The sequence below is a fragment of the Streptomyces sp. NBC_00557 genome (assembly GCF_036345995.1).
Classification (GTDB): domain Bacteria; phylum Actinomycetota; class Actinomycetes; order Streptomycetales; family Streptomycetaceae; genus Streptomyces.
The window spans coordinates 1,143,871-1,198,788 of sequence record NZ_CP107796.1 but is presented as its reverse complement, the minus strand read 5'-3'; the positions used below and the strand labels follow the sequence as shown (position 1 = coordinate 1,198,788).

The window sequence follows — 54,918 nt, the reverse complement described above, 5'->3', positions numbered from 1 at the left end:
CGACGCCGCCACCTGGACCCTGCCCGACCGCGACGGCTGGCGGCTGTCCCAGCTGCACGGCCGCTGGGCCGCCGAGTCCCGCCTCACCAGCGCGCCCCTCACCTACGGCGAGAAGGTCATCGGCAGCCGCCGCGGCCACACCGGCCACCAGCACCTGCCCTGGGTGGCGCTCGACGCCGACGCCACCGAGGAGCACGGCGAGGTCTACGGCTGCGCGCTGGGCTGGTCCGGTTCCTGGCGCATCGCGGTCGCCCAACTCCCCGACACGCGCGTGCAGATCACCGGCGGCGCCGGCTACGACGACTCGGGGCTGCTGCTCCTTCAGCCGGGGGAGTCGTACACCACGCCCGTCTTCGCGGGCCTGTGGAGCGACGGCGGCTTCGGCGGCGCGAGCCGCGCATGGCACGCCTACCAGCGCGCGTACGTCATCCCGGACGCCGGGCAGGACCGGCCGGTGCTCTTCAACTCCTGGGAGGCCACCTACTTCGACATCTCCGAGGAGCAGCAGCTCGCGCTCGCCCGGCGGGCCGCCGAGATCGGGGTCGAGCTGTTCGTCGTGGACGACGGCTGGTTCGGCGCCCGCACCAGCGACCGCGCGGGCCTCGGCGACTGGACACCCAACCCCGACCGCTTCCCGCACGGCCTGAAGCCCCTCGCCGAGCAGGTGCACGGGCTCGGCATGCGGTTCGGCATCTGGGTCGAGCCCGAGATGGTCAACCCGGACAGCGAGCTGTACCGTGCCCACCCCGACTGGGTGCAGTACCAACCGGGACGGAAGCGGACGGAACTGCGCAACCAGCTCGTCCTCAACCTCGCCCGCGAGGACGTCCAGGAGTACCTGTGGGAGCAGCTCGACGCCCTGCTCTCCAGCGCGCCGATCGACTATGTGAAGTGGGACTTCAACCGCTGCTTCACCGACGCCGGCTGGCCCGGCGAGCCGTACCCGCAGCGCCTGTGGGTGGACCACGTCCGCGCGCTGTACGCCCTGTTGGACCGGCTGCGCGCCGCTCACCCGGGGGTCGCCTTCGAGTCCTGCTCGGGCGGTGGCGGCCGGATCGACCTCGGGGTGCTGAGCCGCACCGACCAGGTGTGGACCTCCGACAACACCGACCCGCTCGACCGCCTGGCCATCCAGCACGGCTTCAGCCAGATCCATCCCGCCCGGGTGATGGCCGCCTGGGTCACCGACAGCCCGAACACCCAGCTCAACGGCCGGGTCAGCAGCCTGCGCTTCCGCTTCGTCAGCGCCATGGCGGGCGTGCTCGGCGTCGGCGGCGACCTGACCGAGTGGACGGCCGGGGAACTGGCCGAGGCCCGGCGGTGGATCGAGCTCTACAAGGAGATCCGGCCGGTCGTCCAGCAGGGCGATCTGTACCGGCTGCGGCCTCCGGCCGGCGGTCTGAGCGCCGTCCAGTACGTCCTGGGGGAGGAGGCGGTGGTCCTCGCCTGGCTCCAGGCGCAGAGCTACGGCGAACCGGTGCCGGCGCTGCGGCTGCGCGGACTCGACCCGACCGCGTCGTACGAATGCCGTGAGACGGGCGAGGTCCACCGGGGCGCCGTCCTGCTGCACCACGGGCTGCGCACGGGGCTCAAGGGCGACCTGGACGCCACGGTTCTCCGCCTGCGCCGCGTCTGAGCCTTCCGCCCGGCCGTATTCCCGGATCGCCGACGATTCAAGGGTGTCTCATCTCACGGGTAGTCAACCCTTCCTTACGGTCGCGTAGGTCACATCCGAAGGTGAATCATGGTCCGATGTGGCAGACGATTCGAAGAGTGACAACAGATCAGTGATCGGGTCGTACGTGGCGGTGGGGGACAGCTTCACCGAGGGCGTCGGCGACCCCGGGCCCGACGGGGCGTTCGTCGGCTGGGCCGACCGGTTCGCGGTACTGCTCGCCGACCGGCGGCCCGAGGGCGACTTCACCTACACCAACCTCGCGGTGCGCGGCAAACTCCTCGACCAGATCGTGCGGGACCAGGTCCCCAAGGCCGTCGAACTGGCCCCGGACCTGGTCTCCTTCTGCGCCGGCGGCAACGACATCATCCGCCCCGGCACCGACCCGGACGAGGTGGCCGAGCGCTTCGAACGAGCCGTGGCCAGGCTGACCGAGGCGGCCGGGACCGTCATGGTGACGACCGGGTTCGACACCCGCGGCGTCCCCGTGCTCAAGCATCTGCGCGGCAAGATCGCCACGTACAACGGGCACGTGCGCGCCATCGCCGACCGGTACGGCTGCCCCGTGCTCGACCTGTGGTCCCTGAAGTCCGTGCAGGACCGCAGGGCCTGGGACAGCGACCGCCTGCACCTCTCACCCGAGGGGCACACGCGCGTGGCGCTGCGCGCCGGCCAGGTCCTCGGCCTGGAGGTCCCGGCCGACCCGGAGCAGCCGTGGCCCCCGCTGCCGCCCCGGGGCACCCTGGAGATCCGCCGCGACGACGTCCACTGGGCCCGCGAGTACCTCGTCCCCTGGATCGGCCGCCGCCTGCGCGGCGAGTCCTCCGGCGACCACGTCACAGCGAAGGGCACCCTGTCGCCCGACGACATCAAGATGCGCATCACGTCGGTGGCGTGACGACAGCGGCCTGCCCCGCGCCGTACGGCTCGCGGCGCGGGGCAGGGCCGGTCGCCCTCGGGGCCCCTGGCCTTCCGCCAACGCCGCCCCGATCCTGCCCGGTTCGCATGCGTGCGCGTCGCCCGCCCACCGCTGTACGCGCGTTCGCGGGACCGGCCCCGCCGCGCCCCGCGCCTCGATCCGCCCGACGGCGGCAGGCAGCAGCTTCTCCCGCCGCTCGGCGCTGCTCAACCGCGCCCTTGCCACGCCCCCCTGATCCGTCACCAAAGAGCGGCGCCGAGGACCGCGTCACCAACCGGAATCGCCGGAGGGGCAGGGCACCCGGCGCGGCCGGTTTGTCACAGGGGCCGACCATAATGGGGAGCCTCACCCACTTCACCGGGAGGTACCGTGACCGGACTGCGTCCCTCGAGCTCCGCGCTCCGCGCGCTGCGGCCCGCGGCCTTCGGCGCGGACCCCGGCGGTGAGCGCATGGCACGCATCCGCCGCTCCCCGAACTTCAGGGACGGCGTCTTCCAGAACCCGGGCGGCGCCGCACGCACCCGGCCCTCCGGCTCCGCGCTGGACTTCGCGAAGGTCTTCTTCGACAAGGAGACCCGGCCGCTGCGCGCCCCGAAGGGCACCGTCCCGGTGCACCCCACCACCTTCGCCGACCTGGCCAGACCGCCCGCCACGGGACTCCGGCTGACCTGGATGGGCCACTCCAGCGTGCTCGCGGAGATCGACGGCCACCGGGTGCTGTTCGACCCGGTCTGGGGCGAGCGCTGTTCCCCGTTCCCCTTCGCCGGACCCAAGCGGCTGCACCCCGTGCCCCTGCCGCTGGCCGCGCTCGGCGAGGTCGACGTGGTGGTCATCTCCCACGACCACTACGACCACCTGGACCTGCCCACCGTCAAGGCGCTGGCCGGCACCGACACCCTGTTCGCCGTGCCGCTCGGCGTCGGCGCGCACCTGGAGCACTGGGGCGTCTCCCCGGACCGGCTGCGCGAGCTGGACTGGAACGAGTCGACGCGGGTCGGCGGCCTCACCCTCACCGCGACCCCCGCCCGCCACTTCTGCGGCCGCGGCCTGCGCAACACCCAGCACACCCTGTGGGCTTCCTGGGCCGTCGCCGGCGAGGAGCACCGGATCCACCACAGCGGCGACACGGGCTATTTCGAGGGCTTCAAGGACATCGGCGCGGCCCACGGCCCGTTCGACGCCACGATGATCCAGATCGGCGCCTACAGCGAGTTCTGGCCCGACATCCACATGACGCCCGAGGAGGGCCTGCGCGCCCACCTCGACCTGCAGGGCGGAGCGCCGCACGGCGTGCTGCTGCCGATCCACTGGGGCACCTTCAACCTGGCCCCGCACCCGTGGGCGGAGCCCGGCGAGTGGACGAAGGAGGCGGCCGGGGAGAGCGGCCAGGCGGTGGCCCTGCCGCGGCCGGGCGAGCCCTTCGAGCCGGCGGGCAAGCTTCCGGCGGAGGCCTGGTGGCGCGGTGTGTCGGGAGAGCTCCGGCGCACCTGGCGCTCGGTCGGCGCCTTCGTGGCGGAGCCGCCGGCGCGGACCTGAGACACCCGGCGGGCCAGGGCCAAGGCTGCGACGCTCCGTTACATCCTCGACGGTGCACGCGGCCCGCCGGGAGCGGCTTCCCGGGAGCGCCGGGTGGCCGGCCGGTCGGGAGCGGACACGCGAAGGGGTGGTGGACCGACGAGGTCCGCCACCCCTCGCTTTTTCTTCCCGACCGCTTTTGATCAGGTCTTATCGCTCTCTTTCGGCTCCATGAGAGGCGTGCGGCCGGGTTATCGGTCTGTCGTACGAGGCTTCATACCAGAGCGGGACGCTCCTCGGGTGACTTTGTCAACTGCCCACCGCACATGATGCTCAGGCAACTACTGTGAGTGTCCGTCGCATCGCGAGGCCGGATCCGCCGGCCCGCGGGCCGACACCGCGATGACGCATGCCCGCCTCGCGCACCGCGCGAGGAACAGGCCCGACGGACCAGTACGAGGACGCAGATGTCTGACCTGCGAGCACCGGCCGCCCCCGCCGACCGCCGCGAGGGCGGCCGGCACGGGCGGCCGGTCGCCCGGCCCGCTCCCGCACTGCCCGAGACGCCGATACGGCCCCAGCTCATGCGCCTCGCCGTCCTGCCGCCCCTCGCGGTGGCGCTCAGCGCCACCGCCGCCGTCCTCGTCAGCATCCGCTCCGCCGGCGCCCGCACCGGCCCCACCCTCTGGGCCGTGCTCGCCGGGGCGGCCACCGTGGCCGTCGCCGGCATCCTCATCGCCGCCGTGGCCGCCGACCGGGCCGCCCGCTCGGTCTCCGACCGCGTCGACGCGCTGCGCCGCACCGCCGCACGCGGCGAGGCCGACCTGCACGCCCTGGTCGACGCGTTGCGCCAGGGCGAGGCCCCGCCCCCGCGCGCACCGCGCCGCCGGCCGCCCGCGGACGCCGACGACTTCGACCTGCTCGCCGCCGACCTGGCCCGGGCGCACGACGGCGCCGTCACCGCCGTCGTGCGCGCGGCCCAGCTCTCCAGCCAGGCGGGCAGCGAGCAGAAGCTGGAGGTGTTCGTCAACCTCGCGCGCCGGCTGCAGTCCCTCGTGCACCGGGAGATCTCGATCCTCGACGAGCTGGAGAACGAGATCGAGGACCCCGACCTGCTCAAGGGCCTCTTCCACGTGGACCACCTGGCCACCCGCATCCGGCGGCACGCCGAGAACCTCGCCGTGCTCGGCGGCGCCGTCTCCCGGCGCCAGTGGAGCAACCCGGTCAGCATGACCGAGGTGCTGCGCTCCGCCATCGCCGAGGTCGAGCAGTACTCCCGGGTCAAGCTGGTGCCCCCCATCGACGGCGAACTGCGCGGCCACGCCGTCGCCGACGTCATCCACCTGCTCGCCGAACTCATCGAGAACGCCTCGGTGTTCTCCGCCCCGCACACACAAGTGCTGCTCCGCGCGGGCCTCGTCACCTCCGGGCTCGCCGTGGAGGTCGAGGACCGCGGCCTCGGCATGCCCGTCGGCGAACAGAACCGGATGAACGCCCTGCTCGCCGACCCCGACCAGGTCAACGTCGCCAGCCTGCTGGCCGACGGGCGCATCGGCCTCTACGTCGTCTCCCAGCTCGCCCGGCGGCACGGCATCCACGTCCGGCTCCAGACCAACATCTACGGCGGCGTGCAGGCCGTACTCGTCGTCCCGCAGGCGTTGCTGGGTACGGCACCCGGTCCGGGCGGCACGGTCGCCGGGGCGGGCGCGGGGACGGGCACCGGAACGGCCGTGCACCGGACGCAGGGGCCGACGGACGCCGGGCACGGGGCGGGGCAGGCGCGGGGGTCCGTGCCGGACGCGCCTTCCGCGTCTGCCACGGGGGTGCGGACGGGCGAGGCGGGCTCCGCGTACGGCGGTATCGGGCCCGGTGCCGAGGTCCCGGCGGTACCGGGATCCGAGGCCGGGGGAGGGGCCGTCGTGGCCTCCTGGGGTGAGGCGGGCCCCGGCGGCGGGCAGACACGGGCGACCGGGCGCCGCCGGCACGCCCAGCGGGGCAGCGCGGGCCACGGCGGCGAGAGCGGGGCCGGGCAGCCTGCCGAAAGCGGCGCCGGGCCGTACGGCGAGAGCGTGGCTGAGGAGCATGGAGCAAGCTGCGCCGGGCCGTACGGCGAGAACGGCGCCGGGCGGCGTGGTGCGGAGAGCGGTGACGCCGGTCGGAGCGGAGGCGGTCTCGCGCCGCTTCCCGTGCGGGGCGCCCGGCAGGACCGGCCCACCCCCGCCGAGGCCCTTCCCGGCATCGGCGCGGAGGACCGGGCGGCGGTCGAGGCGCACGCGGGCATCCTGCCCACGCCCCGCTCCGGCACCATGGGCAAGCCCCGGCTGCCCCGCCGCCGTGCCCAGGAGCACATCGTCCCCCAGCTGCGCGGCGGCCCCCTGCCCCGCCAGGACGGCGACACCGTCCCCGGCCACGACCCCGGACTGATGGCGGCGTTCCAGCGCGGGATCGGACTCGCCGAGGCGCAGCAGCACTTGGAGAGCGAGGAGCAGCCCGCCGCCCACCGGAGCCCCGCCCAGCCGGAATACGGCCACGCACGTGCCGGCGGTCCGCCGGACTCCGGACACCTGGACGCGGCGCACATGGGCGCGGGCCCCATGGAGAACGCCCACACAAACGCCCCCCACCCCCCAGACGCGCCCCCCATGCAGTCCGTGCAGCCGGACACCACCCACACCGCTTTCATGGCGGCCTATCAACTTCCCGCAGCTGTCAGTGAGTTCACCGACCCACCGCGCGTACAACCGGACCCCACGGGTCCGGAGCACATGGACCGCACCTCCATATCCCAGGGGCGCCCCCATGCGCCCACCCCCGACGGTGCTCCTGGCGCCGGCCGGCCCGACGGGAGCGCCCCGGCCGGCTGACGCCCGCACCGTGCCCACCCCCACCTGCGGCCACGCGCCCCCCATCCCAGCGCTTCCGCAGACCTTCGTACCCCAAGGAGTCGATCCACCATGGCGAGCGATGCGCCGACCACCGCCCACGCCGACCTCGACTGGCTGCTGAGCGGCCTCGTGCAGCGCGTACCGCACACCTCCAGCGCGGTGCTGCTGTCCTGCGACGGGCTGGTGAAGTCCGTGCACGGCCTGGACATCGACAGCGCCGACCACATGGCGGCCCTGGCCTCGGGCCTGTACTCCCTCGGCCGCAGCGCGGGCGTCCGGTTCGGCGACGGCGGGGACGTCCGCCAGGTCGTCGTCGAACTCGACTCGGCCCTGCTGTTCGTCACCACCGCCGGCTCCGGCACCTGTCTCGCCGTGCTCGCCGGACGTGAGGCCGACGCCGCCGTGCTCGGCTACGAGATGGCGATGCTCGTCAAGAGCGTCCGGCCGTACCTGGTGACCGCCCCCCGGCAGCACGCCGTCGAACCCACGGCGACGAGGCCTTGAGCGTGGCCGCAGCCGGCGACGGTCCCTGGCTGGACGACGCGGCCGGACGGCTGGTGCGCCCGTTCACGGTCAGCAACGGACGCACCGAGCCCAGCGTCGCGCTGGACCTGATGTCGCAGGTGATGGCCACCGGCGTCACCCCGCTCGGCTATCTCGGCCCCGAGCACGCCCAGGTGCTCGAGCTGTGCCGGGCGCCCGTCTCGGTCGCCGAGATCGCCGCGCATCTGAAACTGCCCGCCGTGGTCACCAAGGTGCTGCTCTCGGACCTCGTCGACTGCGGGGCGCTGACCACCAAACCCCCCGCCTTCCACCACACACCCACTGACCGGTCTCTGCTGGAGGCAGTGCTCGATGGACTACGACGACAGCTCTGACCCGTTCCCGACCGCCCTGAAGATCCTGGTGGCGGGCGGGTTCGGGGTCGGCAAGACGACCTTCGTGGGCGCGGTCAGCGAGATCGCGCCGCTCAGCACGGAGGAGCTGCTCACCACGGTCAGCGTCGGCACGGACAGTCTCGACGGCGTCGAGAACAAGATGGAGACGACGGTCGCCATGGACTTCGGCCGGATCACCCTCGATCCGGACCATGTGCTCTACCTGTTCGGCACCCCCGGACAGGAGCGGTTCTGGTTCATGTGGGACGAGCTGTCCGAGGGCGCGCTCGGCGCGGTGATCCTCGCCGACACCCGGCGGCTGCAGGACTGCTTCGCCGCCGTGGACTTCTTCGAGGAACGCGGACTCGGCTTCATCGTCGCCGTCAACGAGTTCGACGGCGGATACCGCTACGACACCGAGGAGGTGCGCGCCGCCATCGACCTCGACCCCGAGATCCCCGTGGTCCGCTGCGACGCCCGGATCTCCAGCTCCGGGGTCCAGACCCTGCTCACCCTCGTACGCCATCTGCTCGCCCACGCCCCGGCGCCCGCGCCCAGCCACGGCGCCCACATGTGAAAACGCCCTACCGCCCACGGAGTTCCCCCATGAGGTACGCCCACAGCGGCGCAGCCCGGCCAGGAGCCACGCCATGACCTACGAGCCGCCCCGGCCGGTCCGGGGTCTGCTGCTCACCCCCGAGGACAAGGAGGCCCCCGCCCGCGTCCACCGGCTGCGCCTGCTCGGCCTGGCCGACCGCCCCGACCCGGCGCTGGACGCCTTCGCGGAGCATCTCGCCCACCTCACCGGCGCGCCGTACGCCATGGTCAACTTCGTCGGCGAGGAGCACCAGTTCTTCGCCGGTCTGTGCGCCCCCGCCGTACCGCCGTTCCTGAGGGAGGACGGCACCCGGCCGGAGTTCGGCCGGGTGCTGTCGCGGCGGCACGGGTTCTGCCCCCATGTGGTGGTGCGCCGCAAGGCACTCGTGCTGGAGGACGTCCGCGACTATCCGCGGTTCGCCGGGAACCCGGTCGTGGACGAGTACGGCATCCACTCCTACCTCGGCGCCCCGCTCATCGACAGCTCCGGCATGGCGCTCGGCACCGTGTGCGCGGCCGGCACCGAGCCGCGGGCCTGGGGCCGCTCGGGCCTGGAGACCATCAAGGCGCTCGCCGCCGACCTCGTCGTACGCCTCGAACGGAGCGCCGGGGACGGGCTGCCCCTGTGACGCCCCGGCATGCCCGCGCCCACGGCGCCTGCGGCGTGAAGGAAAGCTGAGGCGGCGGTTAAGAAAAGCTCGATGGACCCGCGAGGCGCGCATACGGCAGATTGCAGGGTGATTCCACCCCTCTGACCCGGTGCGGGCTCCGTACGCCTGCCCGCCGGCCGGGACCTCACCCACAGGAGCCGCACGCGTGAAGGCGCTGGTCAAGGAGAAGGCGGAGCCGGGACTCCGGCTGACGGACGTCCCGGAGCCCGAGATCGGTCCGGGTGACGTGCTGATCAAGGTCATGCGCACCGGTATCTGCGGCACCGACCTGCACATCCGGGCCTGGGACGGCTGGGCGCAGCAGGCGATCCGCACGCCGCTCGTGCTCGGGCACGAGTTCGTCGGGCAGGTCGTCGAGACCGGCCGGGACGTGACCGACATCCGCATCGGGGACCGGGTCAGCGGCGAGGGGCACCTGGTGTGCGGCAAGTGCCGCAACTGCCTGGCCGGGCGCCGCCATCTGTGCCGGGCCACCGTCGGCCTCGGCGTCGGCCGGGACGGCGCGTTCGCCGAGTACGTCGCCCTGCCCGCGACCAATGTGTGGGTCCACCGGGTGCCCGTCGACCTCGACGGCGCCGCCATCTTCGACCCGTTCGGCAACGCCGTGCACACCGCGCTGTCCTTCCCGCTCGTCGGCGAGGACGTGCTGATCACCGGCGCCGGACCGATCGGCCTGATGGCCGCCGCCGTCGCCCGGCACGCCGGCGCCCGCAACGTCGTCGTCACCGACGTCAGCGAGGAGCGCCTGGAACTGGCCCGCAAGATCGGTGTGAGCCTCGCCCTGAACGTCGGCGAGACCACCATCGCCGAGGGGCAGCGCGAACTGGGGCTGCGCGAGGGCTTCGACATCGGCCTGGAGATGTCCGGCCGGCCCGAGGCCATGCGGGACATGATCGCCAACATGACGCACGGCGGCCGGATCGCCATGCTCGGCCTGCCCGCCGAGGAGTTCCCGGTCGACTGGGCCCGGATCGTCACCTCGATGATCACCATCAAGGGCATCTACGGCCGCGAGATGTTCGAGACCTGGTACGCGATGTCGGTGCTGCTGGAGGGCGGCCTCGACCTCGCGCCCGTGATCACCGGCCGGTACGGCTACCGCGACTTCGAGGCCGCGTTCGAGGACGCGGCGAGCGGCAGGGGCGGCAAGGTCATCCTCGACTGGACCGCGTAACTCCCGTCATCCGCAAGCACCTTCAGGAGAGCACCCCCATGTTCGACACCGTACGCGACGACCTGCGCGCCACCCTCGACGAGATCCGCGCCGCCGGCCTGCACAAGCCCGAGCGGGTCATCGGCACCCCGCAGTCCGCGACCGTCAACGTCACCGCCGGCGGCCGTCCCGGCGAGGTCCTCAACTTCTGCGCCAACAACTACCTGGGTCTCGCCGACCACCCCGAGGTGATCGCCGCCGCCCACGCCGCGCTGGACCGCTGGGGCTACGGCATGGCCTCCGTCCGCTTCATCTGCGGCACCCAGGAGGTCCACAAGGAGCTCGAGGCGCGCCTGTCGGCGTTCCTCGGCCAGGAGGACACGATCCTGTACTCCTCCTGCTTCGACGCCAACGGCGGTGTCTTCGAGACACTGCTCGGCGAGGAGGACGCGGTGATCTCCGACGCCCTCAACCACGCCTCCATCATCGACGGCATCCGCCTGTCCAAGGCCCGCCGCTACCGCTACGCCAACCGCGACCTCGCCGACCTGGAGGCGAAGCTGAAGGAGGCGGCCGGCGCCCGGCGCCGGCTGATCGTCACCGACGGCGTCTTCTCCATGGACGGCTATGTGGCGCCGCTGCGTGAGATCTGCGACCTCGCCGACCGCTACGACGCGATGGTCATGGTGGACGACTCGCACGCCGTCGGCTTCGTCGGCCCCACCGGCCGCGGCACCCCCGAACTCCACGGCGTCATGGACCGCGTCGACATCGTCACCGGCACCCTCGGCAAGGCCCTCGGCGGCGCCTCCGGTGGCTATGTGGCCGCCCGCGCCGAGATCGTCGCCCTGCTGCGCCAGCGCTCCCGCCCGTACCTGTTCTCCAACACCCTCGCCCCGGTGATCGCCGCCGCCTCCCTGAAGGTCCTCGACCTGCTGGAGTCCGCCGACGACCTGCGTGTCCGCCTCGCGGAGAACACCGCCCTCTTCCGCCGCCGGATGACCGAGGAGGGCTTCGACGTCCTGCCCGGCGACCACGCCATCGCGCCGGTGATGATCGGCGACGCGGCCAAGGCGGGCCGCATGGCCGAGCTGCTGCTGGAGCGCGGCGTGTACGTGATCGGCTTCTCCTACCCGGTCGTCCCGCAGGGCCAGGCCCGCATCCGCGTCCAGCTGTCCGCCGCGCACTCCACCGAGGACGTCGACCGCGCGGTGGACGCGTTCGTCGCCGCCCGCGCCGAGCTGGAGGCCTGAGCAGGGCGGATCCGCGGGGATAATTGAGGACATGATCGAGGCACGGCGGCTCCACATCCTCCGTGCGGTGGCCGACCACCGCACGGTCACCGCGGCGGCCGCCGCGCTCTACCTCACCCCCTCGGCCGTCTCCCAGCAGCTGACGGCCCTGGAGCAGGAGACCGGCCACCGGCTGGTCGAGCGCAGCGCCAAGGGCGTACGGCTCACCCCGGCCGGCGAGATCCTGCTCAGCCACACCAATGCCGTCCTCGCCCAGCTGGAGCGGGCCGAGGCCGAGCTGGCCGCCTACAGCTCGGGCGAGGCGGGCACGGTCACCGTGGCCGCCTTCGCCACCGGCATCGCCCAGGTCGTGGCGCCCGCCGTGGCCCGGCTCGCCCACACCGCGCCCGGTATCCGGATCCGCGTCCAGGACGCCGAGGGCGACGCGAGCCTGCCCATGGTGCTGGACCGGCAGGTCGACGTGGCCGTCGCCGTGGAGTACCGGGGCGCGCCGCCCGCCGACGACCCCCGGCTCACCCATGTCCCGCTCTACGCCGAGCCGTTCGACGCCGTCGTCCCCGTCGGCCACCGCCTCGCGGACACCGCGGAGGTCCCCCTCGCCGAGCTGGCCAAGGACCCCTGGATCGGCCCGTACCCCGGCAACCCCTGCCACGACGTGGTGGTCCTCGCCTGCGAGACCGCCGGCTTCCAGCCCCGCCTGGAGCACTCCTCCGACGACTTCCGTGCGGTCGTCGCCCTCGCCTCGGCCGACGCGGGCGTGGCCCTCGTACCCCGCTCGGCGCTGAGCGGCATGGACCTCACCGGCGTCGTCGTGCGCCCCGTCGACGGCGTGGCCCCCACCCGCCGGGTCTTCGCCGCCGTACGGCGCGGCGCCGAGGGGCATCCGCTGATCCGCCCGGTGCTGGAGGCGCTGGAACAGGCCGCGCGGGAGGCGTGAGGTCTCCGTAACGCGCCCGTCTCACATCAGGGATAGGGTCCCGGATATGAGACGCGACGAGGAAGCCCTCGACACCCGGCTCGGCGCCCGGCTCGCCGAACTGCGCGCCCGGCACGGCTGGTCCCTGGGCGAGCTGGCCGAACGCAGCGGAGTGAGCCGTTCGACCCTGTCGCGGGCCGAACGCGCCGAGATCAGCCCCACCGCCGCTCAGCTGAACCGGCTCTGCCAGGTCTACGGGCGCACCATGTCCCAGCTGCTCAGCGAGATCGAGGCGGCGCCCGCGCCGCTGGTCAGGGCCGCCGACCAGCCCACCTGGCAGGACCCGGGTTCCGGGTTCGTCCGCCGGTCGGTGTCGCCGCCGCACGCCGGACTGCGCGGCGAACTGGTGGAGGGCCGGCTGGCGCCGGGCGCCGACATCGCCTACGACCGCCCTCCCGTGGCCGGCCTGGAACAGCACCTGTGGGTGCTCGACGGCGCCCTGGAGGTGACCGACGCCGACCAGGTGCACCACCTGGACACCGGCGACTGCCTGCGGATGCGGGTCTTCGGCCCGACCCGGTTCCGCTGCGCCGGCCCCGTCGAGACGCGCTATGTGCTGGCGGTGGTGCGGCCGTGAGGATCGAACGCTGGAACGGCGCGCGGCTGCGGCAGCGAACGGGTGAGCTTGCGGAGCTGCTGGCCGACACGGTGGCGGGCGGCGCCTCGGTCGGCTTCCTCGCCCCGCTCGGCCACGAGGAGGCCGCCGCCTGGTGGCGGGAGCGGGCCCAGGCGGCCGCGACGGGCCGGCTCGCGGTGTGGGTGGCCCTCGACGGCACCGGGCGGCCGGCCGGCACCGTGAGCCTGGCCCACCCCGACAAGCCGAACAGCCGCCACCGCGCGGAACTGGTCAAGCTGATGGTGCACCGCTCCGCGCGCGGGCGGGGACTCGGCCGCCGCCTCCTCACCACCGCCGAGGACGCCGCCGCTGCCGCCGGCATCACCCTGCTCCACCTCGACACCGAGACCGGCAGCCCCGCCGAGCGTCTGTACCGCTCGGCCGGCTGGACCCGGGCCGGCGTCATCCCCGACTACGCGGCCTCCCCCGCGGGCGAGCTGCGGCCGACGACGCTGTACTACAAGCGGCTCGGCGGCTGACTGTCAGTGGCAGGGGCTACGGTGCGTGCCATGCCGGACGCAGAAGACGTACGCCGTATCGCCCTGTCCCTGCCGGACACCACGGAGAAGACCGCCTGGAGCATGCCCACGTTCCGGGTGGCCGGGAAGATGTTCGCGACCCTGCCCGAGGACGAGACGTCCATCGCCGTGCGCTGCCCCAAGGAGGAGCGCGACGAACTGGTGCTGGCCGAACCGGAGAAGTTCTGGATCGCCGGCCACGAAGCACAGTTCGCCTGGGTGCGGGCGAGACTCGCCGCGCTGGACGACGAGGAGGAACTGCGGGACATCCTCACCGACTCCTGGCGGCAGGCCGCCCCGCCCCGACTCCTCGACGCCCACCCCGAGTTGGGACTGCCGCCCGCGGAGTGAAAACGCCCCGTGCGCGGAGGCCGGGCGTGGCATGATCCCGCGCGGCGCAGACCGGAGTACGGCGGCGGGGAGGGAGCATCCGATGACGGGAACGGACGCACGGCACGACATCACCACGAGCGGGACGCGCGGCGCCGGGGCCGGCGGCCGGGCCGTCTGGTCCCGGGACTTCGCCCTCTTCTTCGTCGCCCGTGCCGTCGCCCGCCTCGGCGACACCATGCTGCCCGTGGCCCTCGCCGCCGGCCTGCTGGAACACGGGTACGGCGCGGGCGCGGTCGGCCTCGCCATGGCCTCGACGGCGGCCGCGTTCGCCGGACTCGTCGTCTTCGGCGGGGTCGTCGACGACCGGTTCAGCACCCGCAGGCTGATGATCGGCGCCGATCTCGTCCGGCTCGTCACCCAGTCCCTCGCGGCGGGCCTGTTCTTCGCCGGGCACGTGGTGCTGTGGCAGATCTGCGCGATCGGGTTCGTCAACGGCGTGGCGGGCGCGGTGTTCCAGCCGGGCGTGGCCAGCACGGTGCCCCGGCTGGCCGCCGACATCCAGGGCGCGAACGGCGCGATCCGCATCGCCGAGTCCGCCGCCCAGCTCGCCGGGCCGGCCGTCGCCGGTGTGCTCGTCGGTCTCGCCTCGCCCGGCGGGGTGTTCGCCGCGCACGCCGGCACCTACGCGACGAGCGCGCTGTGCCTGCTGCTGCTCCGGCTGCCCCCGCTGCCGGAGGGCGTCCGCACCGCCACCGGCCGCGGGATGCGGGCCTTCAGAGCCGATCTGGTCCAGGGCTGGCGGGAGTTCAGGGCCCGGACCTGGCTGTGGGGCGTGATCGCCGTCTGGTGCCTCTACATGATCGCCGTCTGGGGTCCGACCGTCCCGCTCGTCGCCACCGAGGTCGTCCAGCGGCACGGCCCCGGCGCCTACGGCCTGGTCAACTCCGCCCTCGGCGCGGGTACCGTCGGCGGCGGCCTGCTCGCCCTGCGGTTGCGGCCCCGCCGCATGCTCCGCGCCGGCGCGCTGTCCCTGTTCGCCTTCTTCGGCTTCCCCGCGGCCGTCGGAGCCGGTCTCGGGGTGCCGGCGATGTCGGCCGGGGCGGCCGTGGCGGGCGCCGGGATGTCGTTCTGGGGCGTGATGTGGGCGACCAGCGTGCAGACCCAGGTCCCGCCCGACGTCCTCAACCGCATCCACGCCTACGACGTGGCCGGGTCCCTCGCCATGATGCCGGTCGGCCAGGCCCTCGCGGGCCCGGCCGCGGGTGCCCTCGGTGCCGGGCACGTGCTGCTGATGTCCGCCGTGACCAGCGTGGGGGTGGCCGCGGCGCTGCTCGCGGTGCCGGCGATACGGGGGCTGGTGCGGGTGGATGCGGGTGCGCCCGCACGCTGAGGCAGGTGTCCGGCACCGGCAGCGCCCCGAAGGCGCACGGGGAACTGCGCGCCCGGCCCTCACGCACCCGGAGCCGGCTCGGCGTTCAACCGGCCCGGTGCGTGGGCGCCGTGAACCGCACGATCCGCTCGCGCAGGGACTCCGGGTCCAGGCCGTGCGCGGCCACATGCTCCTCGATCGTGCCGTAGCGGCGCAGCTCGCGGCGGCCCACGCCGAGGCCGAGCACCCGGTGCGGCACATCGGCCAGGGCCTCGCCGACCGCGCGCGTCGACGTGCCCGCGAGATACGGCTCGACCAGGACGACGTCGGTGCCCGCCGCCTCGGTGGCCCGGCGCAGACCGGCCGCGTCGAAGGGCCGTACGGTCGTGGCGTACAGGACGGTCACGTCCAGGCCCTCCGTCGCGGCGAGGACCGGGTCCAGCACCGGACCCACGGCGACGACGACGCCCCGGCGGCCTTCGCGGACCGCGACCATGTGCGCGCCGTCGACCGGCCGGCCCTGCCGGTTGGCCTGCACGGACAGCCGTACGTACACCTTGTCGTCGCCCGCCGCGACGGCATGGCGCAGCAGTGTCTCGGCCTCGTCCGGATGCCCCGGCACATGCACGGTCCAGCCGTCCAGCGTGTCGAGGAGCGCCACGTCGCCGGGGGCCATGTGCGTGTAGCCGCCGGCGGGCCAGTCGAACGAGGCGGCCGCGCTCACCAGCACCGCCCCGGTGTCCTGGTGCCCGAGGTCCAGTTTGACCTGCTCGAACGGCCGCTCCACGAGAAAGCTGGCGAAGGTGTGCACCACGGGCCGCAGCCCGGTCAGCGCCAGCCCCGCCGCCGCGCCGACGAGCAGTTGCTCGCGGATGCCGACGTTGATCACCCGGTCCGGATGCCGGGCCATGGCCTCGCGGAAGGCGTCCTTGCCGATCTCGGCGAGGACCACCGCGACGCGCGGGTCCTCGTCCAGCAGCCGGGAGACGACGGGGGCGAAACGGTCACGCATGGTGTCCATCAGGGTGTGCCTTTCCAGGAGGCGGGATCGGGGGAGACGGGACTCAGGAGTTCTTCGGCTCGACGCGGGCCACGACCACGTGCGGCCGCCCGGGATGCGGCGCGGTGAACGCGGCGTACAGCGCCTCGTGATCGCGTCCGTCGACGGTCACCGCCGACCAGCCCGCCGCCTCGAAGCGGGCGGCGATCCCGCCGGGCCGGGCGTGGCTGGCGGAGGAGTTGTCGACCACGACCGTGTGCAGCCGCTCCAGCCCGGCGGGCCCGGCGAAGGCGATCGCCTCGTGGTTGCTGCCCTCGTCCAGCTCGGCGTCCCCGATCAGCACCCAGACCGCCGGATCGTGCAGCCCCTGCGCCCGCAGCCCCAGCGCGCTGCCCACCGCGATCGGCAGCCCGTGCCCGAGCGAGCCGCTGCCGATCTCGGCGCCGGGCACCAGCACCCGGTCCGGGTGATGCCCGAGCGGGGAGTCGTACGAGCCGAAGCCGGGCAGCCAGTCCACCGGCACGAAGCCCTTCGCGGCCAGCACCGCGTAGTACGCCATCGGCCCGTGCCCCTTGCTCAGCAGGAACCGGTCCCGGGCCGGATCGTCCTGCCGCTCCGGCGTCACCCGGAGCACCCGGTCGTAGAGCACCCACAGCACGTCGAGGGTGGAGGTGGCCGCCGGCCCGTGCTTCTCGTCGCCGGTCATCAGGCTCATCAGGCCGGGCAGGTCGTCGTAGCCGTGAGCCCGGCTCGTGTTCGCTGCGATCTTCATGCTTCCGAGCGTGCAACCTCAACCAAACTCGAGGTCAAGCGGGAAAGTGATGCGCGACCACGGAGCCGAGTGCGGTATTGTTTCCCTGCGCGTTTCGACCGGGGAAACCCCAGGTCAAACGGTGCCGGGACGTGGCGCAGCTTGGTAGCGCACTTGACTGGGGGTCAAGGGGTCGCAGGTTCAAATCCTGTCGTCCCGACCAGCTTCATGCGGTCGGAGGCCGTCTTCTCACGTCTGAGGAGACGGCTTCTTTCGTCTCTGCGGCCTCTTGCGCGCCCGCGGGGGTTCGGCCTCCCGCTCGCTCGCCGGGTCGCCGGAGACCATCGAGTGCAGGTCGCCGGTGGCGATCCTGGCGGCCATGCGGGCGAGCTGGGAACACGCTCGTGCGATCTCCCGCTCGGACTCGTTCCGCTCGCTGATGACCGCCGCGAGCAGCAGTGCGGTCAGCGCGGCGGAACCGTTGAAGGCCTGCAGGGTGATCATCTCGGTGAGCAGGCCGCGGCCGGCGAACGGGCCCGATCTCTCGGTACCGGCGATGATCGCGAAGGTCGACACGGCCAGCGCGCAGGGCGCGGCCGCGGCGAGCTGGAAGCGGAACGCCGCCCAGATCAGCAGCGGGAACCCGAGGAACAGCAGCGGCGTGTGACCGGTCACGAGCACCCCGGCGCCGGCCGTGGCCGCCAGAAGCAGCAGCCCCTCCGCCCACCGGTACGGCGGCGCGTTCCTCGGCAGGCGCGCCCTGCGCAGAACGAGCAGGACGGGCGTGACCACCAGGACGCCCATCGCGTCGCCGGTCCACCAGACCGACCACGTCGGCCAGAAGTCTCCGGAGCTCAGCACGCCGGCGAGGACCAGGGTCCCGCTGCCCGTCGTCGCGCTGACCAGCATCCCGGTGAACGCGCCGAGGAAGATCAGTGCGAGGGCGTCCCGCAGCCGGTCCAGTTCCGTACGGAACCCGGCGCGGCGGAGCAGCAGGTAGGAGCAGACGGGCGCAAGGGTGTTCCCGGCCGCGATCGCGAGCACGGCCGGGAGCGACGGCCCCAGCGCGATGTTGACCAGGAACGCGCCGAGCGCGATACCGGGCCAGACGCGCGGGCCGCGCAGCAGCAGGCTCGCCACCGCGATGCCGCTCGGCGGCCACAGCGGGGTGACCTGGCCGCGCACCAGCTGCTGCAGCAGTCCCAGCCTGGCCGAGCCGTAGTACAGCGCGGCGATGGCGCCCATCTCCAGCACGGCCGCACCACCGCGCCGGAGCCGTTGACGCCGCGCCACAGCCATCGGGCGACCTCCGTGTCGACATCGCCCCGCTCCCATCATCCGCCGGATCCCGCGGATCCTCCACGGCGCCGCACGGCCGCGCGGCGCCCGCGACGGGCGGGCCGACCTGCCGGGAGCGGCGGCTGCTTCGCGGGATCAGGCGGGCGGGGTGCGCAGGGCGAGGACGGCCATGTCGTCGTGGCCGTCGCTGGGGTGGTGATCGGCCAGTGCCTGGACGAACTCGGGCAGCGGGAGGGAGGCGTGGACCGCGGCGAGAGCGGCGAGTTCGTTCAGGCTCTGGTCGATGGGGTGGTCGGGATGCTCGATCAGCCCGTCGGTGAAGAAGACGACGGTGCTGTCCGGGGGCAGGGAGCGGGAGTGGTCGGGACGGGGCTGGCCCGTGTCGACGCCGAGCGGCAGTCCGGGCTCGGCGAGCAGATAGGACACGCGGCGCTCACCGGTGATGAGCAGGGGCGGGACGTGGCCCGCGCTGCTCCAGCACAGCCGCCACGCCGGTCCCTCCGGTTCGATGCGGGCCAGGGTGGTGGTCGTGACGCGGCTGTTCGTGACGGTCTCCAGGGTCCGGTCGAGCTGGGAGAGGATCGCGCCGGGCGGACTGCTCTGGTCGAAGACGAGGGCGCGCAGCATGTTGCGGGTGGCGGCCATGGCGGCCGCGGCCTGCAGATCATGGCCGACGACGTCGCCGATGACGACCGCCACGACGTCGTCCGGCAGCGGGATGGCGTCGTACCAGTCCCCGCCGACCTGGCTGGGCTCGGCAGCGGGCCGGTAGATGGCGGCGGCGGTGAACGGCCTCAGATCGGGCAGCGTGGGCAGCAGGAGCCGCTGGAACTGCTCGGCGCCCTCACGGATCCGTTCGAACAGGCGGGCGTTCTCGATCGCGACGCCGGCGGCGCCGGCCAGGGCGACGACGATGTTCTCGTCGTGCGTGTCGAAGGGCTGTCCGTCGTCCCGCTCGGAGAGATAGAGGTCGCCGTAGATCTCGCCGCGCACGGTGATGGCGACGCCGAGCAGGGTGTGCAGGCGCGGGTGGCCGGGCGGGAAGCCGGCGGAGGAGGGGTGGCCCTGGATGTCGTCGATGCGCAGGGGATCGGGGTAGCGGATCAGATGGCCGAGCACGCCCAGGCCACGAGGCAGCCCGGCGTCGGACAGGGCATCGCGTTCCCGCTCGGACAGACCGGCCGGGATGAACTGCTCCAGGCGTTGCCCGGACTCGTCGAGCACGCCGAGGGCTCCGTAGCGGGCGCCGACCAGCTCCATGGCGGTCGTCACGATACGGTGCAGCACCGCGGGCAGTTCCACCTCGCGGCTGATGGCCACCACCGCGTCCAGCAGGCACTGGAGCCGGTCCATGGAGGTCAGCAGGGAGCGCAACTGATCGTCGATCCGGCCCAGCTCGGAGCGCAGGCGTATGTGCAGGTCGGGGAGGTACGGCGGGCTCGGCTGTCTCCCCTGTCCGCCCTGCGTCTCTCCCACCATCACCGGCGCCCGGTGGTCTCGCGTCCGGTCGCGGTCGTCGCCGGGTCTGCTCGCCGGTCACGGCGGATCCGGTCGTGCAGCCCTTCACTCGAACGCCGCATGGCGGCCTCCTTCCACGGCCCCGATCACCAGCAGGGCCGACGGCCATCACCGCGTCGTCATTCGATTGTGGACCTCAGCCACGGGCATGGCGCTACAACGAGCAGGGGAAATCACGCCGTCCCCCCGCGCCGCGACGGGGTGCGCCGCACGGGGCCGATCCCGTCCGGTCCTGCCGCGGGCCCGCCCCGCTGGTCGCTGCCGCACAGCCGGCGGGTGCCCGCACTCGAAAACGACCCGGGCCGTCCGCAGCCCCTGCTCAGCGGCGCCGGCGAGCCGGTGCGCCGTGCGGGCACCGGCTCCCTGCGTGCCAGGGGCAGCGTCAGAGCGCGGGCTCGGTGTCCCGCCGCGACATCGCCAGGAACGCCACGAACCCGACGATCGCCACCGTCCAGGACAGGGTCACCGGGCCCAGGCCCCAGTCCAGGCCGCCCCGCTTGCCCGGCAGGGCCATCCAGTCGGCGAGGGACGCGCCGAGCGGGCGCGTGATGACGTAGGCCGTCCAGAACGCGGTCACCGCGCCCAGCAGGCCGGCGCGGTGCGCGACGGCCGGGACGCAGATCGCCACGGCGAACAGGACGACCGAGCCCAGGTAGCCCAGGCCGATCGTCGCGGTGAGGTCGCCCGCGGCGGTGCCCAGCGCGAACGTGGCGAGGACGGCGGCCCAGTAGAACGCCTCGCGGCGCCGGGTGCGGATGGAGTGGATGGACAGCGTGCGCTCGGTGGCGTACCAGAGGGCGAAGACGGCGGCCAGGGCGATCAGGAACAGCGGGGTGGACAGGGTGTACGGGACGCCGAGGCCCACGTGCAGCACGTCCGCGGCCATCGTGCCGAAGACGCTGACCATGACGATCGCCGTCCAGTAGATCCAGGCGACGTACCGGCGGACCGCGAACTGGAGCACGAGCGACGCCGCGAACGCGAGGCCGCCGAGGCCGACCGCCGGGATCGGGCCCAGCAGACGGGCGAGGAAGTCGGAGGCGGTCTCGCCCATGCCGGTGGTGAGGACCTTGATGATCCAGAAGTAGACGGTGACCTCCGGCACCTTGTTCGCGCTCTCGCGTACGCGCGCGCGTGCGTGACCGCTCGGCCGGTGATCGAGGACGTGCTCTGTGCTCATGGCCCGCACCCTCGCACGGCCAACTGCCGTTGCCCCAGACCCCTTTGCCAGAGCTTTGGGGCTTCTGGTGCTGCTGTTGCCATGATCGGCCACGAACCTGAACGCAACCTGAACGCCCCGGCGAAACCCCTGGTCGGCGGCCGGACGGCCTGATAGACAGGCGGGTCGGCCGCCGCCCGCGTCAGTACGCCAGACCCACGTGCGCCAGCGCCTGCTTCAGCAGCACCCCGTGCCCGCCCGGCATCTCGCTCTGCACGGCCGGGGAGGCCGCCTCCTGTGGGCTGAACCAGACGAGGTCCAGCGCGTCCTGCCGGGGGCGGCAGTCGCCGGTGACCGGGACGATGTAGGCGAGGGACACCGCGTGCTGGCGCGGGTCGTGATACGGCGTGATGCCGGCCGTGGGGAAGTACTCCGCGACGGTGAAGGGCTGCAGCGAGGTGGGGATGCGGGGCAGCGCGACCGGGCCGAGGTCCTTCTCCAGGTGGCGCAGCAGGGCGTCGCGGACCCGCTCGTGGTGCAGCACGCGGCCGGAGACCAGGGTCCGGCTGACCGTCCCGTCCGGGCCGATCCGCAGCAGCAGCCCGATGCTGGTGACTTCGCCGCTGTCGTCCACGCGCACGGGCACGGCCTCGACGTACAGGATCGGCATCCGGGCCCTGGCCATCTCCAGCTCGTCGGTGGTCAGCCAGCCGGGCGTCGTCTCGGTCATGTCAGACATTGCTTGATCATACTTTCCGGGTGGGGCGCCCGCTGGGATCGCGGGACGGATCGGATACGGGCGGTCCGTACAGACGCAGCGCGTTGTCGCGGCCGGTCCAGGCCGCGATCCGCAGGGCGTCGGGCAGGCTCAGCTCGTCGGCGTCGACACGGGCCTGGAGCAGACCGGCGAGCCCCTGCCGGAAGCACAGGGCGCCCAGGTGGTGGAACTCGGCCACCCCGTACGCGTCGGAGCTGTACAGCAGCTTCCGGAACGGGGTGATCTCCAGCGCCTCCTCGAGCACCGCGCGGCACCGGGCCGGGCCCGTGTGGTGCAGGGCGAGACCGACGTCCAGGTACACGTGCTCGAACACCGCGGCCAGATAGGCGGCTTGGCGGTGGTACGGCCAGCAGTGCAGCAACAGCACCGGGACGGCGCCGGCGACCAGGCGCAGCCAGTCGGTCAGCAGGGCCGGGTCGGCGTGGTGCAGCCGCAGGTCGGCGTCCCCGAAACCGGTGTGCAGCTGAAGGGGCAGGCCGAGGCCGGCGGCGGTCCACAGCAGGTGCCGTACGAGGACCGGGTCGGCGAGCCGGCCGCCCTGCGCGAGCCAGCGCCGGGCGGCCTCGGTCACCTCCGCGTCCGCCGGGCGCGCCGGATCCAGCGCGAAGCCGGTGCGGTAGGCGGCCACCGACTTCACCGCCACCACGCCCGGCCGGCGCACGGCCTCCTCGGCGGCCGCGCGGAAGCGGGCGGCGTACTCGCCCGGCTCCACGCCCCGCGCGGCCACCGACTCCGCCACCTGCTCCAGCCGTACGACCTCGTACGCGGCGGCGCCGGCGGCCTGGGCCAGCTCGGCGGGGGAGGTGAGCGGGTGCGGGGCGTAGCCGGTGTCCACGAGGAACGCCCCGGCGTGCGCGGCCCGCAGGAAGCGCCGGTTGACCTCCCGCCAGCCCAGGGCCGCGCGGCGGGCCGCGTAGTCGGCCGGGGGAGCGTGCCGGGGCAGGTCCAGCAGCGGCGCGCAGTGCCGGCGTACGGCCACGCCGGCGGGGGTGTCGAAGGGGGAGACGCCGGGCCAGGCATCGCCCTCGGTGAGCAGCGCGGCGAACTCCCGCGGCGCGAGGTCGGCCGTCACCGCGCCGTGGCAGTGGTGGTCCACCAGCTCCAGCTCGGCGAGGGCCTCGTGGACCGGTCCCGGGGCGGACACGGTCAGTACACCCAGCGGTAGGCCGCCGCCACCCGCTCGTCGTCCCAGCCCTCGACGGCCGCCGCCTCGCCCTGCCGTACGGCGGTCACCGCGTCCGCGAGGACCGGGCCCAGCGCCGCCCGCAGCACCGGGTCCGCGCGGAACTCCCGGGCGGCCTCGGTCAGCGACTGCGGCAGCCGCCGCACCCCGAGGGCCGCCGCCTCGTCCGGGCCGTACCGGGCGGGGTCGCCGGTGATCTCCTCCGGCAGGGGCAGAGCCGCGCCGATCCCGTCGAGTCCGGCGGCGATGACGCAGCCGAGGGCGAGATAGGGGTTGGCGGCCAGGTCGACCGGCTTCACCTCGAGGTTCGCCTCCTGCTCCCGGCGGCCCGCCGAGCCGGTGATCACCCGCAGCGCGGCCTCGCGGGTCTCCCGGCCCCACGCGGTGAACACCCCCGCCCACCGGGAGGGCCGCAGCCTGAGATAGCTGGCCGGGCTCGGCGCGGTGACCGCGGTCAGCGCCGGGAGGCGGGCCAGGATCCCGGCCGCGAAGGACTCCGCCTCGGCGGTCATGCCGTGGCGGCGCTCCCCGCCCGCGTGCAGGTTCGCACCGTCGCGCCAGCAGGACAGGTGGAGGTGTCCGCCGTTGCCGACGCCCTCGGCGGACACCGCGGGCGAGAACGACACCCGCAGCCCGTGCCGCTGTGCGACCGCCCGGATCGTCTGCCGTGCCAGCACGCTGCGGTCGGCCGCCGCCACCGGGTCCAGCGCGCCCGTGGAGACCTCGAACTGCCCGGCCGCGTACTCGGGATGGAGCTGGTCGACGGGGACGCCCTGGGCGTCGAACGCGGCCAGCAGGTCGGCGGTGTAGTCGCTCAGCTCCACCTGCCGGATCGCGCCGTACGCCGGACCGGTGACCGCGGGCACGAACCGGCCGGGCGGCGCCGAGTCCAGCCCCACCGCCCACTCGACCTCGATCGCCGCCCTGAAGGCGAGACCGTGCCGCTCGGCCGCGCCGGCGACCGTCCGGCGCAGAAACGTCCGGGCGCAGCCGGGGTGGCTCTCGCCCTCCTGGGTGATCCGGTCCACCGGCGCCCACGCCCAGCCGGGCTGCCCGGCCAGCGCCACCAGCTGGTCCAGGTCGGGGTAGAGCCTGAGGTCGCCGTCCGGGGAGCCGAGGACGTCGGTGGTGACGATCGAGTCGTCGCCGAGGAAGGTGTCGAACACCGGGGACATGCCGACACCCCAGGACACGGCCGCCTCCAGCCGGGCCGTAGGGACCGTCTTCACCCGGCAGACGCCCGCGGTGTCCACATAGGCCAGCACGATCCCGCGCACGCCCCGCGCGGCGAGGTCGGCGGTGAGGCCGGCGACCCGGCGCAGATCCTCCGGTCGCCCGCCGGGCACGGGATCGGCAAGGGTGGTCATGCGTCCTCCTCTGCTCACGCCGTCCTCGGGGTCCGCCCGGCGCCGGCGTCAGGGTTTCACGGCCACGGCGCCGTACTGCGGCACCGCGGCGGCGGACTCCGTCCCGGCGCGCCACTGGGAGCAGGGCACCAGGCCCGGCTCGACCAGCTCCAGGCCGTCGAGGAACCCGGCGATCTCGGCGCGGCTGCGGGCGGTGATCGGCGGGGTCGCGTTGGCGTTCCAGAACTCCATCGCGGCCCGGTTGCCCTCGCCGCCCACCTCCGGGTCGTGGGTCGGGTGGGTGAGCACCAGGTGGCTGCCCGGCGCCAGGGGCGCCAGGAGCCGCCGCACGATGTCCCGGGCCTCGTCGGTGTCCAGGACGAAGTTCAGGATGCCGAGCATCATCAGCGCGACCGGCCGGGTCAGGTCCAGGGTCTCGGCGGCGCGCCGCAGAATGCCGTCCGGGTCGTGCACATCGGCGTCGATGTAGTCGGTGACGCCCTCGGGTGAGCTGGTGAGCAGGGAACGGGCGTGCACCAGCACGATCGGGTCGTTGTCGACGTACACGATCCGCGACTCGGGGGCGATGCGCTGCGCGATCTCGTGGGTGTTCTCGACGGTCGGCAGACCCGTGCCGACGTCCAGGAACTGACGTATTCCCCGCTCGCCGGCCAGGAACCGCACCGCCCGGGACAGGAACTCGCGGTCCGCGCGGGCCACCGTCCGGATCACCGGGAACATCCCGGCGACGTGCTCACCGACCCGCTGGTCGACCTCGTAGTTGTCCTTGCCGCCGATCCAGTAGTTCCACACCCGGGCGTTGTGCGCCACAGAGGTGTTCAGCTGTGCCGGTCCGGCCGTCGGGGAGTGCCCCTCGGTCACGTCGCCGCCCTTCTCCGCTTGCGGTTCTCGCCGTCATTGTGCCGTCCGTTGATCGCGCTGTCCCGGGAACAGCGCAGCGCGGGCGGTTCAGGACCCCTTGGGGACGTTCCGGGAGGTTCCGGGGCAGGAGGAGCGGCGGACCGGTGCGGCGGGAACGGCGTCCCCGCCATGGGGAACACTGGACCGGTACGCCGTCCCCGACCGGAAAGCAGGACATGCCCGCCCTCCCCACGCCCCTCGCCGGCACCCAGCCCCTCCCCGCGGGCCCCGCCGACATCCGGCTGATCGTCACCGACATGGACGGCACCCTGCTCGACGACGCCAAGCGGCTCCCCGGCGAGCTGTGGCCGACGCTGGCCGAACTGCGCCGCAGGGGCGTGCTGTTCAGCCCGGCGAGCGGCCGCCAGTACGCGACGCTGGCCCGGCAGTTCGACCGGGCCGCCGAGGGCATGGTGTTCATCGCGGAGAACGGCACGTACGTGGTCCGCGACGGCGTGGAACTGAGCTCCGCCCCGATGGACGGCTCCGTAGCCGCCGAGCTGGTGCGTACGGTACGGCGGCTGGCCGCGGACGGCGCGGACGTCGGCGTGGTGGTGTGCGGCAAGCGGGCGGCGTACGTCGAGCGGACCGACGAGGCCTTCCTCGCGGAGGTGCGCACCTACTACGTCGAGCACCGGATCGTGCCGGACGTCACCGCCGTCGAGGACGACGTGATCAAGATCGCCCTGTTCGACTTCGGGTCCGCCGAGCGCTCCACCGCACCGGCCCTCGCCGACTTCGCCCGCACCCACCAGGTCGTGGTCTCCGGCGAGCACTGGGTGGACGTCATGAACCGCACCGCCAGCAAGGGTGCCGCGCTGCGCGGCCTGCAGCGGGCGCTCGGCATCACGCCGGCGCAGACCATGGTCTTCGGGGACTACCTCAACGACCTGGAGATGCTCGACGCCGCCGACTGGTCCTTCGCGATGGCCAACGCCCACCCGGAGGTCGTCCGCCGGGCCCGCCACCTCGCCCCGTCCAACAACGACAACGGCGTGCTGCGCACCATCTCCCGCGTCCTCGGCCTGTGACCGGGTCCGGGCCGGCACGGGCGTCGGGCGGTCACAGGCTCATGCCGCGCGGCGCAGGCAGTCCTCGGCGACCTCCTTGTCGAGGGCGGCGCGCACCAACGCGGCGGCCAGGACGGCCGGTTCGGTGTCCCCGGCCAGCTTCGTCAGCTTCTCCGGGTCCCTCGGCAGGCCGAGCCGCTGCGCCCCGGACAGCGCCTTGCCGTCCAGGTACGGCGCGAGCTCCGGCCACACGCGCTGCGCCTCGCGCAGGAAGATGTCCGCGCCGGCCGGTCCGACGCCCGGCTCCTCCTGGAGCAGCCGCCTGAGTTCCCCGGTGTCGCCGTGCGCCTCCTCGTGCAGCCGGCGCAGATCCCCGGCCCAGCGGTCCAGCAACAGCTCGGCGCCGTCCCCCAGCTGGGTGGCGGTCCGCTCGTCGTAGCGCCGGTAGCCGCCGCGGCCGAGGGCGTCCACCCGCTGCTGCCAGTCGGCGCCGGCCATCCGGCGCGGGCTGTCCAGGTGGTCCTTGTGCAGTTCCCGCGCGGCGGCCACCGCGACCGAGGCGCGGATCCGGGCGCTGAGCAGCAGGGCCAGCACGAGCAGCCGGTACAGCGGCTGCGGGGTGTCCTTCAGCGTGATGCCCGCTTCCTCGGCGTACGTCTGCCCGTACTCCGACAGCAGCGCGCGCAGGACGCGTTCGTCGCGGTTCATGCCGGCGCTCCCGGCTAGGGCTTCAGCGGGTCGTGGCCCATCGACATCAGCTGGTGCCGGCGGCGGGTGTCCTCGGCCTCCGGCTCGTCCTCCACGTCCACCAGGTCATCGACGGTGTCCACGACCTCCCGCATCACGCGGACGTCGTCGTCGGTGAGGTCCGTGCGGCGCTTCTGGAGGATGGCGAGGACGTGCCGTCCGAGCGGCGGGCCGGCCTGTTCGGGCAGCGGCTCGGTCGCCTGGCCGGAGTCCCGGACCCTCAGCCAGTCCGCGAGTTCCGCCGAGGTCATGTTCACCACGCGGTGGAAGTCGTCCCACAGCGTGTCGAGTTCGGGGGAGTCGGCCATGGGTTTCCCCTTCCGTGTACGGTTCCGCCGCCGCTGGTCAGCCCTCGTCCCGCGGCTGGTTCTCGGCCTGGAACATCCAGTGCTGCTTCTCCAGGTCGGCGGTGATGGAGATCATCAGGTCCTGGGTGACCGGGTCGGCCTTCTCGGTGGCGGCGATCCGCTCGCGCAGCCGCCCGATCGCCTCCCGCAGCGCCGAGACCATCAGGTCGACGACCTCCGTGTCGCGCAGCCAGCCGTCCTTGGCGCCGGGCAGCGCGAAGGCCGCGGCGATGGTCTCCGGCCGGCCGTCCGGAGGGACGCCCAGCGCGGCGGCGCGCTCGGCGACGGTGTCCGCGTGGGCCCGCGCCGTCGCCACCACCTCGTCCAGCTGGAGGTGGATCGAACGGAACCGCGGTCCCACGATGTTCCAGTGCGCCTGCTTGCCGATCAGCGACAGCCCGAGCAGATCGACCAGGGTGTCCTGCAGCGCGGTGCCGGTGACCCCGAGTGCGCTCTCGGGCAGGGTGCTCCTCACGACGGTCAAGACCTCGCCCCTTTCGTGGTCCGTCATCTCTCCTGCGGGTCTCGGGGCGCGGGTATCCACCGGGCCGGTGCACAAACGTGCCTGATCAGCGCGGCAGTACCCGGTCCAGGAAGCCGGTCGTCTCCGCGAAGACCTCCTTCCTGCACGTCTCGTGGAAGACCTCGTGCCGCGCCCCGGCGAAGATCCGCTCGGTCGCGCGGGAGCCCGAGAGCCGCTCCACGCCGATCCGGCTGCCGGGCAGCGGCACCAGCCGGTCGTCGTCCCCGTGCAGCCACAGCAGCGGCAGGTCGCCCACGTCGCCGCCCTGGGCGACGGTCTCAAGGGTCCGCGCGAACGCCTCCACCGTCGGCCGCTTCATGGGCCCGTGCCACACCAGCGGATCGGCCGCGTAGGCGGCGCCTACGGCCGGGTCCCGGGAGAGCGCCGCCGGGCTGATCGGGGTGTCCGGGATCTCCGGCAGGGCCAGCAGCCGCCCGGGCAGCTCCCAGTCGCCGATCACCGGCCCGGACAGGATCAGCGCGCTCAGTCCGGTGCCGTACCGCTGGGCGTAGCGGGCCGCGACCAGCCCGCCCATCGAGTGGCCGATCAGCACCAGCGGTACGCCGGGGTGCGCGGTCCGGGCCGGCTCCGCGACGCGGTGCAGGTCGGTGACCACGTCCTCGAAGTCCTCGATCAGCACCCGCTCGCCGGCCGACCGGCCGTGGCCGACGTGGTCGGGGGCGTACACGGCCGCCCCGTGCGCGGTGAGGACGGCGGCGAGCTCGTCGTACCGGCCCGCGTGCTCGCCGTAGCCGTGCGCCAGCAGCGCCAGGTACCTCGGCGCGGGGTGCGGCCACTCGTGCACGGCGAGCGGGCCGTGGGTGCCGTCGAGGGTGTGCTCGCGGACGTGGCGCATGTCTCCTCCGGTGGGTCGGTGAAGCTCGGGGAGGATCTTCCCAGCGGGCCGGTCGGCGGTCTATAGTCCAAAACTAGCAGTGCTAATTAAGTCCCGTGTGGTCCGCCGGCCGACAGCGACGTCGGCCGGTCGCAGGTCAGGAGTCGAAGCCGTGCGTCCCGTCCACTTCGCGGCCGCCCGCCGCACCCCCATCGGCAAGCTGCGCGGAGCCCTGTCCGCCGTCCGGCCCGACGATCTGGCGGCGACCGTCATCCGCCACCTGGTGGCCGACGTGCCCGCCCTGGACCCGGCCCGGATCGACGACGTGTACTGGGGCGCGGCCAACCAGGCCGGCGAGGACAACCGCAACGTGGCCCGCATGGCCGCCCTGCTCGCCGGGCTCCCGGAGTCCGTGCCCGGCGCCACCGTCAACCGGCTGTGCGCCTCCGGGCTCGAGGCGGTCACCACCGCCGCCCGCACCATCGCCGCCGGCGAGGCCGACATCGTGATCGCGGGCGGCTCCGAGTCCATGAGCCGCGCCCCCTTCGTGCTGCCCCGCCCCGACGAGGCCCTGCCGCAGCGCATCGAGACCCACGACACCCGCCTCGGCTGGCGCCTGGTCAACCCGGCGATGAAGGAGCTGCACGGCCTGCTGGCCATGGGCGAGACCGCGGAGGAGGTCGCCGCGCGCTACGGCGTCTCCCGCGAGCGCCAGGACGAGTTCGCCCTGCGCAGCCACCGGCTCGCCGCCACCGCGCGCAAGAACGGGCACTTCGACGACGAACTCCTGCCCGTCGAGCGCCCGGACGGCATCGTCGTCGAGCAGGACGAGTGCGTGCGCGAGGACACCTCGCTGGAGAAACTCGCCCGCCTCAAGCCGGTCTTCCGCCAGGGCGGCACGGTCACCGCGGGCAACTCCTCGCCGATGAACGACGGCGCGGCCGGGCTGCTCCTGGTCAGCGAGGAGGCCCTGAACGAGCTGGGCCTGGAGTCCCTGGGCCGCTATGCCGCGGGCGCCTCCGCCGGGGTCCACCCCGACGTGATGGGCATCGGCCCGGTCCCCGCCACCCGCAAGGCGCTGGCACGGGTCGGCTGGGACATCGCCGACCTGGACGAGGCCGAGTTCAACGAGGCGTTCGCCGCGCAGGCCCTCGCCTGCGTCGACCAGCTGGGCATCGACCCGGACCTGGTCAACCCGACCGGCGGCGCCATCGCCCTCGGCCACCCCCTCGGCTGCTCGGGCGCCCGCATCCTGACGACGCTGCTGCACCGCATGCGGCGCACCGGCGCCGCACGCGGACTCGCGACCATGTGCGTCGGCGTCGGACAGGGCAGCGCGGTGCTGGTCGAGCGGCACTAACGCACAGCCAACGGGGGCAACCGGTCAGTCGAGCCGCAGCAAGGGAAACGGAGCACCACCGCATGGCAACCCTGTCCGTCGCAGCCATCCTCGCCGAGAACGCCCGGCGCCGCCCCGACAAGACGGCCCTGGTCGAAGGCGGGCTGCGGCTCACCTTCGCCGACGTGTGGCGCAGGTCCCTGGCCCAGGCGGGCGCGCTCACCGGTCTCGGAATACGGCCGGGCGACCGGGTGGCCCTGATGGCCCCCAACACCGCCGAGTTCCCCCTCGCCTACTACGCCGTCGTCGCGGCGGGCGGAGTCGTCGTCCCCGTGCACCTGCTGCTGTCGGCCGGCGAGGTCGAGCACGTGCTGCGGGACAGCGGCGCCGCACTCCTGCTCGTCCACCCGGCCCAGGCGGCGACCGGCCGGGCCGCCGCCGAGGCCACCGGCGTCCGCGTCGCCGTCCTCGGCGAGGAGTTCGACAAGCGCGCGGCCGAAGCCGAGCCGCTGCGCTCGTACGTCACCCGCGCCGCCGACGACCCGGCGGTCGTCTTCTACACGAGCGGCACGACCGGCGTCCCGAAGGGCGCGGTGCTCAGCCACTTCAACATCGTGATGAACGCGACTGTCAACGCCTTCGACGCCAACGACATCCGCGCCGACGACATCGCCCTCGGCGCGCTGCCGCTGTTCCACGCCTTCGGCCAGACCGTGTCGCTCAACTCCACCTGGCGGGCGGGCGCCACGCTCGTGCTGCTGCCCCGCTTCGACGCGGCCCGCGCCATCGAGCTGATGGTCGCGGAGGGCGTGAACACCTTCCACGGCGTGCCGACCATGTTCACCGCGCTCGCCGCGGCGGCCCAGGACGCAACGGCGCTGCCCGCCCTGCGGGTGTGCATCTCCGGCGGGGCCTCGCTCCCGGTCGCCGTGCTGGAGCGGTTCGAGAAGGCCTTCGGGGCGACGGTCTACGAGGGCTACGGGCTGTCGGAGACCTCGCCGACGGCCACCGTCAACCAGCCCGTGTTCGGCACCCGCCCCGGCACCATCGGCCACCCGCTGTGGGGCATCGACGTGGAGATCGCCCGCGCCGATGCGGAGGGCCGCATCGAGCTGCTGCCGCCGGGCGAGCTGGGCGAGGTCGTCATCCGCGGCCACAACGTCTTCTCCGGCTACCTCGGCCGGCCCGAGGCCACCGCCGAGGCCGTGGTCGACGGCTGGTTCCGCACCGGCGACCTGGGCACCAAGGACGAGGACGGCTTCCTCAGGATCGTCGACCGCAAGAAGGACGTCATCATCCGCGGCGGCTACAACGTCTACCCGAGGGAGGTCGAGGAGGTGCTGATGCGCCACCCCGGCATCGCCCAGGTCGCGGTCATCGGGCTGCCCGACGAACTGCACGGCGAGGAGGTGTGCGCCGTCGTCGTACCCGCGCCCGGCGCCGCGCCCGACGCCGCCGCCATCACCGAGTGGTCCAAGGAGCACCTGGGCCGGCACAAGTACCCGCGGCGCGTGGAGTTCACCGACGCGATGCCGCTCGGGCCCAGCATGAAGGTGCTGAAGCGCGAGCTGCGGGCGCGCTACGCCGAGCGGCCGTAACGGCGTCCGCCGCGGGCGGCGGGGGCCGCGGCAGGGGCCACCTGGCGAGACGGTCCTTACGCCGGAGCCTTGTCCGTACATAGCATCGGTCCCCGCATGAACACGATGACGCTCTGGCACATATCCGGCTGGGGGTTCGCGGCGCTCGCCTTCGCGGCCCTCCTCGTCGGCTTCTCCAAGACCGCCGTGAGCGGGGCCAACACGGTGAGCCTCGCCGTCTTCGCGGCGGTCCTCCCGGCCCGCGCCTCCACCGGCATCCTGCTGCCCGTCCTGATCACCGGCGACGTGCTCGCCGTCCTCACCTACCGGCGGCACGCCCACTGGCCCACCCTGTGGCGGCTGTTCCCGGCCGTCGCGGCCGGGGTGGTGGCCGGCACGCTGTTCCTGATGTGGGCCGACGACGGGATCGTCCGGACCTCCATCGGGGCGATCCTGCTGCTGATGGCCGGGGTGACCCTGTGGCGGCGGCGCACGCCGGACGCGGCGCGGGCGCCCGAGGCGGTGACCACGCGCACCGGCCGCGCCAAGGCCCGCTCGTACGGCGTGCTCGGCGGGTTCACCACGATGGTCGCCAACGCGGGCGGCCCGGTGATGTCGATGTACCTGCTGTCGGCCGGTTTCCGGAAGCTGGGCTTCCTCGGCACCTCGGCGTTCTTCTTCCTGATCGTGAACGTCTCCAAGGTGCCGTTCAGCGCCGGCCTCGGACTGATCGACGGGCGCTCGCTGCTGCTCGACGCGGCGCTCGCGGTGTTCGTCGTGCCCGGCGCGCTGTTCGGCAAGTGGGCTGTGAAGAGGATCAACCAGCGGCTCTTCGAACAACTCGTGATCGCGGCGACCATCGTGGGCGGGGTGCAGCTCCTACTGCGCTAGCCCCAGCAGCGCGGGGAGGTCCGCGAAGGAGTCCAGCACATGGTCGGGGGCGCCGCTCGCCCGCTCCAGGGTCTCCGGCAGGAACTTGCCCGTGCGCACCAGCACGCCGGTGATGCCCAGGCGTTGCGCCGCCAGCACGTCGTGCTCGACATCGTCCCCGATCATCAACGCCTCGTCCGCGCCCGCCCCGAGACGCCCGAGGGCCGCCTCGAAGAAGGCCCGCGACGGCTTCCCCGTGACCTCCGCCTCGACGCCGGCGGCCGCCTCCAGGCCCGCGAGAAAGGCTCCCGTGTCGAGCTGGAGTCCGTCGGCCGTCCGCCAGTACAGGTTCCGGTGCATGGCGACGAGCCGTGCGCCGCGCTGGAGGCGCCCGAAGGCGCGGTTGAGCGCCTCGTAACCGAACTCCGGCCCGGCGCCGCCGAGCAGGACGACGTCCGGTGTCTCCTCGCCGTCGTCGCCGACCAGGGTGATCCCGTCCAGGTCCTCCCCGACGTCCCCGCTGTTCAGCAGCGCCACGCGGGCCCCGGCCAGGTGGGCGGCGGTGGCCACGGGGGCCGTCAGGACGTCCTCGGCGCCCACCGGGAACCCGGCGTCCGCCAGCGAGCCCGCGACGGACGCCCGGGACCGGGAGGTGGTGTTGGTCACCAGGACCACCCCCAGTCCCGCGTCCCGGACGGCCCGCAGCGCCTCCACCGCACCCGGCAGCGGCTTCCAGGACACGGTGAGCACACCGTCGACGTCGATCAGCACGGCACGCACGGAGGCCACGGTTCCCATGGCTCCGACCGTACCGACCCGGCAACCGGACCGGCCCGAACGACCTCGTACGCTCACCCCTATGCCCGCGCACGTCCTCGTCCTCGGCGGCACCGCCGAGGCCCGCCGCCTCGCCGCCGACCTCGCCGCCCGGCCCGGCGTCCGGGTCACCACGTCCCTGGCCGGCCGGGTCGCACGGCCGGCAGCGGTGGCGGGCGAGGTACGGACCGGCGGCTTCGGCGGCGCGGAGGGTCTGGCCGGCTGGCTGCGCACGCACCACGTCGACGCCCTGGTCGACGCCACCCACCCCTTCGCCGAGACCATCACGGCGAGCGCGGCCCGCGCGGCGGCGGCCACCGGCGTTCCCCTCGTCGTCCTGCGCCGCCCCGGCTGGCGCCCCGGTCCCGGCGACCGCTGGCACGACGCCCCGTCCCTGGCCGGAGCCGCCGAGGCCCTCCCCGGTCTCGGCCGCCGGGTGTTCCTGAGCACCGGACGCCTGGGCCTCGCCGCGTTCGCCCACCTGACGGACCTGCAGTTCGTCGTACGGTCGGTGGAGCCGCCGGAGCCGCCCATGCCGCCGCACACCGAAGTGGTCCTCGCCCGCGGCCCGTTCACGGTGGCCGACGAGACCGGACTGCTCCGCTCCCGCCGCATCGAGGTGCTGGTCACCAAGGACAGCGGCGGCGAGGCGACGGCGGCGAAACTGACGGCCGCGCGGGAACTCGCCCTGCCCGTGGTCGTCGTACGCCGCCCGCCGCTGCCGCAGGGGGTGACGGCGGTGCCCGACGTGGCGGGCGCACTGGAGCGGCTGGGGCTCGGCCCGGGCTGAGGAGCAACGCGCGGATCCGGCCGACGGTACGCAGGACCTCGTCCCGGTGCTTCGCGCCCTCCTGACCCCTACTGCTCCCCGGGGTTTCTGCGCAGCAAGTAGGTGTCCATGATCCATCCCTTGCGCTCGCGTGCCTCGGCCCGCACCCGCTCGATGCGCGGAGCGGCCTCGGCGATCGGACCGGAGACCAGGATCTCGTCCGGAGTGCCTATGTAGGCCCCCCAGTAGATGTCGATGTCGTCGTCGGCGTACCGCCGGAAGGCCTGGTGCGCGTCCAGCATCACCACCACGTCGTCCACGCCCTCCGGGAAGCCCTCGGCCAGCCGGCGCCCGGTGGTGATCTGCACCGGCCGGGCCACCCGGTTCAGGCCCGTGCGGTGGCGGGCGACCAGCGCGGAGACGCTGCTGATGCCGGGCACGACGTCGTACTCGAACGCGACCGTGCCGCGGGCCAGCACCTCCTGGAGGATCCCCAGCGTGCTGTCGTACAGGGCGGGATCGCCCCACACCAGGAACGCGCCCGTGCCGTCCTCGCCCAGTTCCTCGGCGATCAGCCGCTCGTAGATCCCGGCGCGGGCGCTGCGCCAGTCCTCCACCGCCGGCGAGTACGCCGCCCCGCCCGCCGTCCGGTCCCGCTCGGGGTCACGGGCCTGAACCACCCGGTACGAGCCCTCCGGCAGATGCGCGTCCAGCATGTCCCGGCGGAGCTGGGTGAGATCGCTCTTCACCTCGCCCTTGTCGAGCAGGAAGAACACGTCCGTGCTCCGCAGCGCCTTGACCGCCTGCAGGGTCAGCTGGTCGGGGTCGCCCGCGCCGATACCGATGACATGAATCTTTCGCACGCCCCGAGTCTGCCGTACGCCACTGACAGCGCCCGCACCGCCCGCACCCCCCACCCTCGCGGATCCGTCAGGACCGCAGCCGGGGCGCCTCCCCGGCCGCGTCCACGGGCGGTGCCCCGCCCTCCACCCGGTCCGCCAGCTCCCGCGCCCACCGGGCGAGCCCGGCGAGGTCGATCCCGTACGGCCGGTCCTCGCCCTCGCCGGTCTCCCACTCCGCGAGCGCCCCCGCGCCGCGCCGCAGCAGCCGGGCCCCGCCGACGGCGTTCCCGCGCGCCGCGTGCGTCAGCCCCACCGCCAGCTGGGCAAGCCCCCGCCACAGCGTGCGCTCGTCCTCGGGCCCCGACTTCCAGGCGTCCTCGAACACCTCGTGCGCGTGGAACGGCTTCCCCGCGTCCAGCAGCGCCTGCGCCTCGGCGACCGTCTCCGCCGGCGCCCGTACGACTCCCTCCGGCTGCCGGGGGACGCCCTCCGTGCCGTACGGCAGCGGCCGGCCGAGCCCGTCCCGGGGCCTCGCACTGCGCGCCCGCCCCTCCGCGTCCCGGTCCCTGGCATCCCATGCGCCCGCGTTCGTCATACGACCGATTCTCCCCGGCTCACCCCCCGGGCCCTCTTCGGCCCACCCCCGTAGGTGGGGTAAAGTGCTGTTCGCGCGATCACACGGGTCACCGTGGGTGAACGCATCGGGACGTGGCGCAGCTTGGTAGCGCACTTGACTGGGGGTCAAGGGGTCGCAGGTTCAAATCCTGTCGTCCCGACGTGCGGAAAACGCAGGTCAGGGGTGGTACCGGAACGATCCGGCACCACCCCTCGGTCATGTCCGGCGACCACGCCGGACGGCGGTCGACGACGAGGGCGGGACGCCAGGTGATCGCACTGCCGGACGCTTTCGTACACGGCACCGTCGAGCGCGAGGGAGCCGCCGGCCGGGCCTGGCTCGCCACCGTCCCCGGAATCGTGGACGACCTCCTGCGACGCTGGGACTGCGTGCCCGACGGCGAGGTCACGCACGGCGGCGTCGGCGTGATCGTCCCGGTGCGCCGGGCGGCGACCGGGGACGCGGCCGTGCTGAAAGTGTCCTTCCCGCACCCCGGCAACGTGCACGAACCCGACGCCTTCACGGTCTGGCGCGGGCGGGGAGCCGTGCTGCTGCACGAGCGGGACGACGCACGCTTCGCGATGCTGCTGGAGCGCGCCCACACCACGACCCTGGCGCAGACGACCGACGACGACGAACTCCTCGCGGTCGCCGGCCGGATCAGCCGCCGTCTCGCCGTGCCCGCACCGCCCGGACTGCCCCGGCTGCGGGACCGGGCCGCCGCCTGGGAGGAGCGGCTGCGCACCGACGCGGCGACGCTGCCGCACCGGCTGCCGCGGCACGTGGTCGACGCCGCCGTGGCGACCGTACGCGAGCTGGGCCACGGCCGGGCGGACACGCTCGTGCACGGTGACCTGCACGCCCGCAACATCCTGCGCGCCGACCGTGAACCGTGGCTCGCGGTCGACCCCAAGGGATACGCAGGCGACCCGGCGTACGACGGGGGCACGCTGCTGAAGACCTACGCGGCGCAGCGGGCCACGGCCGGCGAGCTGCCGAAGGCGGTGCGCCGCGCCCTCGCCGTCTTCTCCGATGCCGCGGGGCTCGATCGCGAACGCGTCCGGCGCTGGGCCCAACTGCACGCGGTCCAGGCGGCGTTCCACGGCCGCCGTCAGGGATTCCGGGTGGCCCGCCGAGGGGCGCGGCTCGATGGGTTCATCGCTCTCGTCGACCAGCTGGCGGTCCTGCTCACGCACGCCGAGCGCCGCTGAAGGTCACCCGCGCCGGCACACCGTCTCCGTACCGGCCCGGGTGACGGGCGGCCCGCTCAGCCCTTGTTGGAACCCAGCGTCAGGCCGCTGACGAACTGGCGCTGGAGGGCGAAGTACACGATCAGTGTGGGGATCGCGGTCAGCAGGGAGCCGGCGGCGACCAGGTTGGGGTCGGTGAAGTACTGGCCGGAGAGGTTGTTCAGGGCCGAGGTGATCGGCATGTTCTGGCCGGTCGAGATCAGTACCAGTGCCCAGAAGAAGTCGTTGTAGATCCAGATCGACAGCAGGGTCGCCAGGGCCGCCATCGCCGGCTTGCACAGCGGCAGCGTGATCTGCCAGTACAGCCGCCACACCGAGGCGCCGTCGACCAGCGCGGCCTCCGTCAGCTCGTGCGGCAGCGACCGCATGTAGTTGCTGAGCACGAACGCGCAGAACCCGGACTGGAACGCCACGTGGATGAGGACCAGGCCGAGCGCGGAGTCGTACAGCTTGCCGCTCTGGGTGATGCCCGGCAGGTTCGTCAGCAGGTACAGCCGGTACAGCGGGGTGATGATGACCTGCTGCGGGAGCAGGTTGCCGGCCGTGAAGACCAGCAGGAGGGCGAGGTTCAGGCGGAAGTCGAAGCGGGCGACGTAGAAGGCGACGCAGGAGGACAGGAACAGGGTCAGCAGTACCGCCGGCACCGCGATGACCAGCGTGTTGCCGAAGTAGTGCAGCATGTCGGACTGTTTGAAGGCGTTCGTGAAGTTCTCGAACGTCAGCTTGTCCGGCCAGGAGACGTAGCCTTTGGCGCTGGTCTCGCTGTACGGCCGCAGGGCCGAGAAGATCGCCCACAGCAGCGGCGCCAGCCACGCCAGCGCCGTACCGGCGAGGAAGACGTGCAGCAGGACGCGGGCCGGGCGGATCGGGGCGCGCCGCTTCAGCGGCGCCGCGACGGTGGTGCTGCTCATGCGCGCCGCTCCTTCCGGAAGGTGGCGATCAGGTACGGGATGATCACCGCGAGGGAGATCACCAGCAGGACGACGGCGATGGCGGAGCCGTAACCGATGCGGCTGGACTCGCCGATGATGTTGTTGGTGACCAGGATCGACAGCAACTCGGTGCCCTGGGCGCCCTTGTTGAAGACGAAGACCAGGTCGAAGGCGCGCAGCGCCTCGATGATGGTGACGACCAGCACGACCGTGTTGGTCGGGCGCAGGGTGGGGAAGATGACGCTCTTGAACGTCTGCCACTCGCCCGCGCCGTCCAGCGCGGCGGCCTCCCTGAGCGAGGGGTCGACGCTCTTCAGGCCGGCCAGATACAGAATCATCATGTAGCCGGTGTGCCGCCAGGACGCGGCGATGAGGACCGCCCACAGGTTGAGGTGCGGGTCGCCGATCCAGTCGATGTAGTGGCCGGGCTTGTTGGCCCCGATGATGCTGTTGATCAGACCGGTGTCCGGGTTGTAGACGAGCTGCCAGACGAAGCCGATGCAGGCCATCGAGATGACGACCGGCAGGAAGAACGCCGTCTGGTAGACCCGGCTGAACCGGATCCGCTTGTCCAGCTGCACGGCCAGGAACAGGCCGAACGGCGTCGGGATCAGGATCAGCACGACGAACCAGATCACGTTGTGCTGGACGGCCGGCCAGAACTGCGGGTTGTCGCTGAAGAGCTGCTTGAAGTTGTCCAGGCCCACCCACTTGATCGAGTCGAACCCGATGCCGTCCCAGGTGGTGAAGGCGAGGAAGATCGAGGCGATCGCGGTGACCCACACCAGGAGCACGTGCAGGATCGTCGGCACGCCCGCCATCAGGGCGAGCGTGACGCGGTCGCGGCGGGTCAGCAGACGGCCGTGGCCGTGTGCGGCGCGCGTGCGCGCGGGCGAGGCGCCCGGGGGCGGCACGGCGGCCGCCTCCGGGGGCGTCATGGTCGTATCGGTCGTCATCGGGCCGCTCACTGGGACGCGAAGATCGTCTTCTTCTGGCGCTCGATGGACGACAGCAGGCTGTCCACGCCCTTGGGGTTCTGGAGGAACTTCTGCAGGCCCGGCTGCATCACCGTGGAGGTGAAGTCGGGGCGGGAGTCGCGGTCCATGAACTGGGTGAGGCTCTTGGCGCCGCTGATCATCGTGTACGCCTTCTTCTGCAGCGCGGTGTACGAGGAGGTGTCCGCCTTGCTGGAGGCGGCCACCACGCTGTTGTCGGCCTTGAGATAGGTCGCCTCGGCCTCGGGGGTGCCCAGGAACTCCATGAGCTTGACGACGCCGTCGTGGTTCTTCGGCGACTTGCTGACCATGAACCCGTCGGTGGGCGCCTCGACCGTGTCCTGGCCGTACGCGGGGTTGATCACCGGGAAGGGGAAGAAGTCCAGGTCGTCCAGGTCGGCCTTGTTGGTGAACTGCTGGCCCACGAAGGAGCCGAGGAGGTACATGCCGGCCTTCTTGGACACGAGGCTCTGCGCGGCGTCCTGCCAGGTGCGGCCCATGAACCCGTCCTGGTGGTAGGGCAGCAGCTCGGCCCAGTGGTCGAAGACGGCCTTCACCTTCGGGTCCGTCCACGACTCCTTGCCCGCCATCAGGGACTTGTGGAAGTCGTAGCCGTTCAGGCGGAAGTTGATCTGGTCGAAGGTGCCCATCGCCGGCCAGGCGTCCTTGTCGCCGAAGGCGATCGGGACCAGGCCGTCCTTCTTCATCTGCTTGCACAGCGCGACGAGTTGGTCCCAGGTGGTGGGAATCTTGTAGCCGTGCTGCTGGAAGACGCTCTTGCGGTAGAACAGCGCCCACGGGTACGTGTACAGCGGCACGAAGTAGTACTTGCCGTCCTCGCCCTTGCTGAGCTGCTTCATCGCGTCGGGGAAGTTGTCCCCGATCTTCGCCCACACGTCGTCGATGGGCGAGGCCAGGTTCTTCGCCGCGAAGAACTGCATGCGGTAGCCGGCGAACCAGGTGAACACGTCGTCCGGCGTGCCCTGGAGATAGGAGTTGATCTGCTCCTGGAAGGTGTTGTGGTCCTTCGTGTTGACATCGACCTTGATGCCGGACTGCTTCGTGAAGGCGGCGTAGATCTGGGCGAACGCTGTCTTCGGCACCGCGTCCGAGGCGTTGGAGCCGAGGGTGACGGTCTTCGGGTCCGAGGAGGAACCGCTGCCTCCGCAGGCGGACAGCAGGGGTATGCCGGCGCCGGCCAGCAGGGCGGCGCTGCCTGCGCCACGCAGGACCGAACGGCGGCTGGGGCCCGGGACGGAGAGACCGGAGGGGGAGAGGCGCATGGCGGCTCCTGAGGAATGCAGGGCTCGGTCAAGGGGTTGAGTTGATCACGAAAGGTTGTCGAAACCGCTCAGAAACCAACTCGACCGAACATCGTGGGCGTAATAACAGCCCCATGTCCGCTCATGAGTCAATAGGCCGGGTCGCGCTGGGGTGTCTCTTGCCCGAAACGTAATCGTCACCGTCACCTGCAACTTTGTTGAAGGCGAGGGGGGATGGTTCCGTTTCAGCTCCTGACCAGCAGCTGGAAGTCGAAGGCGTAGCGCGACGCCCGGTACACATGGCTGCCGTACTCCACCGGCCGGCCCGTGACGTCGTACGCGGTGCGCCGCATGGTGAGCAGGGCGGCGCCCTCCCGCTCGTCCAGCAGGGCGCCCTCCTCGGCCGTCGCGCCGCGGGCGCCGATGGACTGGCGGGCGCTGTGCAGGACGATCCCGGCGGACCGCATCAGGCGGTACAGGCCCGTCGACTCCAGCTGGGCGGTGGGCGGTTCGAGCAGGGAGGCCGGGAGGAAGTTGCAGAGGAAGGCCACCGGCCGGCCGTGGGTGCCGCGCAGCCGTTCCAGCACGACGACCTCGGCGCCCTCCGCGATCCCGAGGGCGGCTGCCACCTCGGGGCTCGCGGGGATCCGCTCGTTGCGCAGCACCCGGGTGGTCGGGGCCTGGCCCGCCGTCTCCAGGTCGTCGTAGAGGCTGCTGAGCTCCAGTGGCCGCCTGACCTGGCTGTGCACGACCTGGGTGCCCACCCCGCGCCGGCGCACCAGCAGGCCCTTGTCGACCAGCGACTGGATCGCCTGGCGCACGGTGGGCCGGGACAGGCCGAGGCGTACGGAGAGGTCGATCTCGTTGCCGAGGAGGTTGCCCGGGGCCAGCGTGCCGTGTTCGATGGCGGCCTCGAGCTGCTGCGCGAGCTGGTAGTACAGCGGTACCGGGCTGGTGCGGTCCAGGGCGAAGCTCAGGGAGTCGGCCGCGCGCTCGCCCGGTGCCGTTCGCTGCCTGGTGCGGTGTACTGGGCTCATGCCTGACAGGTGTAGGCCGCGGAGGCGAGGGTGTCAATGATTTGTACTTACATTCTGACCTGCTTGTGAAATGATGTCTTAACAAAGTATTGACAGCGGGCTCGCCAGGGACTTGGATCCCGTGCCAACGCAACAGCGTCCCTTCCCCCGTCGCGCACAGTGAGGTGCAGGAAAGATGGACCGCTCTTCTCCCTCCCGCTCCCGGAGACTGGCCCCGGTGGTCGCGGTGGCCGCCGCGGCGGCCCTGACCCTCGCCGGCTGCGCCAGCAGCCACGGCGGCAAGAAGGCCGAGGAGGCGGCACAGAACGCCTCGGCGGGCAGGGCCGACACCCCGCGCATGACCGTCGCCCTGGTCACACACCAGGCGCCCGGCGACACCTTCTGGGACACCGTCCGCAAGGGCGCCGAGGCCGCCGCCGCCAAGGACAACATCAAGCTCGTCTACTCCGCCGACCCCAACGCGGGCAACCAGGCGAACCTGGTGCAGAACGCGGTCGACCAGAAGGTCGACGGCATCGCGGTCACCCTGGCCAAGCCCGACGCGATGAGGAGCGTCATCGGCAAGGCACGGCAGGCCGGCATACCGGTGGTGGGCCTGAACTCGGGCCTGAGCGACTGGAAGAAGCTCGGCCTGCTGGAGTTCTTCGGGCAGGACGAGAGCGTGGCGGGCGAGGCGTTCGGCGACAAGCTGAACACCACCGGCGCCAAGAAGGCCGTCTGTGTGATCCAGGAACAGGGCAACGTGGGTCTCACCCAGCGCTGCGACGGCGTGAAGAAGACGTTCAAGGGCACGACTGAGACGCTGTACGTGAACGGCACGGACATGCCGTCCGTGAAGTCGACCATCACGGCCAAGCTGAAGCAGGACTCCGCCATCGACACGGTCGTCACCCTCGGCGCGCCGTTCGCGCTGACCGCCGTGCAGTCGGTGTCCGACGCGGGCAGCAAGGCCGAGGTCGCCACCTTCGATCTGAACAAGGACCTGGTCAAGGGCGTCCAGAACGGCTCGATCGAGTTCGCGGTCGACCAGCAGCCCTACCTGCAGGGCTACCTCGCCGTGGACTCCCTGTGGCTCTACAAGTACAACGGCAACTACAGCGGCGGCGGGGTCCAGCCGGTGCTCACCGGCCCGGCCTTCGTCGACAAGTCCAACGTCGGCAAGGTCTCCCAGTTCGCCGCGAAGGGCACCCGGTGATGAGCATGGCGCAGCAGGCAGAGCCGGCGGTGAGCACCCCGCCGGGCTCCAAGGACGGGGACGGCCGTACCGCACGGCGTCCGCTCGCCCTGCGGATGCTCGCCCGCCCCGAGGTGGGCGTCTTCCTCGGCGCCGCCGCCGTGCTGGTCTTCTTCCTGATCGCCGCGCCCACGGTCCGCCAGGGCAGCTCGATGGCGACCATCCTGTACCAGTCCTCGACCATCGGGATCATGGCCCTGCCGGTCGCGCTGCTGATGATCGGCGGCGAGTTCGACCTCTCCTCCGGCGTCGCCGTGATCTCCTCGGCGCTGACCGCGAGCATGCTCAGCTACCAGCTCACGCTGAACGTGTGGACCGGTGTGATCGTCGCGCTGCTGGTGTCGCTGGCGATCGGGTTCTTCAACGGCTGGATGGTGGTGAAGACCGGCCTGCCCAGCTTCCTGATCACCCTGGGCACCTTCCTGATCCTGCAGGGCGTGAACCTGGCGGTGACCAAGCTGGTCACCGGCAACGTCGCCACCGACGACATCAGCGACATGGACGGCTTCGACCAGGCGAGGAAGATCTTCGCGTCGAGCTTCGACGTCGGCGGGGTCCAGGTCAAGATCACCGTGGTGTGGTGGCTGGTCTTCGCGGCGCTGGCCACCTGGGTGCTGCTGCGCACCAAGTACGGCAACTGGATCTTCGCCGTCGGCGGCAACAAGGAGTCGGCCCGCGCCGTCGGTGTGCCGGTGACCTTCACGAAGATCTCGCTGTTCATGCTGGTCGGCTTCGGCGCCTGGTTCGTCGGCATGCACCAGCTGTTCTCCTTCAACACCGTGCAGTCCGGCGAGGGCGTCGGCCAGGAGCTGATCTACATCGCCGCCGCGGTCATCGGCGGGTGCCTGCTCACCGGCGGTGCCGGCTCGGCGATCGGCCCGGTCTTCGGGGCCTTCATGTTCGGCATGGTCAACCAGGGCATCGTCTACGCCGGCTGGAACCCGGACTGGTTCAAGGCCTTCCTGGGCGTGATGCTGCTCGGCGCCGTCCTGATCAATCTGTGGGTCCAGCGCACGGCGACCCGGAGGTAAGCGATGACATCCAACGGAACGGGCACCCACGGCGCGATCGTCGAGGACGCCGGACCCCAGCGGGACGGCCTGCTGGTCGAGCTGCGCGGGGCGGGCAAGTCGTACGGCAACATCCGCGCGCTGCACGGCGTCGACCTGAAGGTGCACGCCGGCCAGGTGACGTGTGTGCTGGGTGACAACGGCGCCGGCAAGTCCACCCTCATCAAGATCATCTCCGGGTTGCACCAGCACACCGAGGGCGAGTTCCTCGTGGACGGCGAGCCGGTGCGCTTCGCCACCCCGCGCGAGGCCCTGGACCGGGGCATCGCCGCCGTCTACCAGGACCTGGCGACCGTGCCGCTGATGCCGGTGTGGCGCAACTTCTTCCTCGGCTCGGAGATGACCAAGGGGCCGTGGCCGTTCCGCCGTCTGGACATCGAGCGGATGAAGAAGACGGCCGACGAGGAACTGCGCAACATGGGCATCGTCCTGGACGACCTGGAGCAGCCCATCGGCACCCTCTCCGGCGGCCAGCGCCAGTGCGTGGCCATCGCCCGCGCCGTCCACTTCGGCGCCCGCGTGCTGATCCTGGACGAGCCCACCGCCGCCCTGGGCGTGAAGCAGTCGGGCGTGGTGCTGAAGTACATCGCCGCCGCCCGCGACCGCGGCCTGGGCGTCATCTTCATCACCCACAACCCCCACCACGCCTACATGGTCGGCGACCACTTCAGCGTCCTGCGCCTGGGCACCCTGGAGCTGTCCGCCCCGCGCAGCGAGATCACCCTGGAGGAGCTGACCAACCACATGGCCGGCGGTGCCGAACTCGCCGCCCTCAAACACGAACTGGCCCAGGTACGCGGCGTCGACACCGAGGGGCTCCCCGAAGCGGAGGACCTCACCGCACCCGTCGCGCCCTCCGCGGAAGGAACACCCTGACCATGGCCACCCCCACCCCCCTCGACCGCATCCGGGTCGGCTCGGCCCCCGACTCCTGGGGCGTCTGGTTCCCCGACGACCCCCGGCAGGTGCCCTGGGAACGCTTCCTCGACGAGGTGTCCGAGGCCGGCTACGAGTGGATCGAACTCGGCCCCTACGGCTACCTGCCCACCGATCCCGCGCGGCTCGGGGACGAGGTGGCCCGCCGGAACCTGAAGGTCTCGGCGGGCACGGTGTTCACCGGCATGCACCGCGGTCCGTCCGTCTGGGAGGAGACCTGGGCCCATGTCAGCCAGGTCGCCGCGCTCACCCAGGCGATGGGCGCCCGGCACCTCGTGGTCATCCCCTCCTTCTGGCGGGACGACAAGACCGCCGAGATCCTCGAGCCGCCGGAGCTGACCGCCGAGCAGTGGGCGCACCTGACCAAGGGCATGGAGCGGCTCGGACACGAGGTCAAGGAGACGTACGGCCTCGACATCGTCGTCCACCCGCACGCCGACACCCACATCGACACCGAGGACCACGTCGAGCGCTTCCTGGACTCCACCGACGGCGAACTGGTCAACCTGTGCCTGGACACCGGGCACTACGCCTACTGCGGCGGGGACAGCGTCAAGCTGATCGAGACCTACGGCGAGCGCATCGGCTATCTGCACCTCAAGCAGGTCGACCCGGACATCCTCGCCGAGGTGGTCGCCAACGAGGTGCCCTTCGGGCCGGCCGTGCAGCGCGGGGTGATGTGCGAACCGCCGTCCGGCGTGCCCGAGCTGGGGCCCGTCCTGGAGGCGGCGCAGCGGCTCGGCGTGGAGCTGTTCGCAATCGTCGAGCAGGACATGTATCCGTGCGAGCCGGACAGGCCCCTGCCGATCGCCGTACGGACACGGCGGTTCCTGCGGTCCTGCGGGGCCTGAGCGCCCCGTCCCGGAGCCGGGCCCCCTGCGTGGGGCCCGGCTCCGTCGCGTGCGCCGCGCGGTTCCTCTGCGACTGCTGCGGATTCGGCCGCGGCACGGCCGGGAACCACCGAGGGCACGCGGGCGTTGAGCCGATGACGGGGGATGCCCGCGCAGACGGGAGGACGAGATGACGCAGCGCACCGAAGCCGGGGGCGGCACCCGGGACCTGAGCGAGGCGGCGGAGCGCCGCCGCGGCCGTTTCGGCACATTGCCCGAGCGGATACGCCCGCAGGACATGGTCGAGACCAGCCCGGCGACCCTGCCCGACCCGGCGCGGAACGCCTACAACCCGGACGAGTGGCTGATCCGGTACTGCGGCTGAGGAAAAGGGTACGGCGCCGGGCTGGTCCGCCCGGCGCCGCACCCGTGTCTCAGGCCTGCCGCACCTCGGCGAGGGTCACCGGCCGGTGCTCGTGGAGGGACAGGGTGCAGGCCTCGGCGATCCAGCCCGCCTCCAGGGCGTCCTCGATGGTGCAGGGAGAGGGGCGGGCGCCGGCCACGACCTCGGTGAACGCGGTGAGTTCGGCGCGGTAGGCGTCCGTGAAGCGGTCCATGAAGAAGTCGTGCGGGGTGCCGGAGGGGAAGGTCACCCCGGGTTCGACCGAGCGCAGCGGGAGCTTGTCGTCCAGGCCCACCGCGATCGAGTCCCGGAAGCCGTGGAGTTCCATGCGGACGTCGTAACCGCGCGCGTTGTGACGGGAGTTGGACACCACCGCGATGGTGCCGTCGTCCAGGGTGAGGACGGCGCCGGTGGTGTCGGCGTCGCCCGCCTCCCGGATGTAGTCCGCGCCCCGGTTGCCGCCGACCGCGTACACCTCGGCGACCTCGCGGCCCGTCACCCAGCGGATGACGTCGAAGTCGTGCACGGAGCAGTCGCGGAAGATGCCGCCGGACGCGGCGATGTACGCGGCGGGCGGCGGCGCCGGGTCCAGGGTGGTGGAGCGGACGGTGTGCAGCGTGCCCAGCTCGCCGGCCCGTACGGCGGCCCGCGCCGCGGCGAAGCCCGCGTCGAAGCGGCGGTTGTAGCCGATCTGGACCGGCACCCCGCTGTCCCGTACGGCCTTCAGCACCTCGACGCCCTCGGCCATGGTGCGGGCGACCGGCTTCTCGCAGAAGACGGGGACGCCGGCCTCGACGCCGGCCCGGATCAGCGCCGGATGGGCGTCGGTGGCCGCGGCGACGACGAGGCCGTCCACCCCGGCCGCCAGCAGCGCCTCCGGCGAGTCCGCGACCTCGGCGCCGAACCGCTCGGCGGCGGCCTTCGCGGCGTCCGCGAGCGGGTCGGCGACGACGAGCGACTCGACGGCGTCCAGTCCATGGAGGGTCTCGGCGTGGAAGGCGCCGATGCGGCCGAGGCCGAGGATTCCGATGCGCATGAGGATGAGGCTCCTTGCAGTTCTTACGGGACGAGCGGAGAGGGAGCTGGAGAGGGGGATTCAGTCGAGGCCGCCGAGCACGTTCTGGTCCCAGTCGATCACCGACCCCGTGACCACCCCGGAGCGGTCGGACAGCAGGAACACCACGAAGTCGGCGATCTCGTCCGGCCGGCCCAGCCTGCCCATCGGCAGCCTCGCCGCGGCCTGCTCCCGCCAGTCGTCGCCGGCGCCGTGGAAGGCGCGCTGGGTCGCGTCCTCGCCCTCCGTCGCCGTCCAGCCGATGTTCAGGCCGTTGATCCGGATGCGGTCCCAGCGGTGGGCGTGCGCCGCGTTGCGGGTGAGGCCCGCGAGCCCCGCCTTCGCGGCGACGTACGGCGCGAGGAAGGGCTGCCCGCCGTGCGCCGAGGAGGTGATGATGTTGACGATCGTGCCGGGCGCCCCGCGGGCCGTCATGTCGGCGACCGCCGCCTGCATCGCGAAGAACGGCCCCTTGAGGTTGACCGCGATGTGCGCGTCGAACAGCTCCGGCGTGGTGTCCAGCAGCGTGCCCCGGGAGGTCAGCCCCGCCGAGTTCACCAGGCAGTCGATCCGCCCGTGGGCGTCCACCACCTCGGCGACCGCCGCCTTGGCCTGGCCGGCGTCCGCCAGGTCGGCGCGCACGAACATCACCTTGCCCCCGGCCGCGGCCGCCTCGGCGACCAGCGCCTCACCCGGCTGCGTACGACGGCCGGTGACCGTCACGACCGCGCCTTCCCGGACCGCCGCCCGCGCGATCGCGGCGCCGACCCCCTGAGTCCCGCCGTTCACCAGCAGGACCTTGTCGTCGAGAAGTCCCATGACCGTGTGTGTCCCTTCCTCAGCTCTCCCGGCGTTCCGCGCCGGCCCGCAGCTCGGCCCGGAGCCGCTCGGGGGTCCACGCCTCGCGCACCGCCCGCCACAGCACGTCCGCCTGGGACGGCGGGGCGAGCCCGCCGACCGGCGGGTCGCTGTCGAGGTTGGTCGGGAAGGGGTAGCCCTCGGCGCTCGCCGCGATCACGTTCTCCAGCCACCGCTCGTCCGCGCCCTCGGCCGCGCGCCGCAGCAGCACCGGGAACACCGCGTTCGCCACCGCCTCGCGGTCCACCGTCTCCATCGCGCGCCCGAAGGCGGACGACACCTGGAGCAGGTTGGCCGTGCGCCGCACGTCCGCCGTGCGGTTGGTTCCGGCGGCGTGGAAGAGCGCCGGGTTGAAGAAGGCCGCGTCCCCCTTGGCGAGCGGGAGCTGGACGTGGTGCCGCTCGAAGTACGCCCGGAACGGCGGCAGCCGCCAGGCCAGATAGCCCGGCTCGTACAGCTGCGAGTACGGCAGGTACAGCGTCGGGCCCGACTCCACCGGCATGTCGCAGTGGGCGACCGCGCCCTGGAGGGTGAGCACGGGGGAGAGGCGGTGCACATGGGCCGGGTAGGCGGCCGCGGCCGCGTTGCCCAGGAAGCCGAGGTGGTAGTCCCGGTGCGGGCTCTGTCCGGCGCCGCCCGGGTTGACCACGTTGACCTGCGAGGTCACCTGGTAGCCGGGGCCCAGCCAGGCGGTGGAGACCAGGGCGAGGACGTCGTTGGCGTAGTAGTCGGCGAACGCCTCGGCGTCGTACCGGGCCGCCTTCTCCAGCGCGTTCCACACCCGGTCGTTGGCGCCCGGCTTCGCGAAGTGGTCGCCGGCTGTGGCCCCGGAGGCGCGCTGCTCGGCGATCAGCGCCTCGAACACGGCCGTCAGCCGGTCCACGGCGGGCAGGTCGGGCCAGGCGCCCTTGACCACGATGATCCCGGGGCCCTCGGCGAAGGCCCGCACCAGCTCGGCCCGCAGGGCGTCCGGGTCTGCGGGGTCGCGCAGCCGCTCACCCTCGTACACCAGGACGTTCTCGGCCACGGAGGCGGCGTGCGGATAGTCCGCGAGGCGGGTCGTGCGGTCGGTCAGGGCGCGGAAGGCGTCCAGGTCGCAGTCCTGCTCGGACAGCCAGGCACGGCCCGGCACGGAGACGACGGACATCGGTGTCCTTTCGGCCGGCTACGGCTTTCGGCCACGGCGACGACGCGGCCCTGTCATTCTTGTCAGTACAAACCCCTCGAACAACCAGCAGCAGGCCATCAAAAACCCCTCAAGGAGCAGGCCCATGGGCCATCCGTTCCCGATCCGGGAGATCGCACGTCAGGCGGGTCTCAGCGAGGCCACCGTGGACCGCGTCCTCAACGGCAGGGGAGGGGTGCGCGAGAGCACCGCGCGGGAGGTGCACCGGGCCATCGCCGACCTCGACCGGCAGCGCACCCAGGTGCGGCTGGTCGGCCGCACGTTCATGGTCGACATCGTGGTGCAGGCGCCCGAGCGGTTCAGCACCGCCGTACGCGCCGCGCTGGAGGCCGAACTGCCGTCCCTGCACCCGGCCGTCGTCCGCTCCCGCTTCCACTTCCGCGAGACCGGCCCGCCCGCCGAGCAGGTCAGGACGCTGGACCGGATCGCCCGGCGCGGCTCGCAGGGCGTGATCCTCAAGGCGCCGGACGTCCCCGAGGTGACCGCCGCCGTCGGCCGGCTCACCGCGGCCGGCATCCCGGTCGTCACCCTGGTCACCGACCTGCCCGGCAGCGGCCGGGTCGGCTACGTCGGCAGCGACAACCGGGCCGCCGGCGCCACTGCCGCCTATCTGATGGGCCAGTGGCTCGGCGACGGGCCCGGCAACGTCCTCACCAGCCTCAGCAGCGGCTTCTTCCGCAACGAGGAGGAGCGCGAGATGGGCTTCCGCAGCCTGATGCGCGCCCGGCATCCGCAGCGCGCCCTGGTGGAGATCGCCGAGGGCCAGGGGCTGGACGCCACCCAGTACGACCTGGTCCGCGGCGCCCTGGAGCGGGACCCGGAGATCCGCGCCGTGTACTCGATCGGCGGCGGCAACAACGCCACCCTGCGCGCCTTCGCCGACGCCGGCCGGGAGTGCGCGGTGTTCATCGCCCACGACCTCGACCACGACAACACGCGGCTGCTGCGCGAGCACAGGCTGTCCGCCGTGCTCCACCACGACCTGCGCCAGGACATGCGGGAGGCCTGCCGTCTCGTCATGCGGGCGCACGGCGCGCTGCCTCCGGCCGGGCCGGCGCTGCCGTCCGCGATCCAGGTGGTCACGCCGTACAACATGCCCGCGCCGACGGAGGGTCGAGGGACACGATGACACGTACCGGACAGGTGGAGGAACGGGTGGAGATCGAGGGCGTCCCCATGGTCGCGACCCTCGTGCCCGGCGACGGCATCGGCCTGCTGGCGCTGCACGGCAGCAACGAGGGCGGCACCGCCGAACTCGCCCGGACCGTGGCGCGCCGCTGCGGCGCCACCAGCCTCGTCTTCACCCAGCCGGGAGCACGGCAGCCCGTGCACGTCACCTCCCCGCTGATGGCAGCCGGCCACTGCGCGCTGCTGCGGGAGTTCCTCGACCGGGTTTCCCTCACGGTCTCCCTGCACGGCCACATGCGGCCCGGGGCGCCGCGCACGGTCTTCCTCGGCGGCGGCAACCGGGCGGCGGCCCACGTCCTCGCCGAGGCACTCGCCGCGCACGTCCCGCACTTCCCGGCGGTCACCGACCTGGCCGCGATCCCGAGCGCCCTGCGGGGCGTGCACCCCCGCAACCCGGTCAACCTGACCCGCCTGGGCGGGGTCCAGGTGGAACTGCCGCTGCTGGCCCGGACGAGCGGGGCCGCGGACCTGCCGCCGGGGGAGGTGGCCGAGGCGTTGGCCGCGGGGGTGGAGGAACTGGGCAGGGCGACGGACCGCGGCCCGGGGCTCACCCGTTGATCGCGTAAGCCTTGCGCAGCGTCTCGTGCACGGTCCACGTCGTACGGTCGCCGGCGCGCAGCACCGCCATGTCGCCCGGCCCCACCGTCAGCGTCGGCCCGTCCTCCACCTCGATCGTCGCCGAGCCGCTGATCACCACGAACAGCTCGTCCGCCTCCGTGTCGGTGACCACTCCGGGAGTGATCTGCCAGATGCCGCGGATCTGCCGGCCGTCCGGTGACGTCCAGACCACCTTCCCGGTGACCTCCGGGTTCCCGGAGACGATCTGCCCCGGGTCGAGGGGCTCCGGTTCGAGGCAGGCGTCGGGGATGTGGAGCGCGAAGCTGTGCGTCATGCGGTGACCCTAGCCAGTGCCACGGCCGTGCCACGGCCGACAGGGTGTGCGGCATCGGGGCTGGTGGGAGGACACTTCGTCGGGCCGGCCGGACTGGCGGGGCGGCGCGGTGCGGGTGATCGTGGTGAGTATGGCTGACTCTCCGGCGGTCGGCACGGCACCGCCCCGGCGGCACGACACCCGTGAGGCCGTCCTGTTCGGCGGGGTGTACGGCGCCGTCCTCGCCAGCTCGATGGTGGCGGCGCTCAGCCAGTACGGCCGTACGAGCGCCGCCGGCCGCCGCTACGACGCCGTGTGGCTCCTGGTGACCGCCCTCGCCTCCGCACTCGCGCACGGCTACGCCCACTACATCGCCGAACGCACCCCGCACCGCCGGTGGGACGTAGTGCGCACACTGCGGCACGAGTGGCCGCTGGTCGTGGCCTCGCTGCCCACGGTCTTCCTGCTCGCGGGCGCCGGGTGGGGCTGGTGGCCGCCGAACGGCGTCCAGTACCCGGTGTTCGCCCTCAACATCGTCATCCTCTTCGGCCTGGGGCTGATCACCGCCCGCTGGTCGGCCCGGAGTTGGCCCATGGCGGTCCTCATGGGCGCCGGGGACGCGCTGCTCGGGGTGATCGTGGTGGTGGCGAACGCGCTCATCAAGTAGGCACGCGCTCATCAAGTAGGCACGCGCTCGTCAAGCAGGCACGCGCTCGTCACGCAGGCGGCGCCCCGGCTCTCAGCGGCCGGTGCGCACCCCGTCCAGGGCGATCGCCAGGACCCGGTCGCGCTGGGCGTCGTCGTCGAAGGCCGTGGCCGTGATGCCGGCGACCATCCGCAGCAGGTCGACGAAGTCCATGTCCGTACGGGCGACGCCCGCCCGCTGGGCGCGCTCCAGCAGCGGGCCCCCGGCGGCGTACATGGACTCGCGGCAGGTCTGGAAGATCTCCGACTCGTCGTTCAGCGCCTCGCGCACCGCGCGCTTGGTGACCATGTAGCCGGAGAACCGGTCCAGCCAGGCGGTCAGCGCCTCCCACGGCTCCAGGTCCGCGACCTCCTCGGCGGCCCGGCACAGGGTGTCGACCTCGTCGGCGTAGACGCTCTCGAAGAGGTCGCGGCGGGTGGGGAAGTTCCGGTACAGCGTGCCGATGCCGACCCCGGCGCGGCGGGCGATGTCCTCGAGCGAGGCGTCGGCGCCGTGCTCCGCGAACGCCTCGCGGGCCGCGGCGAGCAGGGCGTCGTAGTTGCGGGCGGCGTCCTTGCGGTGCGGCCGGCGGGCCGCCACGATCTCGCCGACGGGGAACGGCGTGGCCGTCACTGCTGCCTCCCAGAGGGAATCGATGAACCGGAGGAGTGCATCCGCTTCAGTTGAACCGGAGGCTCACCTCCGCTAGAGTGGAGGGGTACCTCCACTTTAGCAGTTCGGGGGCGGCGCCGCCCTGGCCGGACGTGCCCGGCGGCCCCCGCACCCCCCGTCCATCCCCAGAGCTCCCTTTCGGAGAGGCTCCCTCATGCCCCGCAAGTCCACCCGCCTCACCTTCGCCGTTCTCGCGACCGGTGCGGGCGTGTTCTCCATGCTGCAGTCGCTGATCGCGCCGGCCCTGCCGACCGTCCAGCACGCCCTGCACACCTCCCAGTCCAGCGCGACCTGGGTGATGACGGCGTATCTGCTGTCCGCCTCGGTCTTCACCCCGATCCTCGGCCGGGTCGGCGACCTCGCCGGCCGCAAACGCACGCTCGTCGGCGTCCTGCTCGCCGTCCTCGCCGGCTGCCTCGTCGCCGCGCTCGCGCCGGACATCGGCGTCCTCGTCATCGCCCGCGTCGTCCAGGGCGTCGGCGGCGCCCTGTTCCCGCTGTCCTTCGGCATCATCCGCGACGAGTTCGCGCCGGCCGAGGTCAGCGGCAGCATCAGCAACCTCTCCGCGGTGATCGCCGCGGGCGGCGGCGTCGGCATGGTGGCCGCGGGGCCGATCGTCTCCGCGCTCGACTACCGCTGGCTGTTCTGGATCCCCGTGGCCATCGTCGCCGCGACGGTCCTGATCGCCGTGGCCTGTGTCCCCGAGTCCCCCAAGAGGGCCGAGGGGAAGGTGGGCTGGCTGGGCGCCGGGCTGCTCTCCGCCTGGCTGGTGGCCCTGCTGCTGCCGCTGAGCCGGGCCGGGCAGTGGGGCTGGAGCTCGCCGAAGGTGCTCGGCCTGTTCGCCGCCGCCGTCGTGCTGTTCGCCGCGTGGCTCACGGCCGAGGCCCGCTCCCGCACCCCGCTGATCGACCTGCGCGTGATGCGGCTGCCCGCCGTGTGGACCACCAACGCCGCCGCCCTGCTCTTCGGCGCGGGCATGTACGCGATCTGGTCCTTCCTGCCGGGCTTCGTCCAGACGCCGTCCGCGGCCGGTTACGGCTTCGGCGCGAGCGTCACCGCCTCCGGCCTGCTCATGCTGCCGATGCTGCTGGCGATGTTCCTCTCCGGGATCCTGTCGGGCCGGCTGGAGCCCCGCGTCGGCGCCAAGGCGCTCCTCACCACCGGCGCCGCACTCGGCGCGCTGGCCTGTGGGTTCCTCACCCTGTGGCACGACGCCCAGTGGCAGATCGCCGTCGTCGCCGCCCTGTTCGGCCTGGGCATCGGACTGGCCTTCGCCTCCATGGCCAACCTCGTCGTCGGCAGCGTCCCGCCCGAGCAGACCGGCGCCGCGACCGGCATGAACGCCAACATCCGCACCATCGGCGGCTCCATCGGCGCCGCGGTCACCAGCGTCCTGGTCACCGGCCGCCTCCAGCCCTCCGGCCTGCCCTACGCCTCCGGCTACACTCACGGCTGGGCCCTGCTCGCCCTCCTCTGCCTGGCCGCGGCCGGCGCCGCCCTCCTCGTCCCGGCCCGCCGCCCCGCCCGTACGACGCACTCCGCCACCCCGGGGGCGGCACGGGAACCCGCACAGGTGCGATAAGGTTGACCTGCGTGATCACGCGGGACGCCCCGCGTGGGAGCGCGACGGGACGTGGCGCAGCTTGGTAGCGCACTTGACTGGGGGTCAAGGGGTCGCAGGTTCAAATCCTGTCGTCCCGACGTGACGCACACGGGCGGCCGTGCCGGAGTGATCCGGCGCGGCCGCCCGTCCGCGTGTCTGACGGCTGCTCGGCCGGGCCCGCCCGCCGGGCAGCCGACCGCCTGCTACGGCGTGTCCGTCTCCAGGGGCCTGCGCTGCCGGCGCGCCGCCATCACCGCGTAGACCAGGATGCCGGCGAACAGGAACAGCACCCCCTGGTACACCGCCGCGTAACCGGCGCCCGCCATCAGCCAGACGGAGAACACGGCCGCGATCACGGTGATCACCGAGTCGCGCACCAGCCGCCCGCGGTCCACCGACCTGCCGGAGACCAGGTGGAAGAGCTGCGCCGCCGTCGCCAGCAGGTACGGCACGGTCGCGGTGAACGTGGTCACGAGGACGAGGACGTCGAAGACCTTCGCCGAGCCCGACAGGTAGTTGTAGACCGTGAGCAGGGACGACAGCACGACCGTGACGGCGACGCCGACCGTCGGCACGCCCCGGCGGCGACGCGCGAACGCGGCCGGGAACAGGCCGTCCCTGGCAGCCGCGTACGGGGTCTGGGCGCTGAGCAGGGTCCAGCCGTTGAGGCACCCGGTCATGGACACCAGCGCCGCCAGCGCCACCGCCGTACCGCCCCAGCCGCCGCCGAACATGGTGTTCACCGCGTCGGAGAAGGGGGCCGTGGAGGTCACCAGCCGGTTGTGCGCGACCGTGCCGAAGACGGACAGCGTGCCCAGCAGGTAGACCAGCGCGGCGCCCGCGGTGCCGATCACGGTGGCCCGCCCCACGTTGCGGCGGGCGTCCCTGACCTCGCCCGCGCTCACCGCGGCCGATTCGACCCCGAGGTAGGAGAAGAGCAGCAGGGCGGCGGAGGCGGACACGGCACCGATCGCGCTGTGACCACTGGCGTTGAACGGTCCGAGCCGGGACGGATCGAAGAAGAACAGCCCGCCGACCGCGACGAGCAGCAGCGGCACGAACTTCAGCACCGTGGACACCAGCTGGACCGCGCCCACGTACCGGGTACCGGCGAAGTTGGCGAGGGCCGGCAGCCACTGCAGGGCCAGGGCGGCCAGGCACGCGGACCACGCGTGGTGGCCGACCGGGATCAGCACGTCCAGGTAGCCGACGGCGGCGACGGCGAGCGCCGCGTTCGACACCCAGGTG

The 54,918-nt window shown here is 72.8% G+C and carries 56 protein-coding genes and 3 tRNA genes (2 of these 59 cut by a window edge); 33 read left to right on the top strand and 26 right to left on the bottom strand.

Going from position 1 to position 54,918, the window contains the following annotated elements; translation table 11 throughout:
• The 15 genes from OG956_RS04700 to OG956_RS04630 form a co-directional block, all read left to right on the top strand.
• Window positions 1–1,636, top strand: partial view of an alpha-galactosidase gene (locus tag OG956_RS04700; RefSeq protein WP_330342738.1) — the 3' portion only. The gene continues 452 nt to the left of window position 1, outside the view; 1,636 of the gene's 2,088 nt are visible here — the last part of the coding sequence; the start codon falls outside the window, past its left edge; it ends in the stop codon at window positions 1,634–1,636.
• A gap of 151 nt (window positions 1,637–1,787) precedes the next feature.
• On the top strand, window positions 1,788–2,573 hold the full coding sequence (locus OG956_RS04695; RefSeq protein ID WP_330336657.1) for an SGNH/GDSL hydrolase family protein: 786 nt from the start codon (window positions 1,788–1,790) through the stop codon (window positions 2,571–2,573).
• 390 nt (window positions 2,574–2,963) lie between these two features.
• A complete protein-coding gene (locus tag OG956_RS04690; protein WP_330336656.1) occupies window positions 2,964–4,130 on the top strand; it encodes an MBL fold metallo-hydrolase in 1,167 nt (388 codons plus the stop codon).
• Window positions 4,131–4,576: 446 nt separating this feature from the next.
• Window positions 4,577–6,973, top strand: a complete 2,397-nt coding sequence (locus OG956_RS04685; RefSeq protein WP_330336655.1) for an ATP-binding protein — start codon at window positions 4,577–4,579, stop codon at window positions 6,971–6,973.
• A gap of 90 nt (window positions 6,974–7,063) precedes the next feature.
• Window positions 7,064–7,498 carry a roadblock/LC7 domain-containing protein gene (locus OG956_RS04680; protein ID WP_330336654.1) on the top strand — a complete coding sequence of 145 codons (435 nt, stop codon included), beginning with the start codon at window positions 7,064–7,066 and terminating at the stop codon, window positions 7,496–7,498.
• Between the two features lie 2 nt (window positions 7,499–7,500).
• Entirely contained in the window at window positions 7,501–7,872 is a 372-nt protein-coding gene (locus OG956_RS04675) for a DUF742 domain-containing protein (RefSeq protein WP_330336653.1), read from the top strand.
• Entirely contained in the window at window positions 7,850–8,449 is a 600-nt protein-coding gene (locus OG956_RS04670; RefSeq protein ID WP_330336652.1) for a GTP-binding protein, read from the top strand. The genes OG956_RS04675 and OG956_RS04670 overlap by 23 nt, the downstream gene beginning before the upstream one ends.
• 73 nt (window positions 8,450–8,522) lie before the next feature.
• The gene (locus OG956_RS04665; RefSeq protein WP_330336651.1) at window positions 8,523–9,098 is read left to right on the top strand and encodes a GAF domain-containing protein; all 576 of its coding nucleotides are present in this window, start codon (window positions 8,523–8,525) and stop codon (window positions 9,096–9,098) included.
• Between the two features lie 187 nt (window positions 9,099–9,285).
• A complete protein-coding gene (tdh, locus tag OG956_RS04660; RefSeq protein WP_330336650.1) occupies window positions 9,286–10,314 on the top strand; it encodes an L-threonine 3-dehydrogenase in 1,029 nt (342 codons plus the stop codon).
• Window positions 10,315–10,352: 38 nt separating this feature from the next.
• Window positions 10,353–11,546 carry a glycine C-acetyltransferase gene (locus tag OG956_RS04655; protein WP_330336649.1) on the top strand — a complete coding sequence of 398 codons (1,194 nt, stop codon included), beginning with the start codon at window positions 10,353–10,355 and terminating at the stop codon, window positions 11,544–11,546.
• A gap of 31 nt (window positions 11,547–11,577) precedes the next feature.
• Complete coding sequence (locus OG956_RS04650) at window positions 11,578–12,483, top strand: LysR family transcriptional regulator (RefSeq protein WP_330336648.1); 906 nt, start codon at window positions 11,578–11,580, stop codon at window positions 12,481–12,483.
• 46 nt (window positions 12,484–12,529) lie between these two features.
• The gene (locus OG956_RS04645) at window positions 12,530–13,099 is read left to right on the top strand and encodes a helix-turn-helix domain-containing protein (RefSeq protein ID WP_330336647.1); all 570 of its coding nucleotides are present in this window, start codon (window positions 12,530–12,532) and stop codon (window positions 13,097–13,099) included.
• A 2-nt stretch (window positions 13,100–13,101) separates the two neighbouring features.
• Window positions 13,102–13,617 carry a GNAT family N-acetyltransferase gene (locus tag OG956_RS04640; RefSeq protein ID WP_330342737.1) on the top strand — a complete coding sequence of 172 codons (516 nt, stop codon included), beginning with the start codon at window positions 13,102–13,104 and terminating at the stop codon, window positions 13,615–13,617.
• A 30-nt stretch (window positions 13,618–13,647) separates the two neighbouring features.
• Window positions 13,648–14,007 (top strand): MmcQ/YjbR family DNA-binding protein, encoded by a 360-nt coding sequence (locus OG956_RS04635; protein WP_330336646.1) that lies wholly within the window; start codon window positions 13,648–13,650, stop codon window positions 14,005–14,007.
• 82 nt (window positions 14,008–14,089) lie between these two features.
• Entirely contained in the window at window positions 14,090–15,379 is a 1,290-nt protein-coding gene (locus OG956_RS04630; RefSeq protein ID WP_330336645.1) for an MFS transporter, read from the top strand.
• Between the two features lie 85 nt (window positions 15,380–15,464).
• Here OG956_RS04630 and OG956_RS04625 read toward each other — a convergent pair whose 3' ends face one another.
• Entirely contained in the window at window positions 15,465–16,379 is a 915-nt protein-coding gene (locus tag OG956_RS04625; RefSeq protein WP_330336644.1) for a transketolase family protein, read from the bottom strand.
• Between the two features lie 43 nt (window positions 16,380–16,422).
• Window positions 16,423–17,130, bottom strand: a complete 708-nt coding sequence (locus OG956_RS04620; protein ID WP_330336643.1) for a transketolase — start codon at window positions 17,128–17,130, stop codon at window positions 16,423–16,425.
• Between the two features lie 125 nt (window positions 17,131–17,255).
• On the opposite strand from OG956_RS04620, the gene OG956_RS04615 reads away from it, so the two are divergent.
• Window positions 17,256–17,332 (top strand) — tRNA-Pro (locus OG956_RS04615).
• A 26-nt stretch (window positions 17,333–17,358) separates the two neighbouring features.
• Here the strand turns inward: OG956_RS04615 and OG956_RS04610 are convergent.
• From OG956_RS04610 to OG956_RS04580, 7 genes are all read right to left on the bottom strand, one after another.
• Window positions 17,359–18,408: an MASE1 domain-containing protein gene (locus OG956_RS04610; RefSeq protein WP_330336642.1), complete on the bottom strand. Its 1,050-nt coding sequence runs from the start codon at window positions 18,406–18,408 to the stop codon at window positions 17,359–17,361.
• 135 nt (window positions 18,409–18,543) lie between these two features.
• Complete coding sequence (locus OG956_RS04605; RefSeq protein ID WP_330336641.1) at window positions 18,544–19,887, bottom strand: PP2C family protein-serine/threonine phosphatase; 1,344 nt, start codon at window positions 19,885–19,887, stop codon at window positions 18,544–18,546.
• A gap of 421 nt (window positions 19,888–20,308) precedes the next feature.
• A complete protein-coding gene (locus tag OG956_RS04600) occupies window positions 20,309–21,106 on the bottom strand; it encodes a COG4705 family protein (protein WP_330336640.1) in 798 nt (265 codons plus the stop codon).
• Window positions 21,107–21,287: 181 nt separating this feature from the next.
• Window positions 21,288–21,815, bottom strand: coding sequence for an NUDIX hydrolase family protein (locus tag OG956_RS04595; RefSeq protein WP_330342736.1), 528 nt, complete (start codon window positions 21,813–21,815; stop codon window positions 21,288–21,290).
• 16 nt (window positions 21,816–21,831) lie between these two features.
• Window positions 21,832–23,007: an amidohydrolase family protein gene (locus OG956_RS04590; protein ID WP_330336639.1), complete on the bottom strand. Its 1,176-nt coding sequence runs from the start codon at window positions 23,005–23,007 to the stop codon at window positions 21,832–21,834.
• A gap of 2 nt (window positions 23,008–23,009) precedes the next feature.
• Window positions 23,010–24,413: a glutamine synthetase family protein gene (locus OG956_RS04585; RefSeq protein WP_330336638.1), complete on the bottom strand. Its 1,404-nt coding sequence runs from the start codon at window positions 24,411–24,413 to the stop codon at window positions 23,010–23,012.
• A gap of 48 nt (window positions 24,414–24,461) precedes the next feature.
• Window positions 24,462–25,274, bottom strand: coding sequence for an SAM-dependent methyltransferase (locus tag OG956_RS04580; protein ID WP_330336637.1), 813 nt, complete (start codon window positions 25,272–25,274; stop codon window positions 24,462–24,464).
• Between the two features lie 215 nt (window positions 25,275–25,489).
• Here OG956_RS04580 and OG956_RS04575 point away from each other — a divergent pair, with 215 nt between their 5' ends.
• Window positions 25,490–26,344, top strand: coding sequence for a Cof-type HAD-IIB family hydrolase (locus OG956_RS04575; RefSeq protein ID WP_330336636.1), 855 nt, complete (start codon window positions 25,490–25,492; stop codon window positions 26,342–26,344).
• Between the two features lie 39 nt (window positions 26,345–26,383).
• Here the strand turns inward: OG956_RS04575 and OG956_RS04570 are convergent, their stop codons facing one another.
• The 4 genes from OG956_RS04570 to OG956_RS04555 form a co-directional block, all read right to left on the bottom strand.
• Window positions 26,384–27,031, bottom strand: a complete 648-nt coding sequence (locus tag OG956_RS04570) for an endonuclease (protein WP_330336635.1) — start codon at window positions 27,029–27,031, stop codon at window positions 26,384–26,386.
• 14 nt (window positions 27,032–27,045) lie between these two features.
• Window positions 27,046–27,378 (bottom strand): DUF3140 domain-containing protein, encoded by a 333-nt coding sequence (locus OG956_RS04565; protein WP_330336634.1) that lies wholly within the window; start codon window positions 27,376–27,378, stop codon window positions 27,046–27,048.
• A 37-nt stretch (window positions 27,379–27,415) separates the two neighbouring features.
• The gene (locus tag OG956_RS04560; protein WP_330336633.1) at window positions 27,416–27,901 is read right to left on the bottom strand and encodes a Dps family protein; all 486 of its coding nucleotides are present in this window, start codon (window positions 27,899–27,901) and stop codon (window positions 27,416–27,418) included.
• Window positions 27,902–27,986: 85 nt separating this feature from the next.
• On the bottom strand, window positions 27,987–28,796 hold the full coding sequence (locus tag OG956_RS04555) for an alpha/beta hydrolase (protein WP_330336632.1): 810 nt from the start codon (window positions 28,794–28,796) through the stop codon (window positions 27,987–27,989).
• 151 nt (window positions 28,797–28,947) lie between these two features.
• On the opposite strand from OG956_RS04555, the gene OG956_RS04550 reads away from it, so the two are divergent.
• The 3 genes from OG956_RS04550 (at window position 28,948) to OG956_RS04540 (ending at window position 32,582) form a co-directional block, all read left to right on the top strand.
• A complete protein-coding gene (locus OG956_RS04550) occupies window positions 28,948–30,135 on the top strand; it encodes a thiolase family protein (RefSeq protein WP_330336631.1) in 1,188 nt (395 codons plus the stop codon).
• Between the two features lie 62 nt (window positions 30,136–30,197).
• Window positions 30,198–31,712 (top strand): long-chain-fatty-acid--CoA ligase, encoded by a 1,515-nt coding sequence (locus OG956_RS04545; RefSeq protein ID WP_330336630.1) that lies wholly within the window; start codon window positions 30,198–30,200, stop codon window positions 31,710–31,712.
• A gap of 96 nt (window positions 31,713–31,808) precedes the next feature.
• On the top strand, window positions 31,809–32,582 hold the full coding sequence (locus OG956_RS04540; protein ID WP_330336629.1) for a sulfite exporter TauE/SafE family protein: 774 nt from the start codon (window positions 31,809–31,811) through the stop codon (window positions 32,580–32,582).
• Here the strand turns inward: OG956_RS04540 and OG956_RS04535 are convergent.
• A complete protein-coding gene (locus OG956_RS04535; protein ID WP_330342735.1) occupies window positions 32,571–33,350 on the bottom strand; it encodes an HAD-IIA family hydrolase in 780 nt (259 codons plus the stop codon). The two genes, OG956_RS04540 and OG956_RS04535, sit on opposite strands and share 12 nt — an antisense overlap.
• A 70-nt stretch (window positions 33,351–33,420) precedes the next feature.
• Here OG956_RS04535 and OG956_RS04530 point away from each other — a divergent pair, with 70 nt between their 5' ends.
• Window positions 33,421–34,167: a cobalt-precorrin-6A reductase gene (locus tag OG956_RS04530; RefSeq protein WP_330336628.1), complete on the top strand. Its 747-nt coding sequence runs from the start codon at window positions 33,421–33,423 to the stop codon at window positions 34,165–34,167.
• A 68-nt stretch (window positions 34,168–34,235) separates the two neighbouring features.
• Here the strand turns inward: OG956_RS04530 and cobF are convergent, their stop codons facing one another.
• Together cobF and OG956_RS04520 are read right to left on the bottom strand one after the other, a co-directional pair.
• Window positions 34,236–35,009: a precorrin-6A synthase (deacetylating) gene (gene cobF, locus OG956_RS04525; RefSeq protein ID WP_330336627.1), complete on the bottom strand. Its 774-nt coding sequence runs from the start codon at window positions 35,007–35,009 to the stop codon at window positions 34,236–34,238.
• 67 nt (window positions 35,010–35,076) lie between these two features.
• Window positions 35,077–35,583 (bottom strand): DUF309 domain-containing protein, encoded by a 507-nt coding sequence (locus OG956_RS04520; RefSeq protein WP_330336626.1) that lies wholly within the window; start codon window positions 35,581–35,583, stop codon window positions 35,077–35,079.
• A gap of 107 nt (window positions 35,584–35,690) precedes the next feature.
• Between OG956_RS04520 and OG956_RS04515 the strand changes: the two genes are divergently transcribed.
• Together OG956_RS04515 and OG956_RS04510 are read left to right on the top strand one after the other, a co-directional pair.
• Window positions 35,691–35,764: transfer RNA gene (locus OG956_RS04515), tRNA-Pro, on the top strand.
• A gap of 58 nt (window positions 35,765–35,822) precedes the next feature.
• Window positions 35,823–36,815 (top strand): aminoglycoside phosphotransferase family protein, encoded by a 993-nt coding sequence (locus OG956_RS04510; RefSeq protein ID WP_330336625.1) that lies wholly within the window; start codon window positions 35,823–35,825, stop codon window positions 36,813–36,815.
• 56 nt (window positions 36,816–36,871) lie between these two features.
• Here the strand turns inward: OG956_RS04510 and OG956_RS04505 are convergent, their stop codons facing one another.
• From OG956_RS04505 to OG956_RS04490, 4 genes are all read right to left on the bottom strand, one after another.
• Window positions 36,872–37,765 (bottom strand): carbohydrate ABC transporter permease, encoded by an 894-nt coding sequence (locus OG956_RS04505; protein WP_330336624.1) that lies wholly within the window; start codon window positions 37,763–37,765, stop codon window positions 36,872–36,874.
• Window positions 37,762–38,742 carry a carbohydrate ABC transporter permease gene (locus OG956_RS04500; RefSeq protein ID WP_330336623.1) on the bottom strand — a complete coding sequence of 327 codons (981 nt, stop codon included), beginning with the start codon at window positions 38,740–38,742 and terminating at the stop codon, window positions 37,762–37,764. The genes OG956_RS04505 and OG956_RS04500 overlap by 4 nt, the downstream gene beginning before the upstream one ends.
• An 8-nt stretch (window positions 38,743–38,750) precedes the next feature.
• Window positions 38,751–40,064 (bottom strand): ABC transporter substrate-binding protein, encoded by a 1,314-nt coding sequence (locus tag OG956_RS04495; protein WP_330336622.1) that lies wholly within the window; start codon window positions 40,062–40,064, stop codon window positions 38,751–38,753.
• A 224-nt stretch (window positions 40,065–40,288) separates the two neighbouring features.
• On the bottom strand, window positions 40,289–41,080 hold the full coding sequence (locus tag OG956_RS04490) for a GntR family transcriptional regulator (protein WP_330336621.1): 792 nt from the start codon (window positions 41,078–41,080) through the stop codon (window positions 40,289–40,291).
• 175 nt (window positions 41,081–41,255) lie between these two features.
• On the opposite strand from OG956_RS04490, the gene OG956_RS04485 reads away from it, so the two are divergent.
• The 5 genes from OG956_RS04485 (at window position 41,256) to OG956_RS04465 (ending at window position 45,535) form a co-directional block, all read left to right on the top strand.
• A complete protein-coding gene (locus OG956_RS04485; RefSeq protein ID WP_330336620.1) occupies window positions 41,256–42,275 on the top strand; it encodes a sugar ABC transporter substrate-binding protein in 1,020 nt (339 codons plus the stop codon).
• The gene (locus OG956_RS04480; RefSeq protein WP_330336619.1) at window positions 42,275–43,345 is read left to right on the top strand and encodes an ABC transporter permease; all 1,071 of its coding nucleotides are present in this window, start codon (window positions 42,275–42,277) and stop codon (window positions 43,343–43,345) included. The genes OG956_RS04485 and OG956_RS04480 overlap by 1 nt, the downstream gene beginning before the upstream one ends.
• 3 nt (window positions 43,346–43,348) lie before the next feature.
• Window positions 43,349–44,260, top strand: coding sequence for an ATP-binding cassette domain-containing protein (locus OG956_RS04475; protein ID WP_330336618.1), 912 nt, complete (start codon window positions 43,349–43,351; stop codon window positions 44,258–44,260).
• A 2-nt stretch (window positions 44,261–44,262) separates the two neighbouring features.
• Window positions 44,263–45,171 carry a sugar phosphate isomerase/epimerase family protein gene (locus tag OG956_RS04470; RefSeq protein WP_330336617.1) on the top strand — a complete coding sequence of 303 codons (909 nt, stop codon included), beginning with the start codon at window positions 44,263–44,265 and terminating at the stop codon, window positions 45,169–45,171.
• A gap of 169 nt (window positions 45,172–45,340) precedes the next feature.
• Complete coding sequence (locus tag OG956_RS04465) at window positions 45,341–45,535, top strand: hypothetical protein (RefSeq protein WP_330336616.1); 195 nt, start codon at window positions 45,341–45,343, stop codon at window positions 45,533–45,535.
• Between the two features lie 49 nt (window positions 45,536–45,584).
• Here OG956_RS04465 and OG956_RS04460 read toward each other — a convergent pair whose 3' ends face one another.
• From OG956_RS04460 to OG956_RS04450, 3 genes are read right to left on the bottom strand one after another with little or no spacing between them, the layout of a single operon-like run.
• A complete protein-coding gene (locus tag OG956_RS04460; protein WP_330336615.1) occupies window positions 45,585–46,589 on the bottom strand; it encodes a Gfo/Idh/MocA family protein in 1,005 nt (334 codons plus the stop codon).
• A 60-nt stretch (window positions 46,590–46,649) separates the two neighbouring features.
• Complete coding sequence (locus OG956_RS04455; protein WP_330336614.1) at window positions 46,650–47,426, bottom strand: SDR family oxidoreductase; 777 nt, start codon at window positions 47,424–47,426, stop codon at window positions 46,650–46,652.
• Window positions 47,427–47,445: 19 nt separating this feature from the next.
• A complete protein-coding gene (locus OG956_RS04450) occupies window positions 47,446–48,612 on the bottom strand; it encodes a phytanoyl-CoA dioxygenase family protein (RefSeq protein WP_330336613.1) in 1,167 nt (388 codons plus the stop codon).
• Between the two features lie 124 nt (window positions 48,613–48,736).
• Between OG956_RS04450 and OG956_RS04445 the strand changes: the two genes are divergently transcribed.
• Both OG956_RS04445 and OG956_RS04440 read left to right on the top strand, forming a co-directional pair.
• On the top strand, window positions 48,737–49,780 hold the full coding sequence (locus OG956_RS04445) for a LacI family DNA-binding transcriptional regulator (RefSeq protein ID WP_330336612.1): 1,044 nt from the start codon (window positions 48,737–48,739) through the stop codon (window positions 49,778–49,780).
• Window positions 49,777–50,397, top strand: a complete 621-nt coding sequence (locus OG956_RS04440; protein ID WP_330336611.1) for a poly-gamma-glutamate hydrolase family protein — start codon at window positions 49,777–49,779, stop codon at window positions 50,395–50,397. Before OG956_RS04445 ends, OG956_RS04440 begins: the two co-directional genes overlap by 4 nt.
• Here OG956_RS04440 and OG956_RS04435 read toward each other — a convergent pair.
• Window positions 50,387–50,731 carry a cupin domain-containing protein gene (locus OG956_RS04435; protein WP_330336610.1) on the bottom strand — a complete coding sequence of 115 codons (345 nt, stop codon included), beginning with the start codon at window positions 50,729–50,731 and terminating at the stop codon, window positions 50,387–50,389. The genes OG956_RS04440 and OG956_RS04435 overlap by 11 nt on opposite strands.
• Window positions 50,732–50,861: 130 nt before the next feature.
• Here OG956_RS04435 and OG956_RS04430 point away from each other — a divergent pair, with 130 nt between their 5' ends.
• The gene (locus OG956_RS04430; RefSeq protein ID WP_330336609.1) at window positions 50,862–51,377 is read left to right on the top strand and encodes a hypothetical protein; all 516 of its coding nucleotides are present in this window, start codon (window positions 50,862–50,864) and stop codon (window positions 51,375–51,377) included.
• 72 nt (window positions 51,378–51,449) lie between these two features.
• Here OG956_RS04430 and OG956_RS04425 read toward each other — a convergent pair whose 3' ends face one another.
• Complete coding sequence (locus tag OG956_RS04425) at window positions 51,450–52,028, bottom strand: TetR/AcrR family transcriptional regulator (RefSeq protein WP_330336608.1); 579 nt, start codon at window positions 52,026–52,028, stop codon at window positions 51,450–51,452.
• 193 nt (window positions 52,029–52,221) lie between these two features.
• Here OG956_RS04425 and OG956_RS04420 point away from each other — a divergent pair, with 193 nt between their 5' ends.
• Together OG956_RS04420 and OG956_RS04415 are read left to right on the top strand one after the other, a co-directional pair.
• On the top strand, window positions 52,222–53,649 hold the full coding sequence (locus OG956_RS04420) for an MFS transporter (protein WP_330336607.1): 1,428 nt from the start codon (window positions 52,222–52,224) through the stop codon (window positions 53,647–53,649).
• A gap of 45 nt (window positions 53,650–53,694) precedes the next feature.
• A tRNA-Pro gene (locus OG956_RS04415) sits at window positions 53,695–53,768 on the top strand.
• A gap of 105 nt (window positions 53,769–53,873) precedes the next feature.
• On the opposite strand, the gene OG956_RS04410 is transcribed toward OG956_RS04415, so the two are convergent.
• Window positions 53,874–54,918: the 3' portion of an amino acid permease gene (locus tag OG956_RS04410; RefSeq protein ID WP_330336606.1), read on the bottom strand. The gene runs 368 nt beyond the window's last position; 1,045 of the gene's 1,413 nt are visible here — the last part of the coding sequence; the start codon falls outside the window, past its right edge — the gene reads right to left on this strand; the stop codon is at window positions 53,874–53,876.

Excerpts from the sequence above, each read along its gene's own strand:
- OG956_RS04455 (WP_330336614.1), bottom strand. The coding sequence starts at position 47,426 with ATGGGACTTCTCGACGACAAGGTCCTGCTGGTGAACGGCGGGACTCAG.
- OG956_RS04655 (WP_330336649.1), top strand. The coding sequence starts at position 10,353 with ATGTTCGACACCGTACGCGACGACCTGCGCGCCACCCTCGACGAGATC.
- OG956_RS04520 (WP_330336626.1), bottom strand. The coding sequence starts at position 35,583 with ATGACGAACGCGGGCGCATGGGATGCCAGGGACCGGGACGCGGAGGGG.
- OG956_RS04445 (WP_330336612.1), top strand. The coding sequence starts at position 48,737 with ATGGGCCATCCGTTCCCGATCCGGGAGATCGCACGTCAGGCGGGTCTC.
- OG956_RS04610 (WP_330336642.1), bottom strand. The coding sequence starts at position 18,408 with ATGGCTGTGGCGCGGCGTCAACGGCTCCGGCGCGGTGGTGCGGCCGTG.
- OG956_RS04555 (WP_330336632.1), bottom strand. The coding sequence starts at position 28,796 with ATGCGCCACGTCCGCGAGCACACCCTCGACGGCACCCACGGCCCGCTC.
- OG956_RS04470 (WP_330336617.1), top strand. The coding sequence starts at position 44,263 with ATGGCCACCCCCACCCCCCTCGACCGCATCCGGGTCGGCTCGGCCCCC.
- OG956_RS04605 (WP_330336641.1), bottom strand. The coding sequence starts at position 19,887 with ATGGTGGGAGAGACGCAGGGCGGACAGGGGAGACAGCCGAGCCCGCCG.
- OG956_RS04485 (WP_330336620.1), top strand. The coding sequence starts at position 41,256 with ATGGACCGCTCTTCTCCCTCCCGCTCCCGGAGACTGGCCCCGGTGGTC.
- OG956_RS04540 (WP_330336629.1), top strand. The coding sequence starts at position 31,809 with ATGAACACGATGACGCTCTGGCACATATCCGGCTGGGGGTTCGCGGCG.
- OG956_RS04465 (WP_330336616.1), top strand. The coding sequence starts at position 45,341 with ATGACGCAGCGCACCGAAGCCGGGGGCGGCACCCGGGACCTGAGCGAG.
- OG956_RS04570 (WP_330336635.1), bottom strand. The coding sequence starts at position 27,031 with ATGAACCGCGACGAACGCGTCCTGCGCGCGCTGCTGTCGGAGTACGGG.
- OG956_RS04450 (WP_330336613.1), bottom strand. The coding sequence starts at position 48,612 with ATGTCCGTCGTCTCCGTGCCGGGCCGTGCCTGGCTGTCCGAGCAGGAC.
- OG956_RS04475 (WP_330336618.1), top strand. The coding sequence starts at position 43,349 with ATGACATCCAACGGAACGGGCACCCACGGCGCGATCGTCGAGGACGCC.
- OG956_RS04480 (WP_330336619.1), top strand. The coding sequence starts at position 42,275 with ATGAGCATGGCGCAGCAGGCAGAGCCGGCGGTGAGCACCCCGCCGGGC.
- OG956_RS04545 (WP_330336630.1), top strand. The coding sequence starts at position 30,198 with ATGGCAACCCTGTCCGTCGCAGCCATCCTCGCCGAGAACGCCCGGCGC.
- OG956_RS04510 (WP_330336625.1), top strand. The coding sequence starts at position 35,823 with ATGTCCGGCGACCACGCCGGACGGCGGTCGACGACGAGGGCGGGACGC.
- OG956_RS04530 (WP_330336628.1), top strand. The coding sequence starts at position 33,421 with ATGCCCGCGCACGTCCTCGTCCTCGGCGGCACCGCCGAGGCCCGCCGC.
- OG956_RS04680 (WP_330336654.1), top strand. The coding sequence starts at position 7,064 with ATGGCGAGCGATGCGCCGACCACCGCCCACGCCGACCTCGACTGGCTG.
- OG956_RS04630 (WP_330336645.1), top strand. The coding sequence starts at position 14,090 with ATGACGGGAACGGACGCACGGCACGACATCACCACGAGCGGGACGCGC.
- OG956_RS04600 (WP_330336640.1), bottom strand. The coding sequence starts at position 21,106 with ATGAGCACAGAGCACGTCCTCGATCACCGGCCGAGCGGTCACGCACGC.
- OG956_RS04575 (WP_330336636.1), top strand. The coding sequence starts at position 25,490 with ATGCCCGCCCTCCCCACGCCCCTCGCCGGCACCCAGCCCCTCCCCGCG.
- OG956_RS04650 (WP_330336648.1), top strand. The coding sequence starts at position 11,578 with ATGATCGAGGCACGGCGGCTCCACATCCTCCGTGCGGTGGCCGACCAC.
- OG956_RS04620 (WP_330336643.1), bottom strand. The coding sequence starts at position 17,130 with ATGAAGATCGCAGCGAACACGAGCCGGGCTCACGGCTACGACGACCTG.
- OG956_RS04635 (WP_330336646.1), top strand. The coding sequence starts at position 13,648 with ATGCCGGACGCAGAAGACGTACGCCGTATCGCCCTGTCCCTGCCGGAC.
- OG956_RS04585 (WP_330336638.1), bottom strand. The coding sequence starts at position 24,413 with ATGACCACCCTTGCCGATCCCGTGCCCGGCGGGCGACCGGAGGATCTG.
- OG956_RS04420 (WP_330336607.1), top strand. The coding sequence starts at position 52,222 with ATGCCCCGCAAGTCCACCCGCCTCACCTTCGCCGTTCTCGCGACCGGT.
- OG956_RS04490 (WP_330336621.1), bottom strand. The coding sequence starts at position 41,080 with ATGAGCCCAGTACACCGCACCAGGCAGCGAACGGCACCGGGCGAGCGC.
- OG956_RS04500 (WP_330336623.1), bottom strand. The coding sequence starts at position 38,742 with ATGACGACCGATACGACCATGACGCCCCCGGAGGCGGCCGCCGTGCCG.
- OG956_RS04505 (WP_330336624.1), bottom strand. The coding sequence starts at position 37,765 with ATGAGCAGCACCACCGTCGCGGCGCCGCTGAAGCGGCGCGCCCCGATC.
- OG956_RS04670 (WP_330336652.1), top strand. The coding sequence starts at position 7,850 with ATGGACTACGACGACAGCTCTGACCCGTTCCCGACCGCCCTGAAGATC.
- OG956_RS04565 (WP_330336634.1), bottom strand. The coding sequence starts at position 27,378 with ATGGCCGACTCCCCCGAACTCGACACGCTGTGGGACGACTTCCACCGC.
- OG956_RS04645 (WP_330336647.1), top strand. The coding sequence starts at position 12,530 with ATGAGACGCGACGAGGAAGCCCTCGACACCCGGCTCGGCGCCCGGCTC.
- OG956_RS04595 (WP_330342736.1), bottom strand. The coding sequence starts at position 21,815 with ATGACCGAGACGACGCCCGGCTGGCTGACCACCGACGAGCTGGAGATG.
- OG956_RS04495 (WP_330336622.1), bottom strand. The coding sequence starts at position 40,064 with ATGCGCCTCTCCCCCTCCGGTCTCTCCGTCCCGGGCCCCAGCCGCCGT.
- OG956_RS04440 (WP_330336611.1), top strand. The coding sequence starts at position 49,777 with ATGACACGTACCGGACAGGTGGAGGAACGGGTGGAGATCGAGGGCGTC.
- OG956_RS04430 (WP_330336609.1), top strand. The coding sequence starts at position 50,862 with ATGGCTGACTCTCCGGCGGTCGGCACGGCACCGCCCCGGCGGCACGAC.
- OG956_RS04685 (WP_330336655.1), top strand. The coding sequence starts at position 4,577 with ATGTCTGACCTGCGAGCACCGGCCGCCCCCGCCGACCGCCGCGAGGGC.
- OG956_RS04665 (WP_330336651.1), top strand. The coding sequence starts at position 8,523 with ATGACCTACGAGCCGCCCCGGCCGGTCCGGGGTCTGCTGCTCACCCCC.
- OG956_RS04460 (WP_330336615.1), bottom strand. The coding sequence starts at position 46,589 with ATGCGCATCGGAATCCTCGGCCTCGGCCGCATCGGCGCCTTCCACGCC.
- OG956_RS04625 (WP_330336644.1), bottom strand. The coding sequence starts at position 16,379 with ATGGACACCATGCGTGACCGTTTCGCCCCCGTCGTCTCCCGGCTGCTG.
- OG956_RS04435 (WP_330336610.1), bottom strand. The coding sequence starts at position 50,731 with ATGACGCACAGCTTCGCGCTCCACATCCCCGACGCCTGCCTCGAACCG.